Here is a 42,676-nt window from a genome sequence, read left to right on the forward strand (position 1 = left end):
GGGGCGAATTATAGGCTTCTAAAATTCGCCGTCAACACTTAATTTCAGTTTTCTTTCAATCACTTACAGTAGACAGGAAAACAGCCTGCTCCCCCGCCATTTGCAACGGAGCAAAGCCAGCCTGTCTATATAGAAGGAAACTTCAGAGCACACCGGACTCTTTGAACGCAGCGACCGCCCCCGCCTCCAGCCCCAGCACCCGCTGCAGGATCTCCACCGTATGTTCACCCAACAATGGTGGTGCACGACGGTATTCAACCGGAGTCTGCGACAGGCGAATCGGACTCGCCACCTGCGGCACCATCCCGGCCAACGCGTGCGGCAACTCAATCGCCAACCCCCGGGCCTTGACCTGCGGATCTGCAAACATCTGCGCCAGGTCATTGATCGGGCCACATGGCACCCCGGCCTGCTCCAACTGCGCCACCCATTCAGCCGTGGTCTTGAATACCGTCGCTTGGCGGATCAGCGGAATAAGCTCCGCACGATTCGCCACCCGCAGCTTGTTTGTGACAAAGCGCGGATCATCCGCCCATTGAGGCTGCCCGGCGACTTCCGCGAACTTGCGGAACTGGCCGTCATTACCCACTGTAAGGATGAAGTCGCCATCGGCCGTAGGAAAATCCTGATAGGGCACGATGTTTGGATGAGCGTTACCCAAACGCTTGGGAGGATTGCCCGTCGTCAGATAGTTCATCGCCTGGTTGGCCAGACACGCCACCTGAACATCCAGCAACGCCATATCGATGTGCTGGCCACCGCCCTCATGCTCCCGATGGGCAAGCGCCGCCAGGATCGCTACGGTCGAGTAGAGCCCCGTCAAAATGTCGGTCAGGGCCACGCCGACTTTCACCGGCCCAGCACCCTCCTCCCCCTCAGGTCGCCCCGTCAGACTCATCAGGCCACCCAGGCCCTGAATCATGAAGTCATACCCTGCGCGCTTGGCATAAGGTCCGGTTTGACCGAAACCGGTAATCGAGCAATAAATCAGGTTCGGGTTGATCGCCTTCAGCGAGTCGTAATCCAGCCCATACGCCGCCAACCCACCGACCTTGAAGTTCTCGATCAGAATGTCCGACTTGGCCGCCAGATCACGCACCAGCTTCTGCCCCTCCGGGCGCGTGAAGTCGATGGTCACCGATTGCTTGTTGCGATTGGCCGACAAGTAATAGGCGGCCTCACTGGTGTTCTCGCCATAGGCGTCTTTAAGAAAAGGCGGGCCCCAGGCGCGCGTGTCATCACCATTGCCCGGGCGCTCGACCTTGATCACCTCAGCGCCAAGGTCCGCAAGAATCTGCCCGGCCCACGGCCCGGCCAATACCCGCGACAAATCCAATACCCGCAGATGCGATAGCGCGCCCATGGCGTTCTCCTATTAATAGAACGCCTGGATGCCGGTCTGCGCACGACCGAGAATCAGCGCGTGGACGTCATGAGTACCTTCATAGGTATTCACCACTTCCAGGTTGACCAAGTGGCGCGCAACCCCGAATTCGTCGGAGATACCGTTGCCGCCCAACATATCGCGAGCCATGCGCGCAATATCCAGGGACTTGCCGCAGGAGTTGCGCTTCATCATCGAAGTGATTTCAACCGCCGCCGTACCTTCGTCCTTCATGCGCCCCAGACGCAGGCAGCCTTGCAGCGCCATGGTGATCTCAGTCTGCATGTCGGCCAGCTTCTTCTGGATCAGCTGAGTGGCAGCCAATGGACGGCCGAACTGCTGACGATCCAGGGTGTACTGGCGAGCGGTGTGCCAGCAGAACTCGGCAGCACCCAGCGCGCCCCAAGAGATGCCGTAACGGGCAGAGTTCAAGCAGGTGAACGGACCTTTCAAGCCACGCACATCCGGAAAGATGTTCTCTTCCGGAACGAACACGTTATCCATCACGATCTCGCCGGTGATCGATGCCCGCAGGCCGACCTTGCCGTGAATCGCCGGAGCGCTCAGACCTTTCCAGCCTTTCTCCAGCACGAAGCCGCGGATGTCGCCCGCATCGTCCTTGCCCCAGACCACGAACACATCGGCGATCGGGCTGTTGGTGATCCACATCTTGCTGCCGGTCAGGCTGTAGCCGCCTTCGACTTTACGAGCACGGGTGATCATCGCGCCCGGATCGGAACCGTGGTTAGGCTCGGTCAGGCCAAAGCAGCCGATCCACTCGCCCGACGCCAGTTTCGGCAGGTACTTCTGCTTCTGGGCTTCGGTACCGAACTCATTGATCGGCACCATGACGAGTGAGGACTGCACACTCATCATCGAACGGTAGCCGGAGTCGATGCGCTCGACCTCACGAGCGATCAGTCCGTAGCTGACGTAGTTCAGGCCGCTACCCCCGTATTGCTCAGGAATGGTCGCACCCAGCAGGCCTACTTCACCCATTTCGCGGAAGATTGCCGGGTCGGTCTTTTCATGGCGGAACGCTTCGAGAATGCGTGGCGCGAGGCTCTGCTGAGCGAACTGCGCGGCGGTGTCACGGATCATGCGCTCTTCTTCTGTGAGCTGTTGATCCAGCAGCAGGGGATCGATCCAGTTGAAGCTAGCTTTACCGGCCATGAGTGTGTCCTCTCGAAACGGGTCAAATAACGTGGGACTGATGCTAGGCCGGGTTCGCCATCCGGGCAAACGAGGATTTCGCATACTGTTGTGCTAATTTCTCACTCCGTAACGTCGCAAACGGCAAAAATGGCGATGCATTAGTGAGGTTGACGTACATGCGCAGAAAGATACCCAGTACTACCGCCCTGGTCAGTTTTGAGGCGGCCGCACGCCACGAGAGCTTTACCAAGGCAGCCCAGGAACTTTCGCTGACCCAAGGGGCGATCTGCCGCCAGATCGCCAGTCTCGAGGAGTTCCTCAGTGTCGAGCTTTTTCGACGCTCCCGGCGCGGCGTGAAGCTGACCGAAGCGGGCCTTTCCTACAGCCGCCGAGTCGCCACCCAACTCGATGCGGTCGAGCGAGACACGCTTTCCGTGATGGGCCAGCAAGGCACCAACGTGATCGAGCTGGCCGTCGTCCCGACTTTCGGAACACAGTGGCTGCTGCCTCGCCTCAAGGACTTCCAGCAAAAACACCCGGAAGTGACGGTCAACCTGACCAACCGCACACGGCCCTTCCTGTTCGCCGACACCGACTTCGATGCAGCGATCTACTTCGGCGACGCCGACTGGTCGGGTACCGAATCCCACCGCCTGATGGGCGAACATCCTCTCCCCGTCTGCAGCCCGAGCCTACTGGGAAAAAAGACTCATCTGACACCCAGCGAAATCGCAGAACTGCCCCTGCTGCAACAGACCACCCGCCCCTATGCCTGGCGCCAGTGGTTCGACTCCCAACAGCTGAATGTCCCTCGCGACATGACAGGTCCGCGCTACGAGCTATTCTCCATGCTGGCTCAGGCCGCCATGCACGACATGGGGATCGCCTTGATCCCGCCGTTTCTGATTCAGCGCGAATTGGCCGAGAAAAGACTGGTTATCGCCAACCCTCAGGCGCTCTCCAGCATCAAGGCGTATTACCTGATGATTCCTGAGCGAAAGGTCGAATCCGCCTCTTTAAGGGCTTTTCGGGACTGGCTCGTCAACCAGGCTCACAGCTACAGTGTCGAAGAATAAAGGCTTACAGCGATTAGCTGACCTCGTAGTCAGCAAAATAAAAACCCTACAGATATAAGTATTTGTCGCATATTCGACGACTGTACTCAAAAGCGGTACAAACGTCCCACAAGCGCCTGTGGGTATGGCTTTGCGCTACTTTTACGCAGCAATACAGCATCATTCATATGGCCGATGTGTAATTTTCTGAATTTCGATAAAACGGCTTACAAGGCACGCCCCACAAGGGATTGAACCGTATTGATGCGACATTCGGTCACGGGATGACTTGTAGTTAATTTTGCGTCACACGTCATAATCCCTTGAAGGGCATAAAGTTCGCCTGCAAAATGCCGCGCCCCGCCCTGATTTGGCGGGATCGTGCTGATCGGCCGCCCCAGCCGCACCATCCGTAGTGCATGGGTTTACTCAATAAGATCACGCAGGAGATTTGACGTGCACATTGGTGTTCCTCTCGAAACCCAGACGGGTGAAACGCGGGTTGCTGCTACCCCCGAAACCATCAAGAAGCTGATCAGCCAGGGCCATAAGGTCACTGTCCAGAGCGGCGCCGGCATCAAGGCCAGCGTTGTCGACAGTGCCTATGAAGCGGCAGGCGCAACCATTGGCAGCGCCGGCGATGCGTTGGGTGCCGAGCTGATTCTCAAGGTCGTCGCTCCCAGCGACAACGAGCTGACGCTGATCAAAAGCGGCACCGTTGTGGTGGGCATGCTCAACCCGTTCAGTAACGAAACCATTGCCAAACTGGCCGAGTGCGGCATTACCGCCTTTGCCTTGGAAGCCGCGCCGCGAACCTCGCGCGCCCAGAGCCTGGACGTGCTGTCATCCCAAGCCAACATCGCCGGCTACAAGGCCGTGTTGCTGGCCGCTCACTACTACCCTCGTTTCATGCCGATGCTGATGACCGCTGCGGGTACCGTGAAAGCCGCGCGCGTGCTGATTCTCGGCGCCGGTGTGGCCGGGTTGCAGGCGATCGCTACGGCAAAACGCCTGGGTGCAGTGATCGAAGCCTCGGACGTACGTCCTGCGGTCAAAGAGCAGATCGAATCCCTGGGCGCCAAATTCGTCGACGTGCCTTACGAGACCGACGAAGAGCGTGAATGCGCCGTCGGTGTCGGCGGTTACGCGCGCCCCATGCCGGCCAGCTGGATGCAGCGTCAGGCCGTGGCGGTGCACGAGCGCGCCAAGCAGGCTGACATCGTCATCACCACCGCACTGATTCCGGGCCGCAAGGCGCCAACCTTGCTGAGCGCCGAAACCGTGGCGCAGATGAAGCCGGGCTCCGTGGTCATCGACCTCGCCGCTGCCCAAGGCGGCAACTGCCCGCTGACCGTGGCCGATCAGGTCGTTGTCGAAAATGGCGTGACCATTGTCGGCCCGACCAATCTGGCAGGCGAAGTGGCGGCTGATGCTTCGGCGCTCTACGCCCGCAACCTGCTGGACTTCCTGAAACTGGTCTTCACCAAGGAAGGCCAGTTCGAGATCAACCTCGAAGACGACATCGTCGCCGCGTGCCTGATGTGCCGCGACGGCCAAGTCATCCGCAAAAACGCCTAAGCAGGGATTCAGACGATGGAAGAGCTTATCTCCCCCGGTATCTACAACCTGATCATCTTCGTGCTGGCGATTTATGTCGGTTACCACGTGGTCTGGAACGTAACACCTGCGCTGCACACGCCTCTGATGGCGGTGACCAACGCCATCTCGGCGATCGTGATCGTCGGCGCCATGCTGGCAGCAGCCCTCACCGTCACGCCATTGGGCAAGACCATGGGCACGCTGGCCGTGGCCCTGGCGGCGGTCAACGTGTTCGGTGGCTTCCTGGTCACCCGCCGCATGCTTGAGATGTTCAAGAAAAAAGCCCCGAAAGTCGCAAAAGAAGAGGCGCCGAAGTAATGAGCATGAACCTGGTAACGACGCTCTATCTGATCGCGTCCATCTGCTTCATCCAGGCCCTCAAAGGCCTGTCGCACCCCACCACCTCCCGTCGCGGCAACCTGTTCGGCATGCTCGGCATGGCGCTGGCGATCGTCACCACCATTGGCCTCATTTATAAATTGGGCGCTGAGCTCGCGACGGCAGGCATCGGCTACGTCATCGTCGGCCTGCTGATCGGCGGCACGGCGGGCTCGATCATGGCCAAGCGCGTTGAAATGACCAAGATGCCGGAACTGGTTGCGTTCATGCACAGCATGATCGGTCTGGCGGCGGTGTTCATCGCTATCGCAGCAGTCGTTGAGCCGCAATCGCTGGGCATCGTCAAGCATCTGGGCGATTCGATTCCGGCGGGTAACCGTCTGGAGCTGTTCCTTGGCGCGGCGATCGGTGCAATCACCTTCTCCGGTTCGGTGATTGCTTTCGGCAAGCTGTCGGGCAAGTACAAGTTCCGCCTGTTCCAGGGCGCACCCGTACAGTTCTCGGGGCAACATAAGCTGAACGCCGTATTGGGCTTGGCGACACTGGCACTCGGCCTGACCTTCATGTTCACCGGCAACCTCACAGCGTTCGCACTGATGCTGGCCCTGGCGTTCGTCATGGGTGTACTGATCATCATCCCGATCGGCGGTGCCGACATGCCGGTGGTGGTGTCGATGCTCAACAGCTACTCCGGCTGGGCGGCGGCAGGTATCGGCTTCTCGCTGAACAACTCGATGTTGATCATCGCGGGCTCTTTGGTGGGTTCGTCCGGTGCGATTCTGTCGTACATCATGTGCAAGGCGATGAACCGTTCCTTCTTTAATGTACTGCTCGGCGGTTTCGGCAACACTGCCGATGCAGGCCCGGCCGGCGCGAAGGAAGCCCGCCCGGTGAAATCCGGTTCGGCGGACGACGCCACCTTCCTGCTGACCAACGCCGATACCGTGATCATCGTCCCGGGCTACGGACTGGCAGTGGCACGGGCCCAGCATGCGCTGAAGGAACTGACCGAGAAACTGACCCATCGCGGCGTGACCGTGAAGTACGCGATCCACCCGGTTGCCGGTCGCATGCCTGGCCACATGAACGTATTGCTGGCCGAGGCCGAAGTGCCTTACGACCAGGTGTTCGAGATGGAAGACATCAACTCCGAGTTCGGTCAGGCCGACGTGGTACTGGTGCTCGGCGCCAACGACGTGGTCAACCCCGCCGCCAAGAACGATCCGAAATCGCCGATTGCCGGCATGCCGATTCTCGAAGCGTTCAAGGCCAAGACCATCATCGTCAACAAGCGCTCGATGGCCAGCGGCTATGCCGGCCTGGACAACGAACTGTTCTACCTGGACAAAACCATGATGGTGTTCGGCGACGCAAAAAAGGTCATCGAAGACATGGTCAAAGCTGTCGAATAACTCCCGTCGGCATTACAAAACGCCCCGATTCGTCGGGGCGTTTTAGTTTGCGCAACGCACTGGAAGGACAGCCGCTTTGTTACTGAACCTGTAATGGTGTTTTGCTTGAAAGGCCCGCAATAGAGGCCTCTTTTGCGACCTTGGTCGCGGGACAGGTGCCAGCGAAGTTCAATAGACTGCGCATCCAGCTACCCGTTTCCCGAGATAACAATCCATGTACCGTGACCGTATTCGCCTGCCTTCGTTGTTGCAAAAAGTGATGAGTGCCGCCGAGGCTGCCGCTCTGATTGAGGACGGCATGACCGTCGGCATGAGCGGCTTCACCCGCGCAGGCGAAGCCAAAGCCGTGCCCCACGCACTGGCCGAACGGGCCAAGATTACCCCGCTGAAGATCAGCCTGATGACCGGCGCCAGCCTGGGCAATGACCTCGACAAGCAGCTCACTGAAGCTGGCGTGCTGTCCCGACGCATGCCCTTCCAGGTGGACAGCACGCTGCGCAAGGCGATCAACGCCGGCGAGGTGATGTTCATCGACCAGCATCTTTCGGAAACCGTGGAGCAACTGCGTAACCAGCAACTGAAGCTGCCGGACATCGCGGTCATCGAAGCGGTGGCCATCACCGAACAGGGCCATATCGTGCCGACCACGTCCGTGGGCAACTCGGCCAGTTTCGCGATTTTCGCCAAACAGGTGATCGTTGAGATCAACCTGGCGCACAACCCGAACCTGGAAGGCCTGCACGACATCTATATACCGACCTATCGTCCGACCCGTACGCCGATTCCATTGGTCAAGGTCGATGATCGCATCGGCAGCACCGCGATCCCGATTCCGCCGGAGAAGATCGTGGCGATCGTGATCACCAACCAATCCGACTCCCCTTCCACCGTACTGCCGCCGGACGTCGATACCCAGGCCATCGCCGACCACCTGATCGGCTTCTTCAAGCAGGAAGTGGACGCCGGGCGCATGACCAACAAGCTCGGGCCGCTTCAGGCCGGGATCGGCACCATCGCCAACGCGGTGATGTGCGGCCTGATCGACTCACCCTTTGAAGACCTGACGATGTACTCCGAAGTGCTGCAGGATTCGACCTTCGACCTGATCGACGCCGGCAAGCTGAGCTTTGCCTCGGGCAGTTCGATCACCCTGTCGAGCCGGCGCACCGCCGAAGTGTTCGGCAACCTGGAACGCTACAAGGACAAACTGGTGCTGCGCCCGCAGGAAATCTCCAACCACCCGGAAGTGGTGCGTCGTCTGGGCATCATCGGCATCAACACGGCGCTTGAGTTCGACATCTACGGCAACGTCAACTCCACCCACGTCTGCGGTACGCGCATGATGAATGGCATCGGTGGCTCGGGGGACTTTGCCCGCAACGCGCACCTGGCGGTCTTCGTGACCAAGTCCATCGCCAAGGGCGGCGCTATTTCCAGTGTCGTGCCGATGGTCAGCCACGTGGACCATACAGAACATGACGTCGACATCCTGGTGACAGAGGTGGGCCTGGCCGACTTGCGTGGGTTGGCGCCACGGGAGCGGGCTCGCGCGATCATCGACAACTGCGTGCACCCGGATTTCCGCCAGGCACTCAATGACTACTTCACCGCTGCCTGCGCATTGGGTGGCCACACTCCCCACATCCTGCGCGATGCCCTCAGTTGGCACATGAACCTGGAAGAAACCGGTCGCATGCTGGCCGTGTAAAGCGCGAAGAGAACAGCTGATGCAAACACAGTTTCGTCAGCTGTCGCTCGACAGCACAAACCCAGACAAAACTGTACTGCTGTACCGGTCATTTCCTACCGAAAAGTCCTACGCCCACCCTCAAAAGTAGCGAAATCGCACCATAATGATGCAGATAGGTACAGTTGCCTCAATTTAGACCAGTACACCCCCTATAAACAGTTAACTGAGCCCTCACAATACAGATGAACTGTATCTACAGAGACTAGGCAAACAAGAGGAAGATGGGCACCAGTTAAACCACTACCTAATCCCGCCACAAGCGGAAGGATGAAAACCATGGAACGTACACTCAGTTCCGATCTGTTCTTTCAAGACACTGCTGCAAAAACCCAGGCTTCCATGCCTCTGCGCGTTATCGCCAACCTGATGCTTTGGCAGCGCCGCATCTCCAGCCGCCACCAACTGGCTCGCCTGGATTCGCGTCTGCTGGCTGATGCCGGTATCAGCGAAGCACAACGCTACGAAGAGCTGAGCAAGCCGTTCTGGCGCTAAGTCAGCGTCGCTGGCCCTGACCTCAAGGTCCATCGCCAGCAACCCGAATTGAACAAACGAGACCCGTCGTGGGAAACCACGACGGGTCTCGTCGTTTCGGGGCAGTAAACACCTGAACAGGTACAGTTTTAGCTTTTATAAAATCAACCGCAACAGTTACAACCATACCCCGATCGCTGTTCAACAGTTGGCTTTATCGTCTGCACGAGTGGATTGTCGCGATAACACGCTCAGGCCTACTATCAAACCAAGTGTGTGGCGATCCGTGAGCGTCTGACGTCCGAGACATCAGACACTGCGCCACCTACCCCCGGTTTTCCCTAAGGAGTAACACCCATGTCCCGTCTTCGCCTGCTCAGCGCTGCGGCCCTGTTTGCCGTGGCCGCCAACGCCCATGCCACCAGCTTCATCGTGACCACCGATGCCGTCGTCGGTGCACTCAAGTCTTCCTCCGATGCCACGTCCGACGTCACCTCGTCGTTCCACGATGACAAAATCGTGCTCGCCGCACGTGACGACGCCGCCAGCTTCGTCGCCAGCGAAGGCGCCATCCGCGGCGTCAAACTGGAAAGCGCCCTGGATCACATTCGTCACCAGGCGCCACAGCTCAACGCCACCGACGCACAGCTGGCGCAAGCCATCCTGACGATCTAAACCTATGTACTGATGCGGGCCACGCTGGCCGTGCCCCGCATTGGCGCTGGCTCTAGACCGGGCGTTGCGCTAGCCTTGGGGCTCACCTTCAACCGTCGAGCCTCATGCGTTTTCTATCCCGTCTGATCGTCACCTCAGCCTTTCTTGCGGCCAACTGTACGGGTTCGGCCCATGCCTTCGATGCCTTTAACCTCTCGACTCAAGGCACCGTCGCCACCGGATATGCCACAACCCTGGTGACCGCAGCGCCCTTCGACCATAAACTGCTGATCGCCGCCCGTGATGATGCCGCGGCATTCATCGCCAGTGACGGTCAATTGAGAGGCGCACAACTGGAGTCCGCCCTGCGATATTTGCGGCATACCCAGCCAAAACTTCATGTCAGCGACCTTGAACTGGCACAGGCAATTCTCGTCCAATAGTTAACCCTCGTTTTTCCGGAGTCGTTCCATGCGTAGCCCGCTGATTGCCGCCACCCTTGGCCTGCTGTTGTTGGCCGACGTGGCCCAGGCCCATACCCTGGTTGCCACCAGTAACATCCTGATTCGTGCCACCCAGCGCACGCTTGATTTCACCTCTGACACCACCACATCGATTCGCGACTCCAAAATCGTCCGTGAGGCCCAGGACGACGCCGCCAGTTTCGTCGCCACCAATGGCGACATCCGCGGTGCACACCTGGAAGCGGCGCTCGACATGTTGCGCACCCGCGTACCGGAAGCCCGGGACGCCAGTGATCAGGATCTTGCCGAAGCCATCCTCGCACTGTGAGGCCGGTATTCGCCTGGCTGCTGGCCGGGGCGCTGTTGCTGCTTGGCAACAGCGCCCACGCCGGCCTTGAATTGCACCTCAAGACCGACGGCCTGAGCCCCTCGCAACAGCAGGCCAGTCAGGCGCTGCTCGATGAAGCCATGCAGGCATTGCCACCGCGCTTCATCGAGCAACTCGACCGGCGCATCGACGTCGGCTGGACCGACGACATGCCGGCCAACGCCTACGGCCAGGCGTCGCTGGTGTCCGAACTCGATCTGAATCGCAAGCTGCTGCCCAGCCTCACCGACGGCACCGCAGCAACTAAAAAGACCTGCCGCCCCCACGGCACCGTGCGCCGCGAAATGCTCGCCACGGTACTGCATGAACTGACCCACATTTATGACCGTTCACGCCTGTGGACCCAGGACGAGCGCGCACTGATCCAACGCTGCAACCGACTGGACAGCACTTCGGGCCTGATCGGCATCCCCGACGAATGCCGCAGCCAATCCGGCCGCCGCTTTACCCTCAGTGACGACCCGCGCCTGCTAGACCTCGCCGGCTGGCAGCAATACGTCGGCCGTCGCGGTGAGCGCGAGCAGCACAACCGCCAGATCGCCCGCAGCCCGGACATCTACGAAACCAGCAGCCCCAAGGAATTCGTTGCGGTCAACATGGAGTACTTCCTCCTCGACCCGACCTACGCCTGCCGCCGCCCTGCCCTGTACCGCTACTACAAGGAGCACTTCGGCTGGGCGCCCGCCGCCAAGGATGCGTGCAACAAAACCTTCGCCTTCCTCAATGCCGGTAATGACTTCGCCAAGACGCCACTGGGCCAGGTCGACCCGGAGCGGGTGTATGCCGTCGACTACCTGCTGGCCGAGGCCAACCAGAACTGGGTCAGCCGCTGGGGCCACAGCATGTTGCGCCTGGTGATCTGCGCCCCGGGACGCCCACGCGGGCCGGACTGCAGATTGGACCTGGACCAGCACCTGGTGCTGTCCTACCGCGCCTTCGTCGGCGACGTGCAACTGTCGAGCTGGGACGGACTGGTGGGCAAATACCCGTCGCGCCTGTTCGTGCTGCCGTTGGCCCAGGTGATCGACGAATACACCAAGACCGAACTGCGCAGCCTCGCCTCCGTGCCCCTGAACCTGTCGCGCAGCGAGATCGAAAACGTGGTGGAACGCGCTGCAGAGATGCACTGGAGCTACGACGGCAACTACTTCTTCCTGTCCAACAACTGCGCCGTGGAAGAACTCAAATTACTGCGCAGCGGCACCAACAATTCAAAACTGGTGGCCCTGGACAACATCATGCCCAACGGCCTGCTCGAAGTGCTCAAGGGCCGCGGCCTGGCGGACACCAGCGTGCTGGACGATCCTCGCGAAGCACTGCGCATGGGCTACCGCTTCGACTCGTTCCGCGATCGCTACCAGGCGATGTTCGAAGTACTGAGAAAAAGCCTGCCGATCAAACAGGACAAGGTCGAGGACTGGCTGGACCTCAAAGCCCAGGAACGTCGCCAATGGTTCGAACAAGCCGACCTGCGCACCAGCGCCGCCCTGCTCCTGCTGGAACAAGCCAGCTTCCGCCGCCAGTTATTGCTGGCTCAGGATGAAGTGAAACAACGCTACCTGGGCGCCCGAGAACTGAAGAACGGTGGCATGGACAAAGCCAACCAGACCCTGCGGGAAATCCTCGACAACAGCGGTTTCCTAAGCCGCCCGGCCGAACTGCTCGGCAGCGGCGGCTACGGCCTGCCACAACCGAATGAATGGCAACGCCTGGAATCGGAAAGCAGCGAGCGGCAGAAACAGCTGCTGGTGTTGAGCGGGGATCTGGATAAGGAAGTCAGAGCGCTGCTGGAGCCAGAGCGAGCGGCGGAGATGGCGGCGAACGAAGCGAATGTGAAGCAGATTGGGGAGCATTTGAGGAAATTGCATAAGGCGGCTGGGGGGTTGGAGTTGCCTTAGCCTCATCCTGTACCGCTATACCCCCCAAAGATGCTCAATGCAGTTCAATTAAGAACGAACGCTGTACCGGTGGCGAGGGAGCTTGCTCCCGTTGGGGTGCGAAGCGGCCCTAAAAAGGACTGTTGCGCAGTCCGATGGGAGCAAGCTCCCTCGCCACGAAAGGCTGATTGTGCAGGGCGTCGCCTAAGTGAACAGCATGAGCCTCCAAGATGGTCGCTTCTTCACGGTTTCATACAACTCCAAGGCGGTGGCGACGCGTTGCGCCGGATCGAAACTCAGTGCCTTGCGCAGCGCGGGCCAAAGATGTTTGGGCAGATGACGAGGCGCCCGTAACTCCCGTTCCAGCCCCTCATCTCTATTGGCAAAAGCCGCACAACTCAACGTGGACGGCGATGCTAATCCTCACCGTAGTTGAATTTCCGTAAGGTAACTGACTCTTCAGCCCGTGCGCGCTCACTGTCTCGCATCGCCTCAAGCCTCGATATGTATTTGACGGCAAAAGTGCGAATACTGTTATCCGGATCTTGGAGCCATTCGAGTACCTCTAGACGTTTTCTTTCGTAAGCTTCGGCCATCCCATATTCTCCGGAAACCACACCGGTACTTTGAAGGGCTATCTCGACTTCGATTATGAGAGGACTATCAGGAGGCAAGCGTTTGATCAGTTCTCTTGCCACCGGATGAATGAATGTCTCTCCGCTGTAAGCTCGGAGGATACCCACCGCGAAATCCAACTCTGCATCGCCGCCCTCCCGAATCAATCGTATCAGTGCTGTCTCAAAGTCTTCCGAAAACTGCGGAAAAATAGCTTGGAGAAGCTTCGCCCCTCTAAATTCGAATAGTGAGGAGTCTTTTCTGTAGCAATCATAAACCTTCCGAATAATCATCTCCGGGTCACTGGATAGCGAATCTTGAAGCGAATAGAACTGAAATGGTACCTCCTCGTATTCGCTACCATATTTATCGACAGGAACCGTTTCATCTTCATCAGATGGGTACACACGTGCGCAGAGGTAATCCACGACGACTTGCGGATGCTCCCGCGCAATCACGCCTAACAATTCTTCGGATTGATAGTCGATTTGGGGAAGAAGACGTAAGTTCTTCATCACTTCGTGGCGCTCTTTTGCTGAGAGGTCCGCGACCATCTGTTTTGCTTCCTCTCGGAACCAGATTTCCCTGATCCAATTCGCGTCGTTTATCTTGGTAAGACAATCTAGTGCCCTCAAGAACAATGGTTTCAGCTCGCTACGCTCCCTACTCGTTACAGACCTCGCAATAGCAACAGAAACGATTTGGCGAAGAACAATAGGCTCGTTGAGCTCAACTGCCTTGTCGAGCAACTGACCCAAGAGGTCAACATCAACACTCTTAGTAGATAAAAAGAATTTCGCAGAAGCGTAGAGAAGGTCAGCCTGGTTTGAACTCGCCTCATGCACCCATTTTTTTAGGAGTAAAAATAGCTTTTCGCGACAGTCACCATCCCAAAGGCTACGTAAAATTGGTATCAAAAACTTCGATAGCTGGTCAGTCTCATTAGTGATCAACTCAAGTGCAAAATCTGGAAAATGACTGGCCACTTCTCCGAGAAACTCGTAGAAGACCGGGAAGGTCGCCATGTCGGTCGACTCAGTTCTAGCGAAGACCAGTATTCTGCGACGCCACACGTCGAACCCCTCTTCTGGGATTCTCGGCACCATTAACCGCGCCTCTTTCACCCTTGAATCTTGGGACCCAATTCCAAAGGATTCATCGCGCTTAGGCTTCGACCAATCTCCGAAGACCGCCTCAAATCCGATGAGTATCTTGTATATTGCATACTCTTTATTTGCGTCGATGACTGTTTTCACCTGAAACGCAGCTGCTCTCACCTGTTCAGATAGGCTGTGATATTGAATCCAATAACTGTCGTGCTCGAGCTTTTGGATTATCTGCAAGTCTTCAACCGTGGCAATGTGAGCAAAAAATGCCAGCACCTCCTGTGCGTTCACAGCGACCATGTTCATAAAGTTCTCGTCTACGGTCCCCATAATTTCTGCACGCGTCGCAGCATTCAAAGCTCTGATAATGGACAGCTTCTGCGACTTTATTTCAAAAAGACCGTATAGCTTTATGAGAAGGGAAATTCCCCTTTTTCTTACAGAAAGGACGTCCTCATCTGCCGGCACTGTAGCCCTAGACATAGTTACCGCAGACGACGACCACGTGGCGGATTCCATCGACGTCGACAACATTCCTTCCAAGAGAGTTAGCACTCCAAAGAAGAAAATTTTTAAATCCTGATCACTCATCTTCTCTAGGGCAGCGATGAGCAACAATTGAGGTTGCGCCCCTATCCCTCGACCTGAATCTGTCCCCTGACCGTAATAGACTCTCAGGTTGAATCGAGCTAGATCTCGCAACGCCGACATCGCGTCCCTGCGTACCGACTCATCAGAATGCGTTGACAGCCAGAGCAAGGTATCGACGACTGCAGGCGTCTCTACATAGCGCAACCCGGACAGCACCTCGATGCATTTGGACATCAACGTGTATACGTTGTGGTATTTCGACAATGCTTCGGCTAAAGCGCCGTACTCTTCCGAATGAGTCAATTTGCGGGACTCTGCGGCCCGAAGGAAATTGTCGATTGCAGAGACTGCGTCCTTGCTTCGCCTGAATCCCACTGTAATTAGCACTTCGATGCTGAATTCTAGGGGTTGGTACTCATTACTCTCCAACAGAGTCGCGAATGCAAGATTACACGCGCGGCCGATGGCCTCCTCAGCAGCAGGCGTCCTCGATTGAGCTAAGCGCCCCAACACTTTGATACGGGTATCGGAATCCACGTTTTCAGCTCCCCAACCCTGTGAGTTTGATCATCTCCGGTTCCACCATCTGTGCTGCCATATCGGCCGCTGGACCTTCAACAGCGAGATAGTTGTGACCGGTATCTTTTATCAATCCCGCAAGTGCTAATCGCTCGAGCGTATTTCTCGATGCTTCATCTGCAGCACCCGATTTCACCAGAAGACCTAACAACGCTTGCTTACCCGTGCTTCTCAGGTAACTAACAAACCCAAATGCTTTCATATCTAGGAGAGCAAAATTTCTAGTATGTTTCGCGAACAACTCCTCGAGCTCACCCGACTCGCCGAGCGCAGCTTGGGGGGCATGCTCATTGGGATCATTTGGGAGCACGGGCGCAACCGGCTCTGTCTGCATGTGTGCGCGAATGATTGGATGGTCTCCCATAGGCAGATCGCCCACAACTGACGCAGAGATGTCAGCAAATCTCTCTTTCAATACGTTGATCAATGGCATCAATGTCGGATTTTTGGTGGTGCTGTATGCCGTTAGATCTAGACCTTTCTCTTCAGCTTCCTTTCCCAGATTGGAAGCAAGTTTTTCCCCATCGAAAAAAGCTGCCTCGTCACGTGACAGCAGAATCACCTCAGAACCTTCCGGTAGGGTCAGTAAGCCCTCCCATATGAGGCAATCTTTATAGCCATGGTCCGTCTTAGAAGTTGGTCGAACACCATTGATCGAGCGGTCGGCCGCAGCAACCTTGAGCTCTGGGGTAGTCGGGATGATATGGATGACATCTTCGAGCTGAGCCAAGATTTCCAGCGCTTGGGCTTCTCCGAATTGAGGCTTCGGCAGAAATTTGCTGAAGTCATATCCACAGAATGTCTTTAGCTTGTCCAAGTCCTTCGTTGCTGATTTGAGAGCTTCATCCCCAGCCTGGACGAACTGATTGATGTATTCCATCCGAAGCACTTCGGGCACCACGAGCTTGGCTTTCTTGGCCCGTAGCATGGCAATTAATTGCGGCCCACCTTTTTTTCGAAAGAGGTGCGCGTCGCGAACTGCCGCGTTTGTATCGCATAAGACATAAAGCTGTCTGTTATCCGTCATAGCCAATCCGCTTTAGATTCCACTGCGCTATTGCCCAAAAAACCAAACCGCTCGAGACCGAGGCTCGCCGTTATTATGCAAGCAAACCCGTGATCGATGATCGGCCGATACTGGCGGAGCGTCGCCCACCGCCTTACCAGCAACAACGAACAGTCATCTCGATCAAAGCTACAACACTTTCTTTATAGTGAGGTTCGGTGGGTCTGTGAGCAAGTCGAACGCAGATGGATTGGCAAATGAAATACCAATCCTCTCAGTCTTCTCGGAAATTTCCTTCGCGATGTCGAGCTACCCATGAACTAGGCACCCCACACGCCTGCGGCTAACCTCTCCGTGTCATCGCAAACGGTGACACGGACGTGCAAGTCCGTACTCGGCATACATTCGGTTATAGCTATTCAGCGAGCGTTTTCTTATGCTCGCGAACCGTTATGGCGGCTGTGTGTGGGAGGCCTTCGGGTCTGCCGGTTTACCGAGTCCGGTCTTGCACACCTATACACAGCTGCCACCCTTTTCGAAGCAAGCGAAATGGTGTTGGCCTCACAACTCGGTGAATGCAAATGTTCAAGGTCACACCAAATCCGCCGGACACCGATCCGGCATCGCCGTACGAAAACCTCGACTCGAAGAAACTCCACGAAGCCGCCGAACGCGCCCTCGACCATCACTTCCCGCCTCCCGAAAAAAACCCGCCCAAACGCAACGGCCAGCTCTTCAGCGTGTGCCCGGACATCAACACCGATGCACTCCTGGCCAACGCCTCGGAAGACCTGCTGTCCATCAGCGCCATCGCTGCCGACCTCGCCGACGATGTCGACGGCTCACGCCGTTCCGTGGCCTTGGCGCTCAGCCGGATGGCCGAAGGTGTGCACCTGCTGGTAGAGCGTGCAATGGATCATCTGGACGAACCGGAAATGGCAGCGATTATTGCCAAGCAACACCGACGGACGCGCTGACGTACGAAACAGAAAAAACCCCGATGGGTGATCAAACCCATCGGGGTTTTTATTTGGCTAATCACTATCGCAGTAACACCCCCTACGCAGGCCCTACACCCAATTCTTCAGAACGCGTAGGACGCGTCCTTTTGATCTCTGGTGCTTTGAATTCCATCTGTTCACAACTCCTTGGCGAAGGCCAACTTAAGCCTCAGTCGATGCAGCGCATCGTTAATGGCTGTGCGCTGTGCGCACCAATAGACAAGGAGTTCAACCAATGGCCAAAGGGCATTTCATTGTTTTGGGAGACAAGACCACCTGCGGTGGCAAAGTAAAGGAAGCCGATACACGCGTCATGATGTTCGGCATCGCCCACGCTCGTGAAGGCGACCGGGTCAGCTGTGGTGTAGACGGTAAAGACTACAGGATCGCCGGTGGCGTCTCGTATATCGAAAGTCACGGCCGGACAGTGGCAGGCTCACTGGACGAGGGACTGTCAGATATTTTGTGTGCGGGCCGGTGACGGCCTGCCGTCAGGCAGGCCGTGCTTTTACCAGGTAGGCCTGATTCCTACCAACCGACTACAACACCCCCTCCAACACCTCATAAACAATCCCACTCCCCACCGCGATCAGCACAATATCGCTCCCCGCCCGACGCCATTCGTAGCCGGGGTAATACGGCAGGCGGCTCAGCGCGCGGTTATCCAGGCGTTCGCCGTAGTAACCGTGAGGCAATGGGCGGCCCCGGACCAGGCGGATGCCTGGAGGCGGTGGCGCGCCGCGCACGAAATATTCGTGGTGGTCGTGGATGCTCTGGCGCACCGGGCCGAAGTCTCGTGGCGGTGGCCCACCGCGGTGATCGTTTTGCGGGCCGCGGTGATCGTCACCGTGGTTGTCGTAATGGCCCTGCTGCGGGCCGCCGTGGTCGTGATCGTCGCGCGGGTCGGCGCTGGCGTGCAGCAACGGGGTCGCGCTGAGCATCAGCACGCCCAGGCTGGCAATCAGACGTTTCGGCATTTTCATCGGGGCTTTCCTCGTAACACATACAGCAAAAAGGGCTTCAGAACGTAGTCCTGAAGCCCTCGGTCTTGCTGTTTAGTCTGTGCCTGGAGGCGCTAATTCCTCTGTATCAGGAACTTTACCTTCAGCTGACGCGAGCCTTACGCACGCCTTCGGACAACGCAGAGCACAGGCTCAGTACGCCGTCGATGGCCTGGTCTGGCGTCGTGGCATTGGCGATGTGATCGATCAATGCCGAACCCACCACCACACCATCGGCCAGCCGCGCGATGTTCGCCGCCTGCTCGGGGGTGCGGATGCCGAAACCGATGCTGATCGGCAAGTCGGTATGGCGACGCAGGCGAGCGACCGCTTCTTCGACGTGCTCCAGGGTGGCCGCGCCGGCACCGGTCACGCCGGCCACGGACACGTAGTACACAAAGCCCGAGCTGCCGTTGAGTACAGTCGGCAGACGCACATCGTCGGTGGTCGGCGTGGTCAGGCGGATGAAATCGATGCCGGCAGCCTGGGCCGGGTCGCACAGCTCGCCGTTATGCTCGGGCGGCATGTCGACCACGATCAGGCCATCGACGCCGGCTTCTTTCGCTTCGGCGATGAAGCGAGGTACACCGTACTTGTGGATCGGGTTGAAATAACCCATCAGCACCAGCGGCGTGTCGGTGTTGTCCTTGCGGAACTCACGCACCATTTCCAGGGTTTTCGCCAGGTTCTGCTTGGCGCCCAGGGCACGGATGTTGGCCAACTGGATCGCCGGGCCGTCGGCCATCGGATCGGTAAAGGGCATGCCCAGTTCGATCACGTCAGCGCCCGCCTTCGGCAAGCCTTTAAGAATCGCCAGGGAAGTGTCGTAGTCCGGGTCGCCGGCGGTAACGAAGGTCACCAGGGCGGCGCGGTTCTGTTCCTTGAGTTCGGCAAAACGTGTTTGCAGGCGGCTCATCAGTGTTTCTCCTGCTTCGGCTGCTCTTGTTGAGCGTTTTCCATGTGGTGCATCACGGTTTGCATGTCTTTGTCACCTCGACCGGAGAGGTTCACCACCATCAGATGATCCTTGGGCAGGGTCGGCGCGCGCTTGAACACTTCAGCCAGGGCATGGGCGCTTTCCAGGGCAGGAATGATCCCTTCCAGACGGCAGCATTTGTGGAACGCGTCGAGGGCTTCGTCGTCGGTCACCGAGGTGTACTGAACGCGGCCGATGTCATGCAACCAGGCGTGCTCCGGGCCGATGCCCGGGTAGTCCAGGCCGGCGGAGATCGAGTGGGCGTCGATGATCTGGCCATCGTCGTCCTGCAGCAGGAACGTGCGGTTGCCGTGCAGCACGCCCGGTACGCCGCCGTTGAGGCTGGCCGCATGCTTACCGGTTTCGATGCCGTAGCCGGCGGCTTCAACGCCGATGATCTCGACGCTCTTGTCGTCCAGAAACGGGTGGAACAGGCCCATGGCGTTGGAACCGCCACCGATGCACGCCACCAGGCTGTCCGGCAGGCGGCCTTCCTGGGCTTGCAACTGGTCGCGGGTTTCCTTGCCGATCACGGCCTGGAAGTCGCGGACCATCGCGGGATACGGGTGCGGACCGGCCACGGTGCCGATCAGGTAGAAGGTGCTGTCGACGTTGGTCACCCAGTCCCGCAGGGCTTCGTTCATCGCATCTTTGAGGGTGCCGGTGCCGGCCACGACCGGGATCACTTCGGCGCCCAGCAGCTTCATGCGGAACACGTTGGCCTGCTGGCGCTCGATGTCAGTGGTGCCCATGTAGATCACGCAGTCCAGACCGAATCGCGCGGCCACGGTGGCGGTTGCCACGCCGTGCATGCCGGCGCCGGTTTCGGCGATGATGCGTTTCTTGCCCATGCGCCGCGCCAGCAGGATCTGGCCGATGCAGTTGTTGATCTTGTGCGCGCCGGTGTGGTTGAGCTCTTCACGCTTGAGGTAAATCTTCGCGCCGCCGCAGAACTCGGTCAGGCGTTCGGCGAAGTACAGCGGGCTCGGGCGACCGACGTAGTCACGCTGGAAGTAGGCCAGCTCCTCTTTGAACGCAGGATCTTCCTTGGCCGCTTCGTATTCGCGGGCCAGGTCGAGGATCAACGGCATCAAAGTTTCAGCGACGTAACGGCCGCCGAACGCGCCAAACAGGCCGTTGGCGTCAGGGCCGTTGCGCAGATTAGTCTGGGTCATGGGGCGCTCCAGTTGAATGCGTGATGTGACAATGACCGTCACTCTACCCCTCACACTGGGCTGTGAAAACCGATAAGATCGCTGAAACCTGTCAGGAAAACTCACAGATACCATGAGCCATGAACTGCCACCGCTGAACGCCCTGCGCGCCTTCGAAGCCACCGCCCGACTCAACAGCGTCAGTCAGGCTGCCGAGCAGCTGCACGTTACCCACGGTGCGGTGAGCCGGCAGTTGAAGGTGCTTGAAGAACACCTGGGCGTGAGCCTGTTCGTCAAGGAAGGCCGTGGCCTCAAACTCACAGATGCCGGCCTGCGATTGCGCGACGCCAGCGCCGAAGCTTTCGAGCGCCTGCGTAGTGTGTGCGCAGAGATCACCCAGAGCACCGCGGACGCGCCTTTCGTGCTCGGCTGTTCGGGCAGCCTGCTGGCGCGCTGGTTCATACCGCGTCTGGGGCGCCTGAATGCCGACCTTCCCGACCTGCGGCTGCACCTGTCTGCCGGCGAAGGTGATCTGGACCCACGCCGCCCGGGGCTGGATGCCTTGCTGGTGTTCGCCGAGCCGCCGTGGCCGGCGGACATGCAGGTGCTCGAGCTGGCCAGCGAGCGTATTGGCCCGGTGATGAGCCCCCGTTTCGTCGGCTACGACAGGTTAATAACCGCGCCGGCGCAAGCGCTGCTCACGGAGTCATTGCTGCACACCACGTCGCGTCCGCAAGCCTGGCCCAGTTGGGCACAACAAAGCGGTCTCGACGCCAATGCGTTGAAGTACGGTCAGGGTTTCGAACATTTGTATTATTTGCTGGAGGCGGCCGTGGCCGGCCTGGGTGTGGCGATCGCCCCAGAACCACTGGTGGCCGAGGATTTGAAGGCAGGTCGCCTGGTGGCGCCTTGGGGCTTTTGCGAAACCCCGGCGCACCTGGCGCTCTGGCTGCCCAAGCGCGCCGCGGACGGGCGCGCCAGGCAGTTGGCACAATGGCTCAGGAATGAACTGAGCCAGACGGATCAGTCACCGCGTTTGCACAGCAAATAGGCGGCCAGCAGGCCCAGTGCACCGACAGCGATACCCGCTGTAGTCCATGGGTGTTCCTGGGCATAGTCCCGGGTGGCGATCCCCGTTTCCCGGGTTTTGACCTTGACTTCCTCATACGCATCCGAGAGCAGATGACGCGAGTGTTTCAGCGCGTTCTCAGCATTGCCCTTGAGCACCTTGAGGGTTCTGCGCGACTCGTCCGAGGCGTCGTCCTTCAGGCTTTCCAGGGATTTGAGCAGACTCTCGATCTCCGCTTCCATGCTTTGCAACGAGGCTTTACGTAACGAGCTGTTGGCCATGGTGGCTCTCCTGCATTGGTGATGAGTGACGTGTGTTGGTTGGGACTTCAGGGGTTCGAGAAAGTGCAGTAAATGTGAACTTTACTGTGGGATCGACCGACAGAAGTAAGTCGGAAAATCACTGCTAGGCTGTATTTCACACACTGAGGAGAACCCCATGACTGACCATCACACCTACAAGAAAGTCGAGCTGGTTGGCTCGTCCACCAACAGCATCGAAGAGGCGATCAACAACGCCCTGGCCGAGGCCAACAAGAGCATCAAGCACCTGGAATGGTTCGAAGTGACCGAGACCCGCGGCCATATCAAGGACGGCAAGGCGGCGCATTTTCAGGTGACGCTCAAGGTCGGGTTCCGGATTGCCAGCAGCTGACTTGATTTCGTCTGCCCACCCTTTTGACCCGACCAGAGAACGCGACTGATGAAGAAGTTTATTTTGGCGATAGGCTTGTTAAGCCTGGCGAGTACGGCCTTTGCTGACGGCAAATCCTGCGAAGAGCTCAAGGCCGAAATCGCCTCGAAGCTCGATGCCAAGGGCGTTTCCAATTATTCGCTGGAGATTGTCGATAAAGGCACGGGAGCCGACGGAAAAGTCGTCGGCACCTGTGAGAAGGGCACGAAGGAAATCGTCTACAAGCGTTAGCCGCTGTACCTCTTGCAGGAGCGAGCTCGCTCGTGATGGTCGCCAACGATAACGCTGGCAACCGGATGCCCCGCGGCGTTCTCAGGTTTTTCGCGAGCGTGCTCGCTCCTGCAGGGTTTAAACGTCAGCCTTTCATGACCTGCGCCAGCAACTCGTAGGAATGCAGGCGATCGGCGTGTTCATACAGGTCGCAGGTGAAGATCAACTCATCGGCCTGGGTCTGTTCGATCAGCACTTCCAGCCGGGCACGGATTTTCTGCGGGCTGCCGATCATCGCCAGGCCCAGGAAATCACTCACCGCTTCCCGCTCATGGGGCAGCCACAGGCCATCCATGGTTTTCACCGGTGGGCGCTGCACCAGGCTCTGGCCGCGCATAAGGGCCAGGATGCGCTGGAACACCGAGGTCGCGAGGTAATCGGCCTGCTCATCGGTGTCAGCGGCCACCAGTGGCACGCCGAGCATCACATAAGGCTTGTCCAGTACAGCCGATGGCTTGAAGTGATTGCGGTAGACGCGAATCGCTTCATGCATGAAGCGCGGTGCGAAATGCGAGGCGAAGGCGTAGGGCAATCCGCGCTCGCCTGCCAACTGCGCACTGAACAGGCTGGAGCCGAGCAGCCAGATGGGCACATTGGTGTTGGTACCCGGCATGGCGATGATGCGCTGGTCCGGGGTACGCGGGCCGAGGTAACGCATAAGCTCAGCCACGTCTTCCGGGAAATCGTCGGCACTGCCCGAGCGCTCACGACGCAGGGCTCGCGCCGTCAATTGATCGGAACCCGGCGCACGTCCAAGCCCCAGATCGATGCGACCCGGATACAGGCTTTCCAGGGTGCCGAACTGTTCAGCGATCACCAGTGGCGCATGGTTGGGCAACATTACGCCACCCGAGCCCACGCGGATGGTCGAGGTGCCACCTGCCAGGTAACCCAGCAGCACCGAGGTCGCGGAACTGGCGATGCCGTCCATGTTGTGGTGTTCGGCGACCCAGAACCGGTTGTAGCCAAATTTTTCGACATGTTGCGCCAGGTCCAGCGAGTTGCGCAGCGACTGCGCCGCGCTGCCGTTTTCCCGAACGGGTACAAGGTCAAGGGTCGAGAACTTGATATCGGACAGTCGTTTCATAAACCTGCTTCTCCAAATTGAGGGGCGCAGGTTTTTTCTCGCGAACGAAAACCTGCCAAATCCAAAAGCGTGTTTCATGCAATGTGGGCATATACCCGAGTTTCAATAGCAAGAGGGAAAATTTCCTACTAAAAACGTAGGGCAATCGGATGAAGTGAACTTTGCGCCACCGTCTATCCTCAGAACCCTAGCAACGACAAACCACACGGGCGCGAGCGTCGCGCCGGATTTTGAGGAGAAAGGCATGGCTATCATCAAGAAGGCATCGGCGCATTGGGCCGGTGATCTGAAAACCGGTATCGGCTCGATTTCCACGGAAACCGGCGTGCTCCGGGAAGCCCCCTATGGCTTCAAGGCGCGTTTCGAAGGCGGCAAGGGCACCAATCCGGAAGAACTGATCGGGGCGGCCCATGCGGGTTGCTTCTCCATGGCATTCTCGATGATTCTCGGCGAGGCGGGCCTGAAGGCAGACAGCATCGATACTCAGGCCGAGGTGACCCTGGATCAGGTCGAGGGCGGCTTTGCGATTACTGCAGTGAAACTGATCCTCAAGGCGAAGATCCCCGGAGCCAGCCCGGCGCAGTTCGATGAGCTGAGCAAGAAGGCCAAGGAAGGTTGCCCGGTGTCCAAAGTGCTGAATGCAAAAATCAGCCTTGAGGCCACATTGGTCAGCTAAACCGATAAAAGATCGCAGCCTTCGGCAGCCCTTGAAAGCGCTGTCGAAGGCTGCGATCTTTTTTTGCGCACAGCAGATTTGCCCGATGAAACTGTGGTCGAATTAATGACAGCAGCCCGAACGCACGGATATGCGTGCTGCCTCAAAAGGAGCTTCAACCATGAAACGTTTTGCCTTGACGGTTATCTGTTGCGCCCTGGCCACCTCGGCACTGGCGGCGCCCAAGCCTTGTGAAGAACTCAAGGCCGAGATCGAAGCCAAGATCCAGGCTCGCGGGGTCACGTCCTACACCCTGGAGATCGTCACCAACAGCGAAGTGCACGATCAGAACATGGTCGTGGGCTCATGTGAAAACGGCACCAAGAAAATCATTTACCAGAAAAACGACCGCTGATGCGCTGGCTCAGGGCACGCAGTTGGTCTGGCTGTCCTCGGCGACGATTTCATGTCTGGCGTTGTACAGACGGGCTTCGGGCGTGAACGCCATTGAGCGGGCCTGCAGCAGATAACGTTGGCCGGCTTCGAAGTGATCGTACTTGATGACCATGTAGCACAGCCGCTCCGTGGAACCACCGAACAATTCCGAACCGCCGCTGGGCACCTCGAAATCGAAGCGCACGGTCAGTTCGTGGCTGCCGGGGGCCACCTGGAAAAACCGCCCATCGGGCATGCGCTGGTTGTCGAGACGCTCGGCCATCAGCAATTTATCGTTGGGAAATGGCGTAGAGAAATCGACCCACGCCATGTTCGGATTGGCCGTCGGCATCGGCGACGAGCAGCCGGCCACCGCGAGTGCAGTGAGCAATAGCATCAACCTGCGCATGATGAATGTCCTGAATACTGTGTACTCAGAATAGCGCCGATCAGGTGTGTTGACAGCCTGCCGGTGTGCCTTGGCCTATCACCTTTCGCTGTTGGTCATAGAGCTTGGCCCAAGGCCGGAAACCGATATTCCCCGCTTGCAACTGATAACGCTCCCCGGCGTTGAAGTTGCTGAATTTCACGTTCATCTGGCAATCACGCCACAGCGGCTCGGCGTCGGGGCCGATATTGGTCGGCTGCACCGGGAACTGGTAGCGAACCGTCAGTTCATGGCTGCCGGGCTGCACCTCGAAATAGCGTTTATCGGTGGCAGCCTTGTTATCCACTTCCAGCGCCAGCAGGGCGGTGTCTTGCTGATGGGATTCCAGATCGATCCACGCTTGCGTCGGATCAGGGTGAGGCAAGCCGAACCCGGCACAGCCGCCCAATGTCAGCAGGCCGGCCGTCAGCATCAATTTGCGCATAGCGGTGCTCCAGTCTTGCGGGATAGTCTTGCGAGCAGACTTTCCAGGGAATTTTTATTTTGATCAGGCCGCTTCCAAGCCTTGGGTTACTTGATCGCGTTTTCCGCGTTTTGTTTCCGGGTGTGTTGCTTTTGTTGCTCAACGGTTGTTCCACGGTCAGCTACTACAGCCAATTGGCCAGTGGCCAGGTGCAGTTGCTGCGAGCGCGGGAGCCGGTTACCGAGGTGATCGCCGACCCCAATCGGGACCAGACACTGCGCGCGCACCTGGCCCAATCACAAAAGGCCCGGACCTTCGCCAGCCAGCAATTGCATCTGCCGGACAATCAGAGTTACCGGCTGTATGCCGACATTGGCCGGCCGTACGTGGTGTGGAACGTGTTCGCCACAGCGGAGTTTTCACTCAAGCCACAGAACCATTGCTTTCCGATCGCCGGTTGCGTGGCCTATCGCGGTTACTACAGCCAGAGTGCGGCGCGGGGTGAAGCAGCGCTGCAGCGCTTGCAGGGCATGGATGTGACCATCGGTGGCGTGGAGGCCTACTCGACCCTGGGCTGGTTTGACGACCCGATCATGAGTTCGATGATGAACTGGGGCGACGAGCGTCTCGCCACGCTGATTTTTCATGAACTGGCGCATCAGCGTGTGTATGTGCAGGACGACACGGAATTCAACGAGTCATTTGCCACCTTCGTAGAGCAGGAAGGTACCCGTCAGTGGCGCGCCTATCGTGCACTGGCACCGGAAAATGGTGACCGGGTGCAGCAACAGGATCAGTTCACCCGACTGGTCCTGGACACCCGCTCCCGCCTTGAACGGCTCTACACCCTGCCCCTCCCACCTGAGCAAATGCGCCAGCGCAAAGCCGCAGAATTCGAGCGCATGCGCGGCCAGTACCGACAGCTGCGCGACAGCCAATGGGCCGGGGATAAGCGCTATGACGCCTGGATCAATGCCCCGATGAACAATGCCCGGCTGCTACCGTTTGGTCTCTATGACCAGTGGGTGCCAGCGTTTTCAGCGTTGTTCAGGCAAAAAGGCGGCGATTGGGAGGAATTTTATGGGGCAGCCCAAACGCTGGGGGCGATGCCGGTTCAAGCGCGTAAAGCAGCCTTGCGGGTGCTGGCAGGCACAGAGAAATCCGGCGCCTGAACGGCCCTCCTCGCGCACGAGCCCGCCTCCACGGTTGATCTTTACAATCTTAAACACTTTGGGCAGCGCCACCCTCAAGCTTGCGCCACAGCAACCGCACGTTCGCCTTGCGCACCAGCGCGCAGCGGTACAGGCGGATCTCCAGCGGCACATGCCATTGCGGGCCGCCGCACACCACCAGCTCGCCGCGCGCCAGTTCGGCGCGCACGCTCAGTTGCGGCACCCAGGCAATCCCCAGCCCTTCCAGCGCCATGCTCTTGAGGCTGTCGGCCATCGCGGTTTCATAGATGGTGGTAAAACGCAGCGCCCGCTGACGCAGCAGCATGTTCACCGAACGTCCAAGAAACGCGCCGGCGCTGTAGGCCAGCAGCGGCACACTGCCCTCGCCTTCCAGATCGAACAGCGGCTTGCCATCGGCATCCGCCGCACACACGGGCAACATTTCGGTGTGGCCCAGGTGCAGTGACGGAAAGATTTCCGGGTCCATCTGCATGGCCGCGTCCGGGTCGTAGAACGCCAGCATCAGGTCACAGCCACCTTCACGCAGGGCATGCACCGCGTCGCCCACGTTGGTCGCCACCAGCCGCGTGGCGATGTTCAGGCCTTCGTTGCGCAGTTGCGCGATCCATCGCGGGAAAAAACCCAGCGCCAGGGAGTGCGCGGCGGCGACCTGCATCACTTCGCCCTGCCCGCCTTCCAGATGATGAAGATGGCGCAGCACTTCGCCGAGCTGTTCGACCACGGTGCGCGCAGTGACCAGAAACAGCTGCCCGGCCGCTGTCAGCTCCACTGGCGTACGCGAGCGGTTGACCAGCGTCAGCCCCAGCGCAGCTTCGAGGCTGCGGATCCGCCGGCTGAAGGCCGGTTGCGTCACGAAACGCCTTTCCGCCGCTTGGGAGAAGCTGCGGGTGGCGGCCAGGGCGCTGAAGTCCTCCAACCATTTACTTTCCAGATTCATCACGTCCTCCGGGACACGCACCAATTTAGGTCACACGCTCGCCGCGAACCCGGCGTCACACCGCCATTATGCCGAATATGCATAGGCCAGTGTTTAACAGCATTGGCCCAAAACGATCCACAAGCCTAGCATTTGCAGTGTTCCGGCACAGACCGGGTCCATATCGAGATGATTTCTATCATGTCCTCCGCTGCATCATTCCGCACAGAAAAAGACCTGCTTGGCGTACTCGAAGTACCGGCTCAAGCCTATTACGGCATCCAGACCCTGCGAGCGGTGAACAACTTCCGCCTCTCCGGCGTTCCGATTTCGCATTACCCGAAGCTGGTTGTCGGCCTGGCGATGGTCAAGCAAGCCGCCGCTGACGCCAACCGCGAGCTGGGTCACCTGAGCGAAGCCAAGCACGCGGCCATCAGCGAAGCCTGTGCCCGTCTGATCCGCGGCGATTTCCACGAAGAGTTCGTGGTGGACATGATTCAAGGCGGCGCTGGCACTTCGACCAACATGAATGCCAACGAAGTCATCGCCAACATCGCGCTGGAGGCCATGGGTCACCAGAAGGGCGAATACCAATACCTGCACCCGAACAACGACGTGAACATGGCGCAGTCGACCAACGACGCCTACCCGACGGCCATCCGTCTGGGCCTGTTGCTGGGTCACGACGCGCTGCTGGCCAGCCTCGACAGCCTGATCCAGTCGTTCGCGGCCAAAGGTGAAGAATTCAGCCACGTCCTGAAGATGGGCCGTACCCAGCTGCAGGACGCCGTGCCGATGACCCTGGGCCAGGAATTCCGCGCCTTCGCCACCACCCTGGGCGAAGACCTGGCACGCCTGAAGACGCTGGCACCCGAACTGCTGACCGAAGTGAACCTGGGCGGCACCGCAATCGGTACCGGCATCAACGCCGACCCGCGCTACCAACACCTGGCCGTTCAGCGCCTGGCCACCATCAGCGGCCACCCGCTGGTCCCGGCAGCCGACCTGATCGAAGCCACCTCCGACATGGGCGCCTTCGTGCTGTTCTCCGGCATGCTCAAGCGCACCGCGGTCAAGCTGTCGAAGATCTGCAACGACCTGCGCCTGCTGTCCAGCGGCCCACGCACCGGCATCAACGAAATCAACCTGCCGGCGCGTCAGCCAGGCAGCTCGATCATGCCAGGCAAGGTCAACCCGGTTATTCCGGAAGCCGTTAACCAGGTGGCCTTCCAGATCATCGGCAACGACCTGGCCCTGACCATCGCGGCCGAAGGCGGCCAGCTGCAACTGAACGTGATGGAGCCGCTGATCGCCTTCAAGATCTTCGACTCGATCCGCCTGCTGCAACGCGCCATGGACATGCTGCGCGAGCATTGCATCACCGGGATCACCGCCAACGAAGAACGTTGCCGTGAACTGGTCGAGCACTCGATCGGCCTGGTCACCGCGCTGAACCCGTACATCGGTTATGAAAACGCCACCCGCATCGCCCGCATCGCCCTCGAAAGTGGCCGCGGCGTGCTGGAACTGGTGCGCGAAGAAGGTCTGCTCGACGACGCCATGCTCGCCGACATCCTGCGCCCGGAAAACATGATTGCTCCGCGTCTGGTGCCTCTGAAGGCCTGATCCGACGCGTTACCCGTAGCACCGCTCACCAGGTCGAGGGACTAGACACCTCTCACCTTTTGAGGGCTTGGAGATCATTCTCCAGGCCCTTTTTTTTTCGCAATACCGCTCTACCTGTGGAAGCGGGCTTGCTCGCGAATGCGGTTATTCAGTTGACACAGCATTGATTGACCCACCGCATTCGCGAGCAAGCCCGCTCCCACCCAAAGCAGCATCGTTTCAAACAACACGCACCACAACCGTGCAGACGGACGGCACTGTCATCGGTATAGTGCCGCCCCTCTTCGCATGAGCGGTCGTCGGTAGCGAGGCCACAACCCATGCGAACCCCCACCAATAACAAACCCGCAATTTGGAACCATAACGAACATCCGCCTTATCGCGATGCTTCGCCCCGTCCAGCATTTGCCTAAAAAAACAGCGAGGAATACGCCATGCTCGAAGTCATCAACGACTTCCTCTCAGGGAAAGTACTGATCGTGCTCATTGTCGGGCTCGGTAGCTACTTCACGATCCGCTCGCGTTTCGTTCAACTGCGTCACTTCTTCCACATGTTCGCGGTGTTCCGCGACAGCCTCAAAAGCAGCGCCGGGCAACTGAGTTCGTTCCAGGCCCTGATGCTCAGCCTCGCCGGCCGTGTCGGCGCTGGCAACATCGCCGGTGTCGGTATTGCCGTGACCCTGGGTGGGCCCGGTGCGGTGTTCTGGATGTGGGTGACCGCGCTGGTTGGCATGTCCAGCAGCTTCTTCGAATGCTCCCTCGGCCAGCTCTACAAGCGCTGTGATTCGGACGGCACCTACCGAGGCGGCCCGTCCTATTACATCCAGCACGGCCTGCAGAAACGCTGGCTGGGCATGATCATGGCGTTCCTGCTGTTGATCACCTTCGGCTTCGCTTTCAACGGCCTGCAATCCCACGCCGTGACCCACTCGTTGAACAACGCCTTCGGACTCGATACCACCTACACCGGCATCGGTCTGGCGGTGCTGCTGGGCCTGGTGTTCATCGGCGGGATCAAACGCATCGCCAAGGTCGCCGACCTGTTGGTGCCGGTGAAAACCCTGGTGTACATCGGCGTGACTATCTACGTGATCGTGCTGCAATTCGATCAGGTACCGGGCATGTTGATGACCATCGTCAAGAGCGCCTTCGGCCTTGACCAGGCGTTCGGCGGCCTGATCGGCAGCGCAATCATCATGGGCGTTAAACGTGGCGTGTTTGCCAACGAAGCGGGCCTTGGCAGTGCGCCGAACGTGGCCGCTGTCGCGTCGGTCGAGCACCCGGTGGCGCAAGGCGTGGTCCAGGCGTTCAGTGTGTTCCTCGACACTTTTGTGATCTGCACCTGCACCGCGTTGCTGATTCTGCTGTCGGGCTTCTACACCCCGGGCTTCGAAGGCGACGGCATCGCCCTGACCCAGAACTCCCTGGCGGCCGTGGTCGGTGACTGGGGCCGGATGTTCATCTCCGTGGCCCTGGCGCTGTTCGTGTTCACCTCGATTCTCTACAACTACTACTTGGGCGAGAGCAACCTGCGCTTTTTGATCGGTGAAAACCGCAAGGCGCTGATGGGTTATCGCGCCCTGGTGCTGGTGCTGATTTTCTGGGGCGCGATCGAGAACCTGGGCACGGTGTTCGCTTTTGCCGATATCACCATGACCCTGCTGGCATTCGTCAACCTGATCGCGCTGTTCCTGCTGTTCAAGGTCGGCATGCGCATCCTGCGCGACTACGATGACCAGCGCGCCGCCGGGATCAAGACGCCGGTGTTCGATTCGAGCCAATTCACGGATCTGGACCTGGACCTGAAAGCCTGGCCCGCGAACCCGCCGGCCCCTCAGGTTCAAGCGACGGTGAAGGCCGCGACCGCAATCAGTTAAAGTGCGAAAACCTGTGGGAGCGGGCTTGCTCGCGAATACGGTGTGTCATTCACCTTGATGTCGATTGACACAACGCTTTCGCGAGCAAGCCCGCTCCCACAATGGCCGTCATTATTCTCGGAGCAGCGCCATGAATTCCACGACCTACCCTGCCGCCCAGCACGTCATGGTGCTCTACACCGGCGGCACCATCGGCATGCAGGCCAGCGCCAACGGTCTTGCACCGGCATCCGGATTCGAAGCGCGGATGCGCGAATACCTGAACAGCCAGCCCGAACTGGCAGTACCGCAGTGGCGCTTTCGCGAGATGTCGCCACTGATCGACAGCGCCAACATGACGCCCACGTATTGGCAGCAACTGCGCGAAGCGGTGGTCGATGCAGTCGATGTTCAGGGCTGCGACAGCGTGCTGATCCTGCACGGCACCGACACCCTGGCCTACAGCGCGGCAGCGATGAGTTTTCAGTTGCTCGGCCTGCACGCCCGCGTGTGCTTCACCGGCTCGATGCTGCCGGCCGGCTTGGCCGACAGCGATGCCTGGGAAAATCTCGGCGGCGCACTGGTTGCCTTGGGCCAAGGCATGGCGCCGGGCGTTCATCTGTATTTCCACGGCGAGCTGCTCGACCCGACCCGTTGCGCGAAGGTGCGCAGTTTTGGTCGTCATCCATTCAAGCGCCTGGAGCGTCAGGGCGGTGGTGTGAAGGCCGTTTCCTTGCCAGAAGCGTTGCACTACAACCAGCGTAAACAACTGGCGAATGTTGCCGTGCTGCCGCTGTTTCCCGGCATCAGCGCCGAGATCCTGGACGGCCTGGTCAACAGCGGCATCCAAGGTCTGGTGCTGGAGTGTTACGGCAGTGGGACCGGCCCGAGCGACAACCCGGCGTTCCTCACCAGCCTGGAACAGGCGCGGGACAAAGGCGTCGTGGTGGTCGCAGTGACTCAGTGCCACGAAGGCGGCGTGGAACTGGATGTCTACGAAGCCGGTAGCCGGTTGCGCGGCGTTGGCGTGCTGTCGGGCGGCGGCATGACCCGCGAAGCGGCCTTCGGCAAGTTGCATGGCCTGCTGGGTGCCGGGCTCGACAACGCTCAAGTGCGAAGCCTTGTGGAACTCGACCTTTGCGGCGAACTGATCTGACACTCTGAACGACCTGTGGGAGCAGGCCTGCTCGCGAATGCAATCTGTCAGTCGGCACTTATGTTGACTGACCCACCGCTTTGGCAAGCAAGCCCTTCCCCACAAGTCCTTCGCGCGGCATGTAATTTGCTGCATTCCAACCAACCCCAGGCTGGAAGCCGCCATGCTCCATTCCCATCTGACCACCCTCAACGCCGTCTCACTGGTGCTCGACACCTTCAAGGCCGAAGGCCTGTCCAGCGATGCCCTGCTCGCCGGCAGTGGCATCAGCGCGGCGGATCTGAACCGGGCCGACACGCGCATCACCACCAACCAGGAGATGCAGGTCTGCGCCAACGCCGTTGCACTCAAACGCGATATCGGCCTGGAGCTGGGGCGGCGCATGCACGTTTCGTCCTACGGCATGCTCGGTTACGCGTTGCTCACCAGTGCCACCTTCGGTGACGCGTTACGCCTGGCGATGCGTTATCCGGCGCTGCTGGGAACACTTTTCGAATTGAGCCTGGAGGACGACGGCGAGCGTGTCTGGTTCGTCGCCGCCGACTATCGCGAAAGTCCGTCCATGGCCACGTTCAACGCCGAGTTCTGTCTGGTCTCGCTCAAAGTCATCTGTGACGACCTGCTCGGGCACCCTCTACCGCTGCAAGCCGCGCGTTTCGAGCATGATGCGCCCGATTACCAGGCGAGCTACGCCCAGCACTTCGACTGCCCCCTGCACTTCGGCGCGCGGGATAACGCCTTCGCCTTCGACCGGCAATGGCTCGAGCAACCGTTGCCCCTGGCGGACGCCATCACCCACCAGGCCATGGCCGAACGCTGCCGCAAACAGAACACCGAGTTCACCGGTCGTCAGGCCTGGCTGGGACGAATCCGGCAACTGCTCAGCGCGCAATTGAACGCTGCCCCGGGGCTGGAGGGCCTGGCGGAACAGATGAACTGTTCGGCGCGAACCCTGCGCCGACACCTCAAGGACCTCGGATGCAGCTATCAGGAATTGCTCGACGAGCTGCGCTTCGAGCAAGCCAAGCAGATGCTCTGTGAGGATCAACTGCCGATCTACCGGATAGCCGAAGCGCTGGGCTTCAGCGAGACCGCCAGTTTCCGCCATGCCTTCGTGCGATGGAGCGGCGTAGCACCGAGCCAGTTCCGCCCGTAAATGATCGTCCTATGGCAAAGGGGCGAATTTCGGTCATACGTTTTGGCCATATGAATCCCCTTTTGGCCTTTCCTGCCGTTCTCCAAAAACGCCCCTGCCGCAAGACTGTGTTCAACCGAATCAGCCTGCGGAGAACAAGAAATGCTGACGATCTACTCGGATGATCACCACCTGCACCACGGCCGCTGCGAATTGATCGACGGCCAACTCAAGCCCTGCTTCGAGATGCCGTCCCGCGCCGACCATGTGCTGGCACGGGTGCAAAACCAGAACCTGGGCCCGGTCGAAGGACCGAAGGATTTCGGCCTCGACCCGATTGCGCGCATCCACAGCCGCGACTACCTCGACTTCTTCAAAGGCGCCTGGGCCCGCTGGACCGAATTCAACACCGACGGCGACCTGCTGCCCTACACCTGGCCGGCCCGCACCCTGCGCCGGATCAAACCCACCAGCCTGCATGGCGAGCTCGGCTACTACAGCTTCGACGGCGGCGCGCCGATCACCGCCGGCACCTGGCAAGCGGCGTACAGCGCAGCGCAAGTGGCGTTGACCGCCCAGGCGGAAATCCAGCGCGGCGCCCACAGTGCCTTTGCCTTGTGCCGTCCGCCAGGACACCACGCCGCTGGCGATTTGATGGGGGGCTATTGCTACCTCAACAACGCCGCGATCGCCGCCCAGGCCTTCCTCGATCAGGGCCACAAAAAGGTCGCGATCCTCGACGTCGACTATCACCACGGCAACGGCACCCAATCGATTTTCTACGAACGCAATGACGTGCTGTTCACGTCGATTCACGGCCACCCGGAAGCTGAATTTCCGTTCTTCCTCGGCTATGAAGACGAGTTGGGCGAAGGCGCCGGCGAAGGCTTCAACTTCAACTATCCACTGGCGGCCGGTTCCGGCTGGGACACCTGGAGCGCGGCGCTGGAACAGGCCTGCAAAGAGATCGAACGCTACGGTGCCGACATCATCGTCGTGTCCCTGGGCGTCGACACCTTCAAGGACGACCCGATTTCCCAATTCAAACTCGACAGCCCGGATTACCTGGCCATGGGCAAGCGCATCGCCGGTCTCGGCAAGCCCACACTGTTCGTGATGGAAGGCGGTTACGCCGTCGAAGAAATTGGCATCAATGCCGTGAACGTGCTCGAAGGTTTCGAAAGCGCCCAGGGGAAATAAGCACAATGAACAGTCTCAAGCGTTTTATCGCGCCAGCGTTGTGCGCTGCGGCGCTCAGCGGCGTCGTGCACGCCCAAGAGCGAACGTTGCGCGTCTACAACTGGTTCGACTACATCACCCCCAAGGCCCTGGAAGATTTCAAGGCGCAGAACGCCCAGACCAAACTGGTCTACGACATCTTCGACACCAACGAAGCCCTCGAAGCCAAGCTGCTGACCGGTAACTCCGGCTATGACGTGGTGGTGCCGTCCAACGTGTTCCTGGCCAAGCAGATCGAGGCCGGTGTGTTCCAGCCGCTGGACCGCAGCAAGTTGCCGGACTGGAACCACCTCGATCCCAAGCTGATGAAGCTGATCGAGGCCAACGATCCGGGCAATAAATTCGCCGTGCCGTACATGTACGGCACCATCCTGATCGGCTTCAACCCGGACAAGGTCAAAGCTGCGCTGGGCGCCGACGCACCCGTGAACAGCTGGGACCTGATCTTCAAGGAAGAGAACATCAGCAAGCTCAAGCAATGCGGCGTCGCCCTGCTCGACTCGCCATCGGAGATCCTGCCACTGGCCCTGCAACACCTGGGTCTGGACCCCAACAGCAAGAAGCCTGCGGACTACGACAAGGCTGAAGCCCTGTTGATGAAGATCCGGCCTTACGTCACGTATTTCCACTCATCCAAATACATGGCGGACATCGCCAACGGCGACATCTGCGTCGCGGTCGGTTACTCCGGCAGCTTCTCCCAGGCTGCCAACCGCGCCAAGGAAGCCAAGAACGGTGTGACCGTCGATATGCGCCTGCCCAAGGAAGGCGCGCCGATCTGGTTCGACATGCTCGCCATCCCGAAAGGAGCCAAGAACCCGGAAGATGCCTACACCTTCATCAACTACCTGCTGCAACCCCAGGTGATCGCGCCGGTCAGCGATTTCGTCGGCTACCCGAACCCGAACAAGGACGCCACTGAACAGGTCGATGCGGCGATACGCAACAACCCCAATCTGTATCCGACCGAAACCGCAATGAGCACGCTCTACACCCTGCAACCGCTGCCGCGGGATGCCGAACGTGCGCGGACCCGGGCCTGGACCAAGATCAAATCCGGAACTTAACCCCCCTCCTGTAGGAGCGAGCTCGCTCGCGATGGTCGCTAACGATGACGCGGGCTTACTGACTGAGCGCGGCGTACTTGAGTCCATCGCGAGCATGCTCGCTCCTACAGAAGGGCGTTCCAGGCGGACCGCAGCCGTGCCAACGCTGTCTCTATGTCTGCCTCCGGCACAGCCGCAAATCCCAGCACCAGCCCCGCACGCTCATCCATGGGCCGGGTCGAATCCGGCAGCCAGTAACCGCTCAATCCATTGATCTCGACCCCCACCGCCTCGGCCTGCGCGATCAGTTCCCGTTCGCGGGCGATGCTCGCCACTGGTACCGTCAAATGCAGCCCCGCCGCCACACTCGGCAGGTTGCCCACCCCGGTAATATCGTTTGGCCAACCGGCCAGCAGTGCATTGCGGCGACTCAGGGCCGCCCGACGCATGCGGCGAATATGCCGCTGGAAATGCCCGGCCGCGATGAATTCGGCCATCACCGCCTGGGTGCTCACTTCGGAGTGCCGCACATCCACCGCCCGCCTTCGAGAGAACGCATCCACCAGGCCCGGTGGCAGGACCAAATAGCCCAATCGCAACGCCGGGAAAGCCACCTTGCCGAACGTGCCGACGTACAAAACCCGTCCCTGTCGATCCAAAGCGGCCAGCGGCGCCAGAGGTGCACCGCTGTAGCGATACTCGCCGTCGTAATCATCCTCGACGATCCAACCCTGGGTCCGCTCGGCCCACGCCAACAGCTCAAGACGTCGGGCCAGACTCATGATCACACCGGTCGGGTACTGATGGGACGGCGTGACATACGCCAGACGACAGTCATTCAGTCCATCCAGCTCGGCACAATTGATACCCTCGCTGTCCACCGATACACCATGCAATCGGCCTCCCGCCACAGCGAACGCATGCCCCGCCGCGCGATAACCCGGGTTCTCGATCGCCACTCCATCCCCAGGCTCCACCAGCAGCTGTGCACAAAGGCTGATCCCCTGTTGCGCACCACTGGTGATCACAATTTGTTCAGCCGTGCACTGCATGCCCCGCGAACTGCGCAAATACGCAGCAATCAACCCGCGCAAGCGCGCATCCCCTGCCGGGTCGCCATAGCACAGCTGCTGCAGATCCGGCTTACGCCAGAAAGCCGCATTCAGCTTGGCCCAAACCTCGAAAGGAAACAGATCGAATGCCGGAACACCCACCCGAAACGCCCGTGGCGGACCACTCGGCGGCAGCGCCAAATGGTTCTTTTCCACCCTGCAGAACGCCGCACTGTGGATAACTTTACTGGATGGAACCACAGGCAAATCGAGCCAATTTGTGGATAAGGCTGTGGGTAAGCCTGTTGACAACCCTGTGGATACTTTTGTGGATAGTTTTTTCACGGGCAGTGCCGTTTCAGGCAATTGCGCGACATAAGTCCCGTCACCCACCCGCCCCTCGATGAACCCTTCGGCATAAAGCTGATCGTAGGCCCGCACCACACTGTTACGGGAAATCGCCAATGCCGCCGCCAGATCCCGGCTGGCAGGCAACCGCGTGCCACTGGCCAGCCGTCCATCGAGCACCCGCAGTCGCAAGGCCTGATAGAGCTGACGACTCAGGCCCTGACGGCGATCAAGTTCGATGCCGGCGGGGTTAAACGACAGTGACGGGGCAGGCGGCATGTTATTGGACCTATGAAATTGGTCATTAATGGCTCTTACAACAGACCAATAGCCTGCCTAGGATGCAGGCATTCGCCAAGGAAAATCGCCATGTACACGCCACGCCATTTTGCCATCGACGACCTCCACGAAATGCACCAGCAGATACTCGGCACCCGTCTGGCCATGATTGTGACCCACGGCGAGCAAGGCCTGCAGGCCAGTCATCTGCCACTGTTGCTGCGCCCGGAGGAAGGCGTCAACGGCACTCTCTACGGCCACTTCGCCCGCGCCAATCCACAGTGGAAAGCGCTGCAGAACGGTGCCGAAGCGCTGGTGATCTTCGCGGGCGCCGATGCCTACGTAAGCCCCGGTTTTTATCCGGGCAAAGCCGAACACGGCAAAGTGGTGCCCACCTGGAATTACGTCGCTGTGCACGCTTACGGCACCGCCGAGGTGTTCACCGATGCCGAGCGCCTGCTCGATGTGGTCAGCGGCTTGACCGATCGCCACGAAACCGGCCGCGCCCAGCCGTGGAAGGTCGCCGACGCCCCCGCCGACTACATCGAAGGCATGCTCAAGGCCATCGTCGGTTTCGCTCTGCCGATCCAGCGTCTGGAGGGCAAAAGCAAACTCAGCCAGAACCGCAGCACCGCAGACATCGCCGGCGTGCGCGAAGGGCTTGCCGCCAGCCCCGATGTGCAAGACCGAGCCCTCGCCCACTTGATGCGTTAAGGAAAAAACATGAGTCAGATCGACATCCGCCAGGTCACCGCCGACGACCACGCCGCCTGGCTGCCGTTGTGGCAAGCCTACCTGAGCTTCTACAAGACCCAATTGCCCGAAGCCGTGACCCAAAGCTCCTGGCAGCGCATGCTCGACCCGAATGAGCCGACTCACGCCGCGCTGGCCTGGGCCGACGGCAAAGCGGTGGGCATGGTGCATTTCATCTACCATCGTTCCAACTGGGCGATCGAAAATTCCTGCTACCTGCAAGACTTGATCGTGGCTCCGGAAACACGCGGTACCGGCGTCGGTCGCAAACTGATCGAGTTCGTCTACGCCACGGCCAAGGCCGACGGCTGCAACAAAGTCCACTGGCTGACCCACGAAACCAATGCCACCGCGATCCAGCTCTATGAGCGCATCGCCGAACGCCCTGGTTACATCCAGTTTCGCAAGGCCATCTAAGGTTCAAGGAGAACACCATGCCGACTTCACTCGCCGACTGGAAAGGCGTCCCGCCGCCCTCGGTGCAAACCCTCGAAGGGCGTTTCATCCGCCTGGAAAAACTCGACCCGGCGCGCCACGGCGACGACTTGTTCAATGCCCTGCAAGGCCCCGGTGCCGACCCGAAACTCTGGGATTACCTGCCCTACGGCCCGTTTCATGAGCGCAGCGTCTTCAACGATTGGCTCAACAACCACGCCGCCAACAGCGACCCGTATTTCTTCAGTGTCATCGACCGCGCCACGGGTGAGGTGCAAGGCATCCTCAGCCTGATGTCCATCGTCCCGGCCCAGGGCCGCATCGAGATCGGCCACGTCACCTTCGGCGCCCCGATGCAACGCTCACCAAAAAGCACCGAAGCGGTTTACTTGCTGGCCAGGGAATCCTTCCACCTCGGCTACCGCCGCCTGGAATGGAAATGCAACAACGGCAACGCCCGTTCCAAGTACGCGGCCGAACGTCTGGGTTTCAGTTTTGAGGGGGTGTTCCGCCAGCACATGGTGGTCAAGGGCCAGAACCGCGATACCGCGTGGTACTCGATGATCGACGCGGAGTGGCCGGCGATTGGCGCGGCGTTCGAGAAGTGGTTGAGCGATGAAAACCAGACGGGGTCGGGGCAACTGAAAACGCTTGCCGAGTGCCGCCACTGAAAAAACCACAATCCCCAGCCCACCCTCAACCTGTGGCGAGGGAGCTTGCTCCCGTTGGGTCGCGCAGCGGCCCCAAAAATCCGACTGCTACGCAGTCGAGCGGGAGCAAGTCTCTCGCCACCCAGTTATCGCAATGACCGATGGCGCGGACGCCATCGCGAGCGACGTTGAAGTCGACATCATTCTGTAAAAACACTCCGCTATACAGGACGCCCCGCTTATAACGAAAAAGGACGTTCGCAATGCCCTTCTCTCCTCAGCGCCTGGCCTTTGTCATTGCCTTGTCGACCAGCGCCGGCGCCAACGCCGCGCCCTACAAAACCGTGCAGATCGATACCGCCACGACCACCGCGCAGACCCTGGGCGGTGCGGACACGTTGACGATCTCGGCGCCGGGGAGCATTACCAATGCCGGCAAGACGGTCAGCCTGAAGGACGGCACTGCCGGTGCGGGAGTGGTGATTGATAACGCGGGAAAGATCATTTCCACCGGTGGCCGAGCGATCGACAGCAGCGGTGATCTGACCCAGGCGCGCAATTACAGTATTTACAACCGTGCGGGCGGGCAGATTCTGGGGTTCAACGATGCGTTGCGCATCGACAGCAATTTCGTGAGCGGCCATTTGTTGATCGATAACAGCGGCATCATTCGCTCCACCACCGGCCAGGGTCTGGACCTGGATGCGCTGCGCAGTGCCGGGGCCTCGACCACCCTCATCAATCGCGCGGGCGGGTTGATTCGTGGTGATGCCAGTGACGGCATGAAGACCGGCGCCAACGCGACCATCACCAACTATGGCGAGATCTCCACGGGCGATTCGCACAACGCCGACGAGAAATTCGATGGCGTCGATATCGATTCGGCCACCGGCGTGACGCTGACCAACTACGGCACCATTTCCGGCGGGCGTCACGGCATCACCACCGATCTGGGCGCGACGCTGACCAACTACGGGCAAATCACCGGGCGCAATGGCTCCGGGTTCGGCTCCGATGGCGACGGTACCGTGATCAACCACGGCGTCATCACCGGCGCCTATTCCGGGTTGCAGCCCAATGGTGACGGCGATGGCGTGGACATCGACAACCTCGCCCATATCGAAAACTACGGCACCATCCAGGGCGTCGGCGCCGGCGGTGTGGATAAAAACGGTTTTGCCAATGGCAGCGAAGGCATCGCGCTGGGCGGTGGCTATGTGCTCAACGCCAGGGATGCGCTGATCAGCGGCGCCAACAGCGCGATCCTGGTGGACGATGGCAGCGGCGGTGCCGGTGTGGCAGCAACCACGCTGGAGAACTTCGGCACAATCCAGGGCCTCGATGGCTTCGGCGTGAAATTCGTCGGCGAGTTTGCCGACAGCGTGATCAACGGCGGCACCATCAGTGGCAGCAATGGCCTGGCGCTGGACCTGGGTGGCGGCGACGACAACCTGACCCTGCGCAATGGCAGCCGCTTCCTCGGCACCGTCGACGGCGGCAGCGGTTACGATCGCGTGGTGATGGACGACGCGGCGGGCGGCAGCTTCGGCAACAGTCAGAACTTTGAATGGCTGGAGGTCAAGCAAGGCGCCTGGACCCTCACCGGCAATGGCGATTTCAGCGACGGCGGCGCTGTGCGCAACGGTGCGACGCTGATCAATCACGGCAGCATTGCCGGCGATATGACGGTGGATGCCGGCGGCGTGTACGCCGGGGGCGGTTCGGTGGGCAACCTCAACATCAATGGCACCCTGCGCACCGACACTCAACTGGGCACGGCGACCATCGTCCACGACCTGAACATGGGCAGCGCATCGACCCTGGCCTACGGCGTGAATGCCGACGGCAGCAGCGCCACGGTGCAAGTCGGCGGCACGGCCAACCTCAATGGCGCGACCCTGGCGGTCAATCCCGGCAACGGCACTTACCCATGGCAAAGCCATTACACGGTGCTGCAAGCAGCGCGGGTCAACGGCACCTTCGGCACGGTCACCAGTGATTACGCGTTCCTCACGCCAACCCTGGCGTACACGCCGACCCAGGTCGACCTGACCTACACCCGCAACGACGTCGCCTTCAACGAATTCGCGGTCACCGGCAACGGCAGCAACACCGCCAACAGCCTGGCTTCCCTGGGCAAAAACAACGCGCTGTACAACGCCTTGCTGAACACCACCAACACCACCGCCGGCGCGGCGATCGAGCAACTGAGCGGCGCCAGCAACGCCAACCTGACCAGCGCGACCCTCGGTGCGAGCAGTCAAGTTGGCTCCAGCATGCTCTCGGCCATGCAGCAAATGGGCGGCGCCCCGGGGTTGATGGTCGGCCTCGAGCAGCGCGACACGCCGATCCTGGCCGCCAACGGTGTACCGACCGAAGCGCGCAACCTCAATGATCCGAACGCCCGTGGTCGTCTGTGGCTGCAGGCCATCGGCGGCTACGGCAAGCTCGACGGCGAACACGGCAGCAGCGGCCTGGAGCAGCGCACCAAAGGCAGCGTGCTCGGTGCCGACTGGTCGTTGAACCCGCAGTGGCGCGTGGGTGTGCTGGGCGGCTATTCGAAGACCGATCTGGACGCCACCGGTGTCGATGGCCATGTCGAGAGCTGGCACGCCGGCGTTTACGCGCAGCACCAGAACGGCCCGCTGGCCCTGCGCCTCGGGGCGGCGTACAGCGGTCACCAAGGCGAGAGCAAACGCACCATTGCCTTCAATGGTTTCAGTGACCGACCGAAAGGCGATTACGACGCCGACAGCCAGCAGGCGTTCGCCGAACTGGGTTACGCCATGGGCAGCGGCCGGCTCAGCGCCGAACCGTTCGCCAACCTCGGCTACCAGCGCTACCACCGCGACAGCTACCAGGAAAAAGGCGGCGCCGCAGCGCTGCAAGTCGACGGCCAAACCCAGGACAATTTCAGCACCACCTTCGGCCTGCGCCTGGCGCACCTGAGCAGCCTGGACAACGGCATGAGCCTGACCCCGCGCATGACCGCCGGCTGGAAACACACCTACGGCGATGTCAGCAACTCCACTCGCCAGGCATTCGTGGCGGGCGGCACGGCGTTCAGTGTCGACGGTACGTCGTTGGATCGCGACAGCCTGGTGCTGGAGGCCGGGTTGGATCTGGGTATCAGCGCCCGTCATTCGTTGGGCATCGGCTACAGCGGCGAGCTTGGCAACAACAGCCGCAACCATGGGTTGATCGGGCAGTGGCAGATGGCTTTCTGACCCACACTCACCGTACTTAATGCTGGATGCAGTACCTGTGGGAGCGGGCTTGCTCGCGAAGGCGTTGGATCAGTCACCACTATCATCGACTGACACAACGCCTTCGCGAGCAAGCCCGCTCCCACAGG

Annotated in this window: 41 protein-coding genes; 28 read left to right on the forward strand and 13 right to left on the reverse strand. The window is 59.7% G+C overall.

All coding sequences use genetic code 11. The features are described from left to right. Positions 1-142: 142 nt before the first annotated feature. Together B0W55_RS16975 and B0W55_RS16980 are read right to left on the reverse strand one after the other, a co-directional pair. On the reverse strand, positions 143-1,363 hold the full coding sequence (locus B0W55_RS16975) for a CaiB/BaiF CoA-transferase family protein (RefSeq protein WP_077047084.1): 1,221 nt from the start codon (positions 1,361-1,363) through the stop codon (positions 143-145). Positions 1,364-1,375: 12 nt separating this feature from the next. Next, positions 1,376-2,557, reverse strand: coding sequence for an acyl-CoA dehydrogenase (locus B0W55_RS16980; protein ID WP_077047085.1), 1,182 nt, complete (start codon positions 2,555-2,557; stop codon positions 1,376-1,378). A 158-nt stretch (positions 2,558-2,715) separates the two neighbouring features. Between B0W55_RS16980 and B0W55_RS16985 the strand changes: the two genes are divergently transcribed. The 10 genes from B0W55_RS16985 to B0W55_RS17030 all read left to right on the forward strand — a co-directional run bounded on the left by B0W55_RS16985 (position 2,716) and on the right by B0W55_RS17030 (position 12,569). Beyond that, entirely contained in the window at positions 2,716-3,615 is a 900-nt protein-coding gene (locus B0W55_RS16985; protein ID WP_077047086.1) for a LysR family transcriptional regulator, read from the forward strand. 435 nt (positions 3,616-4,050) lie between these two features. Beyond that, positions 4,051-5,172, forward strand: a complete 1,122-nt coding sequence (locus tag B0W55_RS16990; RefSeq protein ID WP_077047087.1) for a Re/Si-specific NAD(P)(+) transhydrogenase subunit alpha — start codon at positions 4,051-4,053, stop codon at positions 5,170-5,172. Between the two features lie 15 nt (positions 5,173-5,187). Then, complete coding sequence (locus B0W55_RS16995) at positions 5,188-5,511, forward strand: NAD(P) transhydrogenase subunit alpha (RefSeq protein ID WP_016978856.1); 324 nt, start codon at positions 5,188-5,190, stop codon at positions 5,509-5,511. Then, positions 5,511-6,944: an NAD(P)(+) transhydrogenase (Re/Si-specific) subunit beta gene (locus B0W55_RS17000; RefSeq protein ID WP_077047088.1), complete on the forward strand. Its 1,434-nt coding sequence runs from the start codon at positions 5,511-5,513 to the stop codon at positions 6,942-6,944. Before B0W55_RS16995 ends, B0W55_RS17000 begins: the two co-directional genes overlap by 1 nt. Positions 6,945-7,158: 214 nt before the next feature. Continuing rightward, a complete protein-coding gene (locus B0W55_RS17005; protein WP_077047089.1) occupies positions 7,159-8,652 on the forward strand; it encodes an acetyl-CoA hydrolase/transferase family protein in 1,494 nt (497 codons plus the stop codon). A gap of 318 nt (positions 8,653-8,970) precedes the next feature. Then, positions 8,971-9,186: a DUF1127 domain-containing protein gene (locus tag B0W55_RS17010; RefSeq protein WP_077047090.1), complete on the forward strand. Its 216-nt coding sequence runs from the start codon at positions 8,971-8,973 to the stop codon at positions 9,184-9,186. A 336-nt stretch (positions 9,187-9,522) separates the two neighbouring features. Beyond that, positions 9,523-9,840, forward strand: coding sequence for a DUF2388 domain-containing protein (locus tag B0W55_RS17015; RefSeq protein WP_077047091.1), 318 nt, complete (start codon positions 9,523-9,525; stop codon positions 9,838-9,840). A 104-nt stretch (positions 9,841-9,944) separates the two neighbouring features. Beyond that, the gene (locus tag B0W55_RS17020) at positions 9,945-10,262 is read left to right on the forward strand and encodes a DUF2388 domain-containing protein (RefSeq protein WP_077047092.1); all 318 of its coding nucleotides are present in this window, start codon (positions 9,945-9,947) and stop codon (positions 10,260-10,262) included. Positions 10,263-10,290: 28 nt separating this feature from the next. Beyond that, complete coding sequence (locus tag B0W55_RS17025; RefSeq protein WP_077047093.1) at positions 10,291-10,611, forward strand: DUF2388 domain-containing protein; 321 nt, start codon at positions 10,291-10,293, stop codon at positions 10,609-10,611. Next, a complete protein-coding gene (locus B0W55_RS17030) occupies positions 10,608-12,569 on the forward strand; it encodes a DUF4105 domain-containing protein (RefSeq protein ID WP_077047094.1) in 1,962 nt (653 codons plus the stop codon). Before B0W55_RS17025 ends, B0W55_RS17030 begins: the two co-directional genes overlap by 4 nt. A gap of 395 nt (positions 12,570-12,964) precedes the next feature. On the opposite strand, the gene B0W55_RS17035 is transcribed toward B0W55_RS17030, so the two are convergent. Both B0W55_RS17035 and B0W55_RS17040 read right to left on the reverse strand, forming a co-directional pair. Further along, positions 12,965-15,397: a hypothetical protein gene (locus tag B0W55_RS17035; protein WP_077047095.1), complete on the reverse strand. Its 2,433-nt coding sequence runs from the start codon at positions 15,395-15,397 to the stop codon at positions 12,965-12,967. A 4-nt stretch (positions 15,398-15,401) separates the two neighbouring features. Then, on the reverse strand, positions 15,402-16,466 hold the full coding sequence (locus B0W55_RS17040; RefSeq protein ID WP_077047096.1) for a PIN domain-containing protein: 1,065 nt from the start codon (positions 16,464-16,466) through the stop codon (positions 15,402-15,404). Positions 16,467-17,026: 560 nt separating this feature from the next. Between B0W55_RS17040 and B0W55_RS17045 the strand changes: the two genes are divergently transcribed. Beyond that, on the forward strand, positions 17,027-17,422 hold the full coding sequence (locus B0W55_RS17045; protein ID WP_077047121.1) for a DUF6124 family protein: 396 nt from the start codon (positions 17,027-17,029) through the stop codon (positions 17,420-17,422). 259 nt (positions 17,423-17,681) lie between these two features. Then, on the forward strand, positions 17,682-17,927 hold the full coding sequence (locus tag B0W55_RS17050; RefSeq protein WP_083743202.1) for a PAAR domain-containing protein: 246 nt from the start codon (positions 17,682-17,684) through the stop codon (positions 17,925-17,927). A gap of 58 nt (positions 17,928-17,985) precedes the next feature. Here B0W55_RS17050 and B0W55_RS17055 read toward each other — a convergent pair whose 3' ends face one another. The 3 genes from B0W55_RS17055 to trpB form a co-directional block, all read right to left on the reverse strand. Beyond that, positions 17,986-18,429: an anti-virulence regulator CigR family protein gene (locus tag B0W55_RS17055; protein WP_077047097.1), complete on the reverse strand. Its 444-nt coding sequence runs from the start codon at positions 18,427-18,429 to the stop codon at positions 17,986-17,988. A gap of 121 nt (positions 18,430-18,550) precedes the next feature. Next, positions 18,551-19,363, reverse strand: a complete 813-nt coding sequence (gene trpA / locus B0W55_RS17060; protein ID WP_077047098.1) for a tryptophan synthase subunit alpha — start codon at positions 19,361-19,363, stop codon at positions 18,551-18,553. Beyond that, positions 19,363-20,598, reverse strand: a complete 1,236-nt coding sequence (gene trpB / locus B0W55_RS17065) for a tryptophan synthase subunit beta (protein ID WP_077047099.1) — start codon at positions 20,596-20,598, stop codon at positions 19,363-19,365. Before trpB ends, trpA begins: the two co-directional genes overlap by 1 nt. 112 nt (positions 20,599-20,710) lie before the next feature. Between trpB and B0W55_RS17070 the strand changes: the two genes are divergently transcribed. Continuing rightward, complete coding sequence (locus B0W55_RS17070) at positions 20,711-21,628, forward strand: LysR family transcriptional regulator (protein ID WP_077047100.1); 918 nt, start codon at positions 20,711-20,713, stop codon at positions 21,626-21,628. On the opposite strand, the gene B0W55_RS17075 is transcribed toward B0W55_RS17070, so the two are convergent. Then, positions 21,601-21,927, reverse strand: a complete 327-nt coding sequence (locus B0W55_RS17075; RefSeq protein WP_077047101.1) for a YqjD family protein — start codon at positions 21,925-21,927, stop codon at positions 21,601-21,603. The two genes, B0W55_RS17070 and B0W55_RS17075, sit on opposite strands and share 28 nt — an antisense overlap. Before the next feature lie 157 nt (positions 21,928-22,084). On the opposite strand from B0W55_RS17075, the gene B0W55_RS17080 reads away from it, so the two are divergent. Together B0W55_RS17080 and B0W55_RS17085 are read left to right on the forward strand one after the other, a co-directional pair. Beyond that, positions 22,085-22,300 (forward strand): dodecin, encoded by a 216-nt coding sequence (locus tag B0W55_RS17080; protein WP_077047102.1) that lies wholly within the window; start codon positions 22,085-22,087, stop codon positions 22,298-22,300. Between the two features lie 48 nt (positions 22,301-22,348). Next, positions 22,349-22,570: a DUF1161 domain-containing protein gene (locus B0W55_RS17085; RefSeq protein ID WP_077047103.1), complete on the forward strand. Its 222-nt coding sequence runs from the start codon at positions 22,349-22,351 to the stop codon at positions 22,568-22,570. 124 nt (positions 22,571-22,694) lie between these two features. On the opposite strand, the gene B0W55_RS17090 is transcribed toward B0W55_RS17085, so the two are convergent. Further along, positions 22,695-23,696: an LLM class flavin-dependent oxidoreductase gene (locus B0W55_RS17090; RefSeq protein WP_077047104.1), complete on the reverse strand. Its 1,002-nt coding sequence runs from the start codon at positions 23,694-23,696 to the stop codon at positions 22,695-22,697. A 244-nt stretch (positions 23,697-23,940) separates the two neighbouring features. On the opposite strand from B0W55_RS17090, the gene B0W55_RS17095 reads away from it, so the two are divergent. Further along, positions 23,941-24,372, forward strand: coding sequence for an OsmC family protein (locus B0W55_RS17095; protein ID WP_077047105.1), 432 nt, complete (start codon positions 23,941-23,943; stop codon positions 24,370-24,372). Between the two features lie 160 nt (positions 24,373-24,532). Beyond that, complete coding sequence (locus B0W55_RS17100; protein WP_077047106.1) at positions 24,533-24,766, forward strand: DUF1161 domain-containing protein; 234 nt, start codon at positions 24,533-24,535, stop codon at positions 24,764-24,766. Between the two features lie 9 nt (positions 24,767-24,775). Here B0W55_RS17100 and B0W55_RS17105 read toward each other — a convergent pair whose 3' ends face one another. Further along, a complete protein-coding gene (locus B0W55_RS17105) occupies positions 24,776-25,195 on the reverse strand; it encodes a hypothetical protein (protein WP_077047107.1) in 420 nt (139 codons plus the stop codon). A 40-nt stretch (positions 25,196-25,235) separates the two neighbouring features. Next, positions 25,236-25,658, reverse strand: coding sequence for a hypothetical protein (locus B0W55_RS17110; RefSeq protein ID WP_077047108.1), 423 nt, complete (start codon positions 25,656-25,658; stop codon positions 25,236-25,238). A gap of 59 nt (positions 25,659-25,717) precedes the next feature. On the opposite strand from B0W55_RS17110, the gene B0W55_RS17115 reads away from it, so the two are divergent. Next, entirely contained in the window at positions 25,718-26,809 is a 1,092-nt protein-coding gene (locus tag B0W55_RS17115; protein WP_077047109.1) for an aminopeptidase, read from the forward strand. A gap of 49 nt (positions 26,810-26,858) precedes the next feature. Here B0W55_RS17115 and B0W55_RS17120 read toward each other — a convergent pair whose 3' ends face one another. Next, entirely contained in the window at positions 26,859-27,767 is a 909-nt protein-coding gene (locus tag B0W55_RS17120; RefSeq protein WP_077047110.1) for a LysR substrate-binding domain-containing protein, read from the reverse strand. Between the two features lie 180 nt (positions 27,768-27,947). Here B0W55_RS17120 and aspA point away from each other — a divergent pair, with 180 nt between their 5' ends. From aspA to B0W55_RS17150, 6 genes are all read left to right on the forward strand, one after another. Next, positions 27,948-29,372: an aspartate ammonia-lyase gene (aspA, locus tag B0W55_RS17125; RefSeq protein WP_020797941.1), complete on the forward strand. Its 1,425-nt coding sequence runs from the start codon at positions 27,948-27,950 to the stop codon at positions 29,370-29,372. 434 nt (positions 29,373-29,806) lie between these two features. After that, a complete protein-coding gene (locus B0W55_RS17130) occupies positions 29,807-31,249 on the forward strand; it encodes a sodium:alanine symporter family protein (RefSeq protein ID WP_077047111.1) in 1,443 nt (480 codons plus the stop codon). A 130-nt stretch (positions 31,250-31,379) separates the two neighbouring features. Then, the gene (locus B0W55_RS17135) at positions 31,380-32,384 is read left to right on the forward strand and encodes an asparaginase (RefSeq protein ID WP_077047112.1); all 1,005 of its coding nucleotides are present in this window, start codon (positions 31,380-31,382) and stop codon (positions 32,382-32,384) included. A 163-nt stretch (positions 32,385-32,547) separates the two neighbouring features. Beyond that, positions 32,548-33,540 (forward strand): AraC family transcriptional regulator, encoded by a 993-nt coding sequence (locus B0W55_RS17140; protein WP_077047113.1) that lies wholly within the window; start codon positions 32,548-32,550, stop codon positions 33,538-33,540. Positions 33,541-33,681: 141 nt separating this feature from the next. Beyond that, positions 33,682-34,719: a histone deacetylase family protein gene (locus tag B0W55_RS17145; RefSeq protein ID WP_077047114.1), complete on the forward strand. Its 1,038-nt coding sequence runs from the start codon at positions 33,682-33,684 to the stop codon at positions 34,717-34,719. 5 nt (positions 34,720-34,724) lie between these two features. Then, positions 34,725-35,825 carry a polyamine ABC transporter substrate-binding protein gene (locus tag B0W55_RS17150; protein ID WP_077047115.1) on the forward strand — a complete coding sequence of 367 codons (1,101 nt, stop codon included), beginning with the start codon at positions 34,725-34,727 and terminating at the stop codon, positions 35,823-35,825. A 104-nt stretch (positions 35,826-35,929) separates the two neighbouring features. On the opposite strand, the gene B0W55_RS17155 is transcribed toward B0W55_RS17150, so the two are convergent. Continuing rightward, positions 35,930-37,483 carry a PLP-dependent aminotransferase family protein gene (locus B0W55_RS17155; protein ID WP_077047116.1) on the reverse strand — a complete coding sequence of 518 codons (1,554 nt, stop codon included), beginning with the start codon at positions 37,481-37,483 and terminating at the stop codon, positions 35,930-35,932. Positions 37,484-37,573: 90 nt separating this feature from the next. Between B0W55_RS17155 and B0W55_RS17160 the strand changes: the two genes are divergently transcribed. The 4 genes from B0W55_RS17160 to B0W55_RS17175 all read left to right on the forward strand — a co-directional run bounded on the left by B0W55_RS17160 (position 37,574) and on the right by B0W55_RS17175 (position 42,548). Further along, positions 37,574-38,197: an FMN-binding negative transcriptional regulator gene (locus tag B0W55_RS17160; RefSeq protein WP_077047117.1), complete on the forward strand. Its 624-nt coding sequence runs from the start codon at positions 37,574-37,576 to the stop codon at positions 38,195-38,197. Between the two features lie 9 nt (positions 38,198-38,206). After that, positions 38,207-38,653, forward strand: a complete 447-nt coding sequence (locus tag B0W55_RS17165) for a GNAT family N-acetyltransferase (protein ID WP_077047118.1) — start codon at positions 38,207-38,209, stop codon at positions 38,651-38,653. A 17-nt stretch (positions 38,654-38,670) separates the two neighbouring features. Further along, positions 38,671-39,342 carry a GNAT family N-acetyltransferase gene (locus B0W55_RS17170; RefSeq protein ID WP_077047119.1) on the forward strand — a complete coding sequence of 224 codons (672 nt, stop codon included), beginning with the start codon at positions 38,671-38,673 and terminating at the stop codon, positions 39,340-39,342. A 242-nt stretch (positions 39,343-39,584) separates the two neighbouring features. Beyond that, on the forward strand, positions 39,585-42,548 hold the full coding sequence (locus tag B0W55_RS17175) for an autotransporter domain-containing protein (protein ID WP_077047120.1): 2,964 nt from the start codon (positions 39,585-39,587) through the stop codon (positions 42,546-42,548). The last annotated feature ends 128 nt before the right edge of the window (positions 42,549-42,676 follow it).

The sequence above is a fragment of the Pseudomonas sp. KK4 genome (assembly GCF_001984065.1).
Lineage (GTDB): Bacteria > Pseudomonadota > Gammaproteobacteria > Pseudomonadales > Pseudomonadaceae > Aquipseudomonas.

Coding starts and splice junctions, on each gene's coding strand:
- B0W55_RS16975 (WP_077047084.1), bottom strand. CDS start 1,363: ATGGGCGCGCTATCGCATCTGCGGGTATTGGATTTGTCGCGGGTATTG.
- B0W55_RS16980 (WP_077047085.1), bottom strand. CDS start 2,557: ATGGCCGGTAAAGCTAGCTTCAACTGGATCGATCCCCTGCTGCTGGAT.
- B0W55_RS16985 (WP_077047086.1), top strand. CDS start 2,716: ATGCGCAGAAAGATACCCAGTACTACCGCCCTGGTCAGTTTTGAGGCG.
- B0W55_RS16995 (WP_016978856.1), top strand. CDS start 5,188: ATGGAAGAGCTTATCTCCCCCGGTATCTACAACCTGATCATCTTCGTG.
- B0W55_RS17000 (WP_077047088.1), top strand. CDS start 5,511: ATGAGCATGAACCTGGTAACGACGCTCTATCTGATCGCGTCCATCTGC.
- B0W55_RS17005 (WP_077047089.1), top strand. CDS start 7,159: ATGTACCGTGACCGTATTCGCCTGCCTTCGTTGTTGCAAAAAGTGATG.
- B0W55_RS17010 (WP_077047090.1), top strand. CDS start 8,971: ATGGAACGTACACTCAGTTCCGATCTGTTCTTTCAAGACACTGCTGCA.
- B0W55_RS17015 (WP_077047091.1), top strand. CDS start 9,523: ATGTCCCGTCTTCGCCTGCTCAGCGCTGCGGCCCTGTTTGCCGTGGCC.
- B0W55_RS17020 (WP_077047092.1), top strand. CDS start 9,945: ATGCGTTTTCTATCCCGTCTGATCGTCACCTCAGCCTTTCTTGCGGCC.
- B0W55_RS17025 (WP_077047093.1), top strand. CDS start 10,291: ATGCGTAGCCCGCTGATTGCCGCCACCCTTGGCCTGCTGTTGTTGGCC.
- B0W55_RS17040 (WP_077047096.1), bottom strand. CDS start 16,466: ATGACGGATAACAGACAGCTTTATGTCTTATGCGATACAAACGCGGCA.
- B0W55_RS17045 (WP_077047121.1), top strand. CDS start 17,027: ATGTTCAAGGTCACACCAAATCCGCCGGACACCGATCCGGCATCGCCG.
- B0W55_RS17050 (WP_083743202.1), top strand. CDS start 17,682: ATGGCCAAAGGGCATTTCATTGTTTTGGGAGACAAGACCACCTGCGGT.
- B0W55_RS17055 (WP_077047097.1), bottom strand. CDS start 18,429: ATGAAAATGCCGAAACGTCTGATTGCCAGCCTGGGCGTGCTGATGCTC.
- trpA (WP_077047098.1), bottom strand. CDS start 19,363: ATGAGCCGCCTGCAAACACGTTTTGCCGAACTCAAGGAACAGAACCGC.
- trpB (WP_077047099.1), bottom strand. CDS start 20,598: ATGACCCAGACTAATCTGCGCAACGGCCCTGACGCCAACGGCCTGTTT.
- B0W55_RS17070 (WP_077047100.1), top strand. CDS start 20,711: ATGAGCCATGAACTGCCACCGCTGAACGCCCTGCGCGCCTTCGAAGCC.
- B0W55_RS17075 (WP_077047101.1), bottom strand. CDS start 21,927: ATGGCCAACAGCTCGTTACGTAAAGCCTCGTTGCAAAGCATGGAAGCG.
- B0W55_RS17080 (WP_077047102.1), top strand. CDS start 22,085: ATGACTGACCATCACACCTACAAGAAAGTCGAGCTGGTTGGCTCGTCC.
- B0W55_RS17085 (WP_077047103.1), top strand. CDS start 22,349: ATGAAGAAGTTTATTTTGGCGATAGGCTTGTTAAGCCTGGCGAGTACG.
- B0W55_RS17090 (WP_077047104.1), bottom strand. CDS start 23,696: ATGAAACGACTGTCCGATATCAAGTTCTCGACCCTTGACCTTGTACCC.
- B0W55_RS17095 (WP_077047105.1), top strand. CDS start 23,941: ATGGCTATCATCAAGAAGGCATCGGCGCATTGGGCCGGTGATCTGAAA.
- B0W55_RS17100 (WP_077047106.1), top strand. CDS start 24,533: ATGAAACGTTTTGCCTTGACGGTTATCTGTTGCGCCCTGGCCACCTCG.
- B0W55_RS17105 (WP_077047107.1), bottom strand. CDS start 25,195: ATGCGCAGGTTGATGCTATTGCTCACTGCACTCGCGGTGGCCGGCTGC.
- B0W55_RS17110 (WP_077047108.1), bottom strand. CDS start 25,658: ATGCGCAAATTGATGCTGACGGCCGGCCTGCTGACATTGGGCGGCTGT.
- B0W55_RS17120 (WP_077047110.1), bottom strand. CDS start 27,767: ATGAATCTGGAAAGTAAATGGTTGGAGGACTTCAGCGCCCTGGCCGCC.
- aspA (WP_020797941.1), top strand. CDS start 27,948: ATGTCCTCCGCTGCATCATTCCGCACAGAAAAAGACCTGCTTGGCGTA.
- B0W55_RS17130 (WP_077047111.1), top strand. CDS start 29,807: ATGCTCGAAGTCATCAACGACTTCCTCTCAGGGAAAGTACTGATCGTG.
- B0W55_RS17135 (WP_077047112.1), top strand. CDS start 31,380: ATGAATTCCACGACCTACCCTGCCGCCCAGCACGTCATGGTGCTCTAC.
- B0W55_RS17140 (WP_077047113.1), top strand. CDS start 32,548: ATGCTCCATTCCCATCTGACCACCCTCAACGCCGTCTCACTGGTGCTC.
- B0W55_RS17145 (WP_077047114.1), top strand. CDS start 33,682: ATGCTGACGATCTACTCGGATGATCACCACCTGCACCACGGCCGCTGC.
- B0W55_RS17150 (WP_077047115.1), top strand. CDS start 34,725: ATGAACAGTCTCAAGCGTTTTATCGCGCCAGCGTTGTGCGCTGCGGCG.
- B0W55_RS17155 (WP_077047116.1), bottom strand. CDS start 37,483: ATGCCGCCTGCCCCGTCACTGTCGTTTAACCCCGCCGGCATCGAACTT.
- B0W55_RS17160 (WP_077047117.1), top strand. CDS start 37,574: ATGTACACGCCACGCCATTTTGCCATCGACGACCTCCACGAAATGCAC.
- B0W55_RS17165 (WP_077047118.1), top strand. CDS start 38,207: ATGAGTCAGATCGACATCCGCCAGGTCACCGCCGACGACCACGCCGCC.
- B0W55_RS17170 (WP_077047119.1), top strand. CDS start 38,671: ATGCCGACTTCACTCGCCGACTGGAAAGGCGTCCCGCCGCCCTCGGTG.
- B0W55_RS17175 (WP_077047120.1), top strand. CDS start 39,585: ATGCCCTTCTCTCCTCAGCGCCTGGCCTTTGTCATTGCCTTGTCGACC.